We start from the raw sequence: 54600 nt of genomic DNA, 5'->3' as shown, positions 1-54600 counted from the left end.
CGCCGAGACCGGCGGCCTCAACGGCATGTTTGTGGACACCACGGCGCTGAAGGAACAGGTCATCGACGACGTCATCCTGTCGGCCTTCGGCTCGTCAGGTCAGCGCTGCTCGGCCTTGCGGCTGCTGTATGTTCCGCACGACGCCGCCGACGCCCTGATCGCCGGCCTGAAGGGCGCGCTGGCGGCGCAGGTCGTGGGGGATCCGACCGATCCGGCCACCGACATCGGCCCGGTCATCGACGCGGATGCCAAGGCCGCCCTCGACGCCCACCTGAAGCGACTGGAAGGCGACGCGACGATCATCGCCCGCGCCGAGCTGCCCGCCGGTTCGGAGAAGGGCCACCTGTTCGCCCCGACCATCGCCGAGATCCCGACCCCCGACTATCTCGAGCGCGAGGTCTTCGGCCCGATCCTGCACATCTGTCGCTACGAGCCGTCGAAGCTGAAGGAGACGGCGTCGAAACTGGCCGCCCGCGGCTTCGGCCTGACCTTGGGCGTGCACAGTCGCATCGAGGCCTTCGCCAATGAGGTGACGCGTCTGGTCCCGGCCGGCAATGTCTACATCAACCGCTCGATCATCGGCGCGGTGGTCGGCGTCCAGCCCTTCGGCGGCGAAGGCCTCAGCGGCACCGGCCCCAAGGCGGGCGGGCCCTACAGCCTGATCCGCTACGCCTCGGAAAAGGCCATCAGCAACAACATCTCCGCCCAAGGCGGCGACCCGGCGCTGCTGAACCTCTAGGTCGGCGTTCCGCGTTCACCTCTTCATCGCCCCTTCAAGGCGATGGAGGGGTGAGCCGCAGCCTAAGCCGCCGTCTCGTCCGCCCGCAGGGTCAGCACCCGGACGCCAGTCCTGGTCACCGCGACCGTGTGCTCGAACTGGGCCGACAGCTTTCCGTCGACGGTGCTGACGGTCCAGCCGTCATCGCCGGTTTCGACGCCCGCGCGACCCTGATTGATCATGGGTTCGATGGTGAAGGTCATGCCCTCGCGCAGGGTCAGACCCCGGCCCGGTTTTCCGAAATGCAGGACTTGCGGGTCCTCATGCATCTCGCGCCCGATGCCGTGACCGCAATAGTCGCGCACAACCGAATAGCCGGCCTTCTTCGCATGGCTCTCGATGGCGAAGCCGATGTCGCCCAGGGTCGCGCCCGGCTTCACGGCGCGGATGCCCTTCCACATCGCCTCATAGGTCGCCCGCACCAGCCGCCGCGCGGGCGCATGGACGTTGCCGATCATATAGGTCTTGGAGGAGTCGGCGATGAAGCCGTCCTTCTCCAGCGTGATATCCAGATTGACGATGTCGCCGTCCTTCAGGATCTCGTCCGCGGACGGCACGCCGTGGCAGACGACCGCGTTGATCGAGCAGTTCAGCACGAAGCCGTAGCCGTACTGACCCTTGCTGGCGGGCCGCGCCTTCAGGTCATCGACGATATAGGCCTCGACCCTGTCATTGATCTCCAGCGTGCTCATCCCCGCCAGCGGCAGGGTGTCGATGTGGGCGAAGACCGAGGCCAGCAGTCGCCCGGACTCCGCCATCAGCTCGATTTCGGCAGCCGTCTTGATCACGCGGCCACCGTCGCAGGCGAGGCGGCGTCCACCCCCGCCGCCCTCAGTTCGCGGGCGGCCAGTTCCTGGAATGTCAGACCGGGGTTCAGCTCGCCGAGCATGCCGATCCGAAGCCAGAAGGCCGCCTGACCGTTGATCGACCGGCACGACGCCTTGCTGGCCCGACGCAGCTGTTCGTGCAGTTCGTCCTCGATGTTGACGATGCCCATGGGCGGTCTCCGAATATACGTTTCGTATATGCGGCGTATCCCATCAGGGCGCGGATCTCAAGGCGTCGAACCGCGTGGGGTCAGGGTGGCGGCGCCGATATGCATGCTGCCGAAGGGGATCAGGCGATAGCTGATCCGCGCCGCGCCCGTGAAGCCGCCGTTGCGACGCCCGTTCAGCGTATAGGTCATCCGGGCGTCGTCCATGCGCAGGGTGATGACCAGCGCGCCCCGGTTTAAACGACAGTCCGCCGTCTCGCCGTCGACCACGCAGCCGATCCCGGACGCGCCCCGGGCCGTGACGCTGACCGGCATCTCCAGCCGCCCGTTGCGGGTGCTGATGGTGACGCTGCCGTCTTCCGCGGGTGTCAGTCGCAGGGTCCAGGCGCCCAGAACCTCGGCGCGTTGAACCGCCTGCGCGTGGGCTGTTCCCGCCATCGCGAGTCCCGCCGCCAGCATCGCGACGCCCAGTCGTCCCTGTCCCGTCATGTTCGCCCCGGTCCTGTTCGACGAACGCTAGGCGGCAAGGCGGGTCCTTGGCGAGTGAACTTTTGGACAGGCCTCAGCCGGGCTCAGTCGTCGCGTGGGTCGAAGCTCTTCTCTTCCGTCAGCGGGGCGATGAACAGCCGGTCACAGCGGTCATCGTCGTCCGTCAGCGGAATCACTTCGAAGCCGTCGGCGGAGGCCTCGACCTCTGCGGCAAGGGTGCGGAACTCGGCTTCATGGCCTTCGCGGCCATACAGCAGGAAGCCGTCCTTGGCGTCGATCACGCCATAGGCCGGGCCGCCCTCCAGGAGGGTGTCGATATCCATGGTCATGGGAGGGGAAAAGCGAAACCTTTGATCCGGTTTCAAACGGTGAAGGTCAGCCCTTCGGCCAGCCGCCCGCCCGGCTGAGGGCGCTCGGGGCCGGGCGGCCGATCTTCTCGCCGATCCAGCGGGCGGCCCCGATCAGGGCGTCGAGATCGTAGCCCGTCTCGAAGCCCGCCCGTTCCAGCATATAGACCAGGTCCTCGGTGGCGATGTTGCCGGTGGCGCCGGGGGCGAAGGGGCAGCCGCCGATGCCGCCGACCGAGGCGTCCAGGATGTCCACGCCGGCCTCCACGCCTGCATGGGCGTTGGCCAGTCCGGTGTTGCGGGTGTCGTGGAAATGCAGGCGCAGGACGGCGTCCGGCGCGGCCTTGCGGGCGGCTTCGACCTTGCGGGTCACGGCCCAGGGATCGCCGACGCCGATGGTGTCGGCCAAGGCGATCTCGTCCACGCCCAGTGCGGCGATGCGTCCGACCAGATCGGCGACCTGATCGACCCCGACCTCACCGTCGAACGGGCAGCCCCAGACGCAGGACAGGGTGGCCGAAAGGGACGGGGCGGCGCCGGACGCTGAACCGGCGTTGGCGCGACCGGCGATGATTCCGGCCAGCATCTCGACCTGCTGATTGACCGTCAGGCCCTGGTTCTTCAGGCCGAAGCCGTCGGTGGCGGACATGGCGACGTTGACCTCGTCCACCGCCGTGCCCAGCGCCCGGTCGTAACCCTTGCCGTTCAGCACCAGACCGATGCGGCTGCGGCCTTCAACGCGAGGCCCGCCCTCGCCGGAAAGGGCGGCCATGACCTCTTCCGCGCCTGCCATCTGGGGCACGTATTTGGGATGGACGAAACTGACGGCCTCGATCCGCCGCGCGCCCGCGGCTTCCAGCCGGGTTACGAAATCGGCGCGGACGGCCGGGGCCAGAACCGCCTTCTCGTTCTGCAGGCCGTCGCGGGGACCGACCTCGACGATGGTGATCTTGCGGCTCAAAGCGGAGGCTCCACCACGGCCGGGGCGGGGCTGTCGGCGGGGGGGGCGTAGATGAACAGGTCCACGTCGTCGCCCTGCGAATAGTTGCGGCCGCGGACCTCGCCGACCGCGCGACCCGCGACGCCGATCCGGGCGGTGGCGGCGCGGAAGGCATCGGCCTGTCGCCCCTCGACGATGGCGGGGCGCCCCTCGGCCAGCGCCTTGGCCGCGCCCTCGGCATCAGTCAGTTCAGTATCGCGGCCGGTCAGGAAGACGAAGCTGGGCTCGTGATAGCCTGCGATGGCCACCGGCCCGGGCCGCCCCTGACGCGGGTGCAGGTCATTGGCGTAGAGCATCCGGTCCAGTTGGGGCGAGACCGACAGGGGGCGCAGCTGGCGCAGGGTCCCGGCCAAGGCGCCGTGGGCGACCACGCCCAGAACGATACTGGCAATCAGCGCCGTCACCGCCGCCCGGTGCATCAACAGGAAGGCCCCGATCAGGGCCGCCAGCACGGCGAAGACGATGGTCAATGTGGCCCAGCTCTGGGCCGTCGACTTGCCGAACTCGGTCAGGCCGTAGATCACCCCGACCGCCAGCAGCACCCCGACCAGAACCGTCAGGATGGCCCCGGTCCAGCGCGACACCTTGCCGATGGGCCGGGTGAGGGCGGCCGCCGCCAGCAGGGCCAGCGCCCCGAAGGTCGGCAGGTTGTAGTGAATCAGCTTGGTGGGGGTCAGCTCGAAGATGATCCAGGCCGGAACCAGCCAGCAGATCGCAAAGCGGATCGCGGGTTCCGCTCGCCTGTGCCAGCCTGTCGAGACGGCGGCGGGCAGCAGCAGGGTGGCCGGGAAGAAGGTGATGAGGGCGGCGATCAGATAGTAGCCCGGAGGCGCGCCGTGGCTTTCGTGGCCGCCCGCGATCTTGGGCGCCAGGTCGCCGGCGATGGCCTCGCGCCAGAAGCCGCCGTCGGTGGCGATGGTGATCGCGATGGCCCAAGGGCCGACCAGCAGGGCGACCAGCGGCAGGCCCCAGCCCCAGCCAAGGCGCTTCAGCCAGCGGAAGTCGCGGTCCCAGACCGACAGAAGCAGCATGGCGGGCGCGATGACGATCAGGCCGATGGGACCCTTGATCAGGATCGACAGGCCCAGCCCAAGCCAGAACATCAGCTTGTGCGGCCGCAGCGGCGCCTCCCCGGCCCTCGACGCCAGATAAATCCGCGCCAGTCCCGCCATGGCCAGGGTCACGGCCCCGCACAACATGGCGTCAGTCTTGGCGATGCCGGCTTCCGTCGACAGCAGGAAGGAGGCGCCCATGATCGCCCCGGCGAGGAAGCCCGCGCGGTTGCCGAACATGGCCTGACCGACCCAGGCCACTGCTGCGGCGGCCATCATGGCCCCGAGGATGGAAGGGATGCGGTAAGGCTGGATGTCCCGGTTCTCGACCTTGGAGGTGGCCGCCACGGCGACCGCCTGCATCCAGTAGATGCCGACCGGCTTCTTCCAGCGGGGGTCATTCTGGAAGCGGATGTCGACGTAGTCGCCGCTCTCCAGCATCTGGGAGGTCGCCTGGGCGTAGCGGCTCTCGTCCCGGTCCAGCGGCGGAAGCAGGGCCAGAACCGGCAGGCCCGCGAACAGGGCGACAAGCGCCGCCAGCAGGGGGCCGCGCCATCCGGCGATGTATTTGTCGAGGTCGGGACGGATCATGGGTTGGTTCTATCACGCCGGTTCCGGCCCCGTCATCGGTGTGCTGAGCAAGTCTCCCGTCCGCCGTCAAAACCGGCTAGAGAGCGAGCATGACCGAAGCCGTTCCCGACATCTCCGTCGTCGTTCCCGTCCATGACGAAGAGGGCGCCGCAGGCCCGTTGGCCCGCGAGATCGCCGCCGCCTTCGTCGGGCGGGCCTTCGAGATGGTGTTCGTCAATGACGCCTCGAAGGATCGGACGCTGGAGGAGTTGCGCGCGCTCCAGGCCGAGCTCCCCATGCTGCGGGTGCTGAGCCACAGCGCCAACGCCGGCCAGAGCCGGGCCGTGCGGACCGGCGTTCTGGCGTCTCGGGGCGCGATCGTGGTCACGTTGGACGGCGACGGGCAGAACCCGCCGGCCGACGCGCCCAGGCTGGCCGACCTGCTGGCCGCCTCGCCGCCGAACGTGGCGCTGGTGGGCGGCGTGCGGGCGAAACGGCAGGACAGCGAAGCCAAGCGCTGGGCCTCGCGCTGGGCCAATCGCATCCGTCGGAAGCTGCTGGGCGATGACGCGGACGACACCGGCTGCGGACTGAAGGCCTTTCGCCGCGACGTGTTCCTGCGCCTGCCCTATTTCGATCACGTCCACCGCTACCTGCCCGCGCTGATGATCCGCGAAGGGTTTGAGAACCGCTATCTGGACGTCGATCACCGTCACCGCGAGACCGGTCGGTCCAAATACACCAACTGGGGACGGCTGATGGCCTCGGTCTCGGACCTGCTGGGCGTGATCTGGCTGAAATCGCGGTCGCGCAAGCCGGGCGCGATCAGCGAGTTCTGAGGGCGTTCGCCCGTCGGGAGAGTGGGCGTAGCCGTATGGAGCGAACCGGGTTATCTATAGTTAACAAGCGCGGCTGTTATGGGCCGTGGATGCTGGAGCCCCTGCCATGCTGATCGCCCTGCCGCTGCTGGTGATCCCGGTGATCCTGTACAACATCGTGGTGCTGTCCAGCCTGGTGGGCGGCGGCGACCAGACGGGTCTGGCGGCAGGCGGCGCGGACGCCATTCTGCGTGACCCGATGTTCTCGATCCCGATGGCGTCCGGCACAAGCTGGAACGTCGGCGTCGGCGACCTGATCCTGTTCCTGGCGCTGATCCTGCTGTTCTTCGAACTGCTGAAGTCAACGTCGAGCCAGAAGGTGGCGATCGTCAATCACGCCCTGTCGATGGTGCTGTTCATCGGCGTGCTGGTGGAGTTCCTGCTGATCAAGGGCTTCGCCACCTCGACCTTTTTCCTGATCGTGGCGATGGTCATGCTCGACGTGCTGGCAGGCTTTATCGTCACCATCATCTCGGCCCGGAAGGATCTCGATTTCGGCGGCGGGGCCTAGCCGCGCCTCGTTTCAGGAGAATCCGACGAAGATCAGGGCGACGACGGTGATGTCAAAAGCGCGGGTCAGGATCTGAAGCATGGCGGGGTCCGGAACGGGTCGATCTGACCCGCCCACAGCAAGGACCGTGCCGCTTTCCTAGATGTCGGTGTCTTCCGCCCGGCCCGGCTTGGGACGGCGTTCGTTGGCGCCCGAATGCTCGGTTTCGAGATAGGCGCTGCGGGCGGCGTCCAGCACGGGCGGGCCGCCCTTGAGGCCGCGTCGCTGGCCGCTTTGACCGATCATCTGGGCCGCGAAGATGGCCGCCGAGCCGTCCGAGGGCGGCAAAGGCGCGGGGTTGGGGGCAGGTCTTGCCGGGGGCTCGGCGTCCTGTGCCGGAAGGCCCGCGGGGACCAGCGCCCGCGAGGCGGAGGCCGCACGGCGCTCCGCCGCCCGACGGTCCGCGGCGCGGCGGTCGCGGCCCTCGACCGGACCGATGCTGCGGACCTCGTCGGTCATCCCTTGGCCAGCTTGTCCAGCTGGGCGCGCATCTCATCCATCTGGCGGCGCATCTCGTCCAGCGGGTCCGCACCGCCGGCGGCCGGAGCCTGCGCGGGGGCGTCGGTCTGGGCGGGCGCGGCCTGACGGGCGACGCCGTTGAAGCCCGGCCACATCTTCATCGCCTCGGCGAACATGGTCATGTTGCGCTTGACCGCCTCGTCCATCAGCCCGGCGCCCGGCGTGCCGCCGAAGGCGCGCGAGAACTGGCCGCGAATCTGCTCCTGCTGGCGGGTGAAGTTGTCCAGCGACATCTCCAGATAGGAGGGCAGGACGCCCTGCATCTGGCCGCCGTAGAAGCCGATCAGCTGACGCAGGAACTGGACCGGCAGCAGGGCTTCGCCCCGGCTCTCTTCCTCGAAAATGATCTGGGTCAGGATCTGACGGGTCAGGTCCTCATTGGTCTTCGCATCGAAGACCACGAACTCGGTCCCCTCGCGGACCATCCGCGCGAGGTCTTCCAGTGTGACGTAGGCCGAAGTCGCCGTGTTGTAGAGCCGCCGGTTGGCGTACTTCTTGATGACGACGTTGTCTCCCGCACCGGACTTCTTGTCAGCCACGCGCTGTCCCCGTTCCTGTTGCAACGCCACAGTGTCCGCGTTGCGAGTGCGAAAGTCTAGCCAGCCCCGACGGTTGCGGGTGCGAGAACCACTCCGACCAGCACGGCGGCCCAGTGAACGGTGGCGCCGGTGACGACGAAGCCGTGCCAGATGGCGCGGCGGAACTTCACCTTCGGGCTGATGAAGACGAAGACCCCCGCGGTGTAGATCACGCCGCCGATGACCAGCAGGGCCAGGGCCGCGGGGTGGACGGTGTCCATCATCGGTTTCAGCGCCACAACCGCCAGCCAGCCGAAGGCGACATAGACGCAGCTCCAGAAGGTGTCGGACAGGCGCGGCAGGACCACCTTGGCGAAGGCGCCGGACAGGCCGACGGCCCAGACCAGCAGGGTGAAGCCGATGGCCCACCAGCCCTCGAAGCGCTGGGTCGTGAAGGGGGTGTAGCTGCCCGCGATCATCAGGAAGATGGCGGCTTCGTCCAGCCGTCGCAGGATGGGCCGGGCGGCGCAGGGACGGGTCTGGTTGTAGATGGTCGAGGCCGTCAGCATGGCGATCAGGCAGAGCGCATAAATCGCCGTGGAGACCGTTGCGCCGACGCCCGAGTACAGCGCCGCCAGTACGGCCAGCACCACCCCGCCTACGGCGGCCAGGGTCAGGCCGACGACGTGGACGACCAGATCGGCGGTCTTTTCCGCGGGCGAGACATAGTGCTCGATCATGTCGAGCTCGTCTGGCGTACAGACGTGACGGAGAAGCCGTTTCAGACGCATCAGCATGGCCCTTTCTAAGCCCGCACGCCGTACTTCGTTCCGGCGAAACTGGGCCCGGCGCGGTGACCATCCGGTGAACGGCGCGCAGGGGGCTGACGAAGCGGCCGCGATGCGGCAAAAGCGCCACAAGATTATTCCCCGTGGAGTGAATTCATGTCCGACGTCGTCATCGTCTCCGCCGCCCGCACCCCCGTCGGCAGCTTCATGGGCGCCCTGTCCAGCCTGTCCGCCGCCCAGTTGGGGTCGGTCGTCATCAGGGCCGCGCTGGAGCGGGCCGGTGTCGCGCCCGACGAAGTCGACGAGGTCGTGCTGGGCCATGTGCTGCAGGCGGCGAACGGGCAGGGACCCGGACGGCAGGCCTCGATCGGCGCCGGCCTGCCCAAGGAGACGCCGGCCTGGACCCTGAACCAGATCTGCGGCTCGGGCCTGCGCGCGGTCGCCATCGGCGCCCAGCAGATCGCCACGGGAGACGCCCGTATCGTCGTCGCGGGCGGTCAGGAGAGCATGAGCCAGGCGGTCCACGCCCAGCAGCTGCGCGCCGGTCACAAGATGGGCGACGTGACGCTGGTCGACACCATGATCAAGGACGGGCTGTGGGACGCGTTCAACGGCTATCACATGGGCCAGACGGCGGAGAACATCGCCGCCAAGTTCGACATCGCCCGCGAGGCCCAGGACGCCTTCGCCCTGGCCAGCCAGCACAAGGCCGAGGCGGCGCAGGTCGCGGGCCGGTTCGATGACGAGATCGTTCCGGTGGTCATCACCGGGCGCAAGGGCGAGACCGTCGTCGACAAGGACGAATACATCCGCCACGGCGCGACCCTCGAGGCGATGGAGAAGCTGAAGCCCGCCTTCAACAAGGAAGGCAGCGTCACCGCCGCCAACGCTTCGGGCCTGAATGACGGGGCGGCGGCGCTGGTGCTGATGAGCGCGGACGACGCGCGGGCGCGGGGACTGGCGCCGCTGGCGCGGATCGTCTCGTCGGCCACGGCGGGTGTCGATCCGGCCGTGATGGGCACCGGTCCGATCCCGGCGTCGCGCAAGGCGTTGGAGAAGGCGGGCTGGACCGTCGCGGATCTGGACCTGATCGAGTCCAACGAGGCGTTCGCGGCCCAGTCGCTGTGCGTGGTCAGGGAACTGGGCCTCGATCCGGCCAAGGTGAACGTCAACGGCGGCGCCATCGCCATCGGTCACCCGATCGGGGCGTCGGGGGCGCGCATCCTGACCACCCTGCTGTTCGAGATGCAGCGCCGCGACGCGAAAAAGGGTCTGGCGACCCTGTGCATCGGCGGCGGTATGGGCGTCGCCATGTGCGTGGCGCGGGACTGAGATTCAGATGTCAAAGACCGGAGCCCTGATCCGGGCTTCGGTTCAGTGAACCATGCGCCTGCGTCATTTCTGGACGTAAGGGCCGAGCCCGGGGCGTCAGATCTCGCGGGCGAAGACGTCGAGCGGCTGGCCGGCGTGGTGAAGTTCGACCCGGCTGTAGTCGCGGGTCAGCAGCAGGCGGACCCGGGCCAGCTCGCGCGCCTCGACTTCATCACAGGCGTCGAGGGGCTCTTCGACAGGGGTGTCGCCCGAGATGTAATGCAGGCGAAGGCTGAAGGCGGACATGGTCTTTCCCGGATTGGAGCGGGAGTGTTCGAACAACCCCGTACAAACGCGGGGGCGGACCAATATCTCTCAGCCGCGACGCGCTCTGTAACGCTTGGGCTCGCGGTCCGGAGATAATGCCCCGTCCGGGGCGAAAAAGCCAGCTTTCTCCGTTGTGTACGCTAGCTGACAGACCGGCGTCAGGCGGCGCGGTCGAGGGCGGACCAGCCGAAATCCAGCAGAGGACGCGCGTCGGCGGCGACCTCGGCGAGAATGTCGGGCAGGTCCGGCGAGGCGATGTCGGCGCCGGTGAGGGCGCGCGAGACCAGCCAGCGGGTGCGCTTCAGCGCGGGCTCCAGATCGGTCCCGGCCTGGGCCTCGAACCCCTTGGGCATGCGCTTGACCGGCGCGCCCGGATCGAGGGTCAGGCCGGCCCCGGCGAGCGCGGCCTCGACCGCCGCCCAGCGTGCCGGTTGGGCGACCATGAAGCGGCGCACCGCGTCGATCTGCGGCCGCTCGTCCAGGTAGAAGCCGCAGGCGACGAAGGGGCCGTGGCCGAACGGGCCGTCGTTGGCCTCGGCCGTGACCGCCGACGGATGGGTCGAGGGATCCAGCGGGTCGATGCTGTCGGGGTCGAAGCCCGGGCGGCTGCCGCCCTCGGGCTCGATATGGATGTACATCATGCCCGGCGACATCTTCTGGCCGTCGCGGGTCAGGGTGGCCGAGACGTGGGTCTTGTACGGCGACTTGTCCCTGGCGAAGCGGGTGTCGCGGTGGATGCGGAAGACGCTGCGCTTCGGGTCGCCGGACAGGGGCAGGTCGCGGGCCGCGCAGGCGGTCGAGGTGGCCGCGATCAGGTCGGCCAGGGCGGGCTTGAGGCCTGAATCATAGGCGGCGCGGTGGGCGGCGAACCAGTCGCGGTCGTTGTGGGCGGCCAGTCCGGTGAGGAAGGCCAGGTCGGCGGTGGCGAAGCCGGAGAAGGTCATGGGCCTATCCTAGGGGCCGGAGCGTTGCGGGTGAAGCGGGGCTTCCCATATGCGACTGACACCGTTGCAGACCCCGGATACGCCGCCATGAGCAAGCCCCTGAAGATCGATTTCGTCTCGGACGTCGTCTGCCCCTGGTGCGTGGTCGGCCTCGGCGGGCTGGAGACCGCGCTGGACAAACTCAAGGCCGAGGGCATCGAGGCGGAGATCGCCTTCCACCCGTTCGAACTGAACCCGCAGATGGCGCCCGAGGGCGAGAACATAGTCGAGCACATCGGCCGCAAATACGGCTCCACCCCCGAACAGTCGGCGGCGAACCGCCAGATGATCACCGACCGGGCCGCCGAGGTCGGGTTCGAGATGAAGATGACGGCGGACAGCCGCATCTGGAACACCTTCGACGCCCACCGCCTGCTGCACTGGGCGGGGGAGACGGCGCCGGAGGCCCAGCCGGCGCTGAAGAAGGCCCTGTTCCGCATCCACTTCACCGAGGGCCGCAACCTGACCGACGCGGGCGAACTGACCGCCGCGGCCGAGGCCGCCGGGCTGAACCGCGCCGAGGCCGCCGAGGTGCTGGCCTCCGACCGCTATGTGCAGGCGGTGCGGTCGGAGGAGGCCCTGTGGTCGTCGCGCGGGATCAGCTCGGTGCCCGCCGTGGTGGTGGAGGGCAAATACCTGATCTCGGGCGGCCAGCCGCCGGAGGTGTTCGAACAGGCCCTGCGCAACATCGCCAGGGAAGAGGGGGCGGCCGCCCCCTCCGCCTAGCTGAGGCTCTTCATGTCGATGACGTAGCGGTATCGCGCCTCTCCGTTCTCGATCTTCACATAGGTCTCGTTGATGTCCTGGATGTCGATCATCTGAACCTCGGGCGCGATGCCGTTGGCGGCGCAGAAGTCGAGCACGTCCTGGGTTTCGTCCAGATTGCCGATCAGGGACCCGGAGACGCTCTGGCGGCGGAAGGCCAGCTTCGAATTGTCGACGCCGTCGATGACGTCGAGGTTGCCGACCACCACGATGTCGCCGTCGCGCTTCATCAGGTCCAGCAGGGGGCCGACCTCATGCTTCTCGGGCACGGTCGAGAGGATGAAGTCGAAGGCGCCCTTGAACGCGGCCAGGCCGGTCTTGTCGGTGGACAGGACGGCGTTGTCGGCGCCCAGGGCCTTGGCCTCGTCCAGCTTCTCCGGCGTGGAGGTCAGGACGGTGACGGTGCAGCCCATGGCCTTGGCCAGCTTGACCGCCATATGGCCCAGCCCGCCCAGGCCCAGAACGGCGACGTGATGCTCCGGCCCGATGCCCCAGTGCTGCATCGGCGACCAGGTGGTGACGCCGGCGCACAGGATGGGGGCGGCGGCCTTGGGGTCGAGCCCCTCGGGCAGGGTCAGGACGAAGTCCTCGGGCACCACCACCAGGTCGGAATAGCCGCCGTAGGTGTTGTCGCGCTCGGCGCCGTAGGTGTTGACGCCGTCCCCGGTCTCCGTCGCCGGGGTCATCGGGCCGTTGTAGGTGGCCAGCCAGCCGTTGGGGCCCTCGCAGTAGTTCTGGTCGCCCTGGCTGCAGGGCTCGCACTCGCGGCAGCTGTCGATCATGCAGCCGACCCCGACCAGGTCGCCTTCCTTGAAGCGGCTGGTCGCCGAGCCCGTTGATTTGATGCGGCCGACGATCTCGTGGCCCGGGACGCAGGGGTAGAGGGTGTTGGCCCACTCGTTCTTCACCTGGTGGATGTCGGAGTGGCAGACCCCGGCGTACAGCACCTCGATCACCACCTCATGGTCCTGGGGCTCGGGACGTTCGATCTCCATGCGTTCGAGTTTCGACAGCGCCGTCTTGGCGCCCCAGGCGATGGATTTCATGACGGTCTTTCCGGAAGGGATCGGGGAGGACCGGTGAAGCTGTCGGCGGCGGGGGTGGTTCCGTAAGGCGGAGGTGGGCGGGCGCGCGGACCGGGCCTAGCGGAAGCCCCGGCGGAGGCCGAATTCACCCTGGAAGGGGTCATCCGCGCCGGGCTCGCCCGTCCGAAAAATTCGCTCCGATGCGTTCGCTTCGACCGCTTCGACCGCATCGATCGCATCGACCGCATCGACCGCGTCCTCCTCGGCGAGCCAGCGCTGCACCTCGTCCTCCTCCAGATCCATGGCCAGCCGGACCCGCCGCCAGCGCAGGGCGCCGGCGGCGTCGCCGCGCAGCACCGCCCGCATCATCCGGCGCGAGGCCACCCAGGACAGGTCGCGGGGGTTGATCTTGTCGAGATCGCCGGCGATCTCCGCCTCCAGCGCCTCGCCCTCATCCGGCGCGAGGTCGGCCGCGGGCCGCCAGGGCTGGTCCACCCGCCGCCAGTGCTCGAGGGCGGCGCGGCGATACAGGGCGGTCAGGCCGACCCCGTGGCGCCGACAGCAGGCCCGCGCGGAAAGCCCCGCCCCATAGTCGTCGCGCACGGCGTCCCACACCTCCTGCGGCGCCACCCGCCGCCCCCGATCCGTCGCCCCGACGGGACCTCCACCCTCCATGACTGCGCCTCCTCCGCGATAAAGGCGGGGATGGTAAACCGGCGATACGTCAGAATTGGTCGTGTGGGGGGGAGGCAGCAGGGGGCAGGCAGCAGGCAGCAGGAAGGGAGGCAGTAGGCAGTAGGCAGTAGGCAGTAGGGAGTAGCGAGTAGGCCGCAGGCAGCAAGGCAGCAAGGCAGCAGGGCAGCAGGCGGCAGGCAGCAGCAGTGGGCGGGGTGTGGCGGGCGAAAGATCGCGGGGTTGGCGGTCGCGCAGGCGCCTTCGCCTACTGCCTACTGCCTACCTGCCTACTGCCTCTCTGCCTTCTCCCCCGCCCGCGCGGCCTGCTCGTAGTCCGCGATGGGAAACTGGGGCGCGTTGCAGGCGGAGGTGGTCAGGACGCCGTCCTGGACCCGGGCCAGGATCGTATAGTCCCGGTCGGCGCTGAACCGGACGCCGCACAGGGCCTCGTCGGTGGCGTGCATTACCGCGCGCGTCGGCAGGGCCTCGCCCTTGATCGTTCGGCGGACCTCGAACCGGGTCATGTGCATGGTGTGCGGGTAGTCGTCGCCCATGGCGTGGTTGGAGAAGGACGTCATGCGGCCGACGAACATCACATCGGCCTCGGCCAGCTGTTGCGCGGCGCTGTCATAGCGGACGCAGCTGCAGGCCCAGGCGGCGCCGGCGGCAAGGGTGGCGACGGCGACGAGGGCGGGGAGGAGAACGGGAACGCGCATGGGGGAAGGGAGCGCGGGCGATGTGGCGGGGTGATGGCGCGGCTTACGCCGCCTTGCCGGGGGGCTTGGGCTTCAGCATGGCTCACCCCTTCCTTCTCCCGCAGCCATCGAGAAGGGAAGCGGCGCCGGATTGACGAACCGGAACACCTCCGCCCGCTCGCGCAGGAAGCCGTTCATGAAGGTGGTCTTCCCGGTGCCGTTGGGTCCGGCGAGGAGGACGAGGGTGAGCGAGAAACGAACTATGAGGACAGCTACAGAAGGCGCCCCGGACAAACGCGCTCGCTATCGAATGTTCCATTATTCGAGCTTATGCGTTTATCGCGATCGTTACTCGAAGAACGATTTCGGTCGATTGAAAAAATTCCAATGGGTTTATCAAACAATAGAAACTCTGAGATGTCAGGCGGTTCAACGGAATTAAAATATTCAATATCTCTAGTCTTAAAGTCTTCCCGAAGCTCCATTAGCAAGCGCCCTAATACGTTCATGCCTACCAATGTGCCGTCAGGCTGCTCTGTAGCGCCCCAGAAATCTTTCCGGCGAACCTTTTTCTCAACAATTGGCATTTCTTTGGTCGAGAGAAGGAGGTCGCCAAATGTGTGTCGGTTCTGCGCGAGCTTAAGTCGTAAGCACCAGCGCATGATTTTGACGCGGACTGTTTCCCAATCTTCGCGCGTATCCGCTCGAAATGGCTTGCTCCGCATCTTCGCAGTCATTGGGCTCAAGTCGTCAATAATTTGCCGCTGCACGTCTGGGCGACTGGGAAATCGGCAAGCTTGATAAAGCGCCTCGGAGGTCCGAATACGCGCGCCGTTCACAATAAGTGGGAACCCCGGGGCCATGTTCGAAAGCCCGCCAAAACGCTCGTTCGTTTTCAGAAAGACAGCGCTTCTAGCTGGGTCATACGTTCGCATGTGGCTAGGGTCAGCCATCAGAACTCCTCCTTCGCCAACATCGCCATAAAGCGTTTCATCGATGTGTCACTATTGGTTGTGCGAGCGAAAAGCGGCAGCCATGGGTCACCAGCCCAAAGTGCAAGTGGTGCGTTGTTTGGGCAGTTTCTGAAAGTCACTACCATAGACCCGAACCCTAGGGTTTCGAGTATCATGTTGCCGAGTGGGCGCTGATATTGGTTTAGGTGCGAGCACATTTCCCGAATCCGAACTCCGGCTTTCAAGAACTCAGTTTCCAGAAGCTGACGGCCAGCGTCGCTCGAAAATATTGCGTTCTGTCCCACGCCGCCCGCAGTGCGCAGATTTGGCGGATATCGCATTGCAGCCACGTAAGCTTTGACGCCTGCATCATCGGGTATGCTCACAGGCCGGAGCACATCGGAGTTTGACGTGTTTGACTTCCGATCCTCCAGCTCGATAGCTCGCCACCAAGTCAAATCTACGGTTTTGCCAGCGGCTTTTGCCGCCTCTTGGATTTTTCCGTTCGCGTAGTACTGGCTTCCGCTATGAAGGGCGATCGTAACGATGTGCAACCTGGACTTCGCGGGAGCTTTGTTTGCGATCCAAATCTCGAGGTCCCGCCTCACACGGTTCCCCGTAAAGATGGCGTCGTCTAGATAAAGAAAAGCGCTAGGATCTGCACCACAGTCCGTTGTTCCGAAGCCACATTTTTTCTGCAGCAGCGTATCGAAAAGAGCGAGCATTTCCCTTTGGCTCGCTCCCCCGCCTTGAATGTCGAGGAACCGTACGCTTTTCCAGAAGGCGCATGGATCGTCACCTACCAACTTCTCAGTCTTGAAGAGGCCCGCCAAGAATTTCCGGGTTCCTGACCTCGAAAAATAGGTCGTCTTCAGTACGTGATCGATCTCTCGCAACAGGGGAACCTGGACTGCAGCGTCGAACTGATTGATCCAATTTTCGACATGCTGGGGTGATGGAGCGGCAAGGTCGCCTTGACGATAATCAGCAGTTGTTTCTGCTATTGAAGCGCATAGATCGTCCCGCTCAGCCATACGCCCGCTCTCCCCCGAAAGTTGTACGATTTCATGAGTCGCCGAAATCTCACACCTTCACCTCCACCACCCCGCCCCCGGCCCGGAACTTGGCCGACATCTCCGCCATCCCGGCCTCCGCCTCGGCGGCTGAGGCCTGGGCGCCGAGGCCCAGCGAACCCCCCGCATCATTCTGCGCCGCCGCATCCCGGCGGATGTCCTGGCTGATCTTCATCGAGCAGAATTTCGGCCCGCACATCGAGCAGAAGTGGGCGGTCTTGTGGGCCTCCTTGGGCAGGGTGGCGTCGTGGTATTTGCGGGCCGTCTCGGGGTCGAGGCCGAGGTTGAACTGGTCTTCCCAGCGGAACTCGAACCGGGCGCGGGACAGGGCGTCGTCGTGCAGGCGGGCGGCGGGGTGGCCCTTGGCCAGGTCGGCGGCGTGGGCGGCGATCTTGTAGGTGATGACGCCGTCCTTGACGTCCTGACGGTCGGGCAATCCCAGATGTTCTTTTGGCGTGACGTAGCAGAGCATGGCCGTGCCGAACCAGCCGATCATGGCCGCGCCGATGGCGCTGGTGATGTGGTCGTAGCCGGGGGCGATGTCGGTGGTCAGCGGCCCGAGCGTATAGAAGGGCGCCTCGTGGCAGTGCTTCAGCTGCTCATCCATGTTCGCCTTGATCTTGTGCATCGGCACGTGGCCGGGGCCCTCAATCATGACCTGGCAGCCCTTGGCCCAGGCGATCTTGGTCAGTTCGCCGAGGGTGCGCAGCTCTGCGAACTGGGCCTCGTCATTGGCGTCGGCGATGGAGCCGGGGCGCAGGCCGTCGCCGAGCGAGAAGCTGACGTCATAGGCCCGCATGATGTCGCAGATGTCCTCGAAATGCTCGTAGAGGAAGGACTCGCGGTGATGCGACAGGCACCACTTCGCCATGATGGAGCCGCCGCGTGAGACGATGCCGGTGACGCGTTTGGCGGTCATCGGCACGAAGGGCAGGCGGACGCCGGCGTGGATGGTGAAATAGTCGACGCCCTGTTCGGCCTGTTCGATCAGGGTGTCGCGGAACACCTCCCAGGTCAGGTCCTCGGCGATGCCGTTCACCTTCTCCAGCGCCTGGTAGATCGGCACGGTGCCGATGGGGACGGACGAGTTGCGGATGATCCAGTCGCGGATGTTGTGGATGTTCCGGCCGGTCGACAGGTCCATGACGTTGTCGGCGCCCCAGCGGGTGGCCCAGACCAGCTTGTCGACCTCGTCATCCACGGAGGACAGGACGGCCGAGTTGCCGATGTTGGCGTTGATCTTCACCAGGAAGTTGCGGCCGATGATCATCGGCTCGACTTCGGGGTGGTTGATGTTGTGCGGGATGATGGCGCGGCCGCGGGCGATCTCCTGACGCACGAACTCCGGCGTGACGAAGTCGGGGATCGAGGCGCCGAAATCCTCGCCGTCGCGGATGCAGGGGGCGGTCTGCTCGCGGCGCAGGTTCTCGCGGATGGCGACGTATTCCATCTCGGGCGTGATGATGCCGGCCCTGGCGTATTCGTACTGGGTGACGGGGCGGCCCTCGACGCCCTTGAAGACGCGGTGGTTGGAGACGTCGAAGCGGGGGGCGAGGTGGCGGCCGGAGGCGTGGCCGTTGTCCTCGGGTTTCACCTCGCGGGGGTTGCGGACGGGGGCGATGTCGCCGCGGTCGAGCTGCCAGCTGGACTTGACCAGGGGCAGGCCCTTCTTGATGTCGATGGTGACGGTCGGGTCGGTGTAGGGGCCGGACGAATCATAGATGGTCACCGGCGGCTCATTGGCCGAGGGGTGGACGGCGACCTCGCGGAAGGGGACGCGGATGTCGGGGTAGAGCTCGCCGGCGACATAGACCTTGCGCGACCCGGCGCGCTCGCCGGTCGGGATGGTCCCCGTCTCCTTCATCACCTGCTCCCGCGCGTCTTTGAGCGCCAGATCCACATTGGGTTCTTCGGGCAGGGCGGGGGGCGTGACGGAGATGTTCATGGCGGCCTCAAACGTTGAGGGCTCCGCCGACGTCGGGCGTGCCGGTCCCGTGGCGTGAAGCCGGGGCCGGAAGCGTACTCATCCCTTCGCCGGCATGACCCGGATCAGGTTCGACGGGTCAGAGGAGAAACCTCTATCTCAGCCGCTCGCTTGCGACCCCCCGGAGAACGGGCGGAAACTGCGCCCGATGAACGGAAGGGTCAAGCGGGTCAGGCGTCGGGCCGCGGCGGAAAGGCGCCGCTGATGCAGATGCAGACGCTGGCGGTGAGGGCGGGCTGGAGCACTTCGAACGCCATGAAGTCGCCGACGGGGACGAGGCCTTCGAGCGGCTTGGTCTTGTCGTCGCGCGGCGCATAGATGTTGACGATGCAGTCCTGACCGATCTCGTCCAGACCGCCGGACTGGCCGAGCAGATGGGTGGCCTTGGCGACGTTGCTGTTGGCGTTTGTCACCGTGGCGAACAGGCCGTGGATGTGCGGCGCCAGGTTGGGCTCCTTGAGCGTGACCGCCACATCGCCGCCGGACTGACCGACCGCATAGGTCACGCCGGAGGCGGTCGAGGCGCCCTGACCGATGATGGTGCGGCCCCGGGCGTCGGGCACGCCGACGGTGGTGACCCCGTCCCCGCCCCAGGTCGAGCCCAGCAGGGTGGCGAGGGCGGTGTACTGGTTGGCGGGAAGGACGGCGCCGTCGCACAGTTTCCAGTCGCGCGGGGCGAAGGCGAAGGCGAAGGGCTGAAGGGTTCCGACGAAGGCGTCGCTCATGACTGGCGCTCCTGTGACCGGATCACGGCCGCGACGGCAGGACGCCGGACAGGCAGATGCAGTAGCTGGCGACCAGATAGGGCTGCATGACGCTGAACGGCTGGCCCGCGCCGGCGATGCCGATGGCGGTGTTGGACAGGCCGGTCTGGGCGGGCGCGGGGCCGTAGATGTTGACCGAGATGCCGTCGCCGCTGCTGTCCGCCCCGTTCGCCGCCGCCAGCACCATGCCGGAGCCGGGGGTGGCGGAGGTCGCCGCGGCGGTGGTGGCCATCAGGCCGTGGGAATGCTGGGGCAGGTTGGCGTTGGTCAGGGTGACGGACTCCTGCCCGCTGACGCCGCCGACGGTGTAGCGGCCGCCGGGATCCTGGGACAGCAGGGCGCGGCCGCCGAGATTGGGCAGGCCGACGCTGGCCCCGCTGGTTCCACCGTAGGTGTTGCCGATCAGGCTGTAGAGGGCCGCATACTGGGCGAGCGGCAGGGTCTGGCCCTGACACAGGGCCCAGCCGCGGGGCGCGAAGCTGAAGGCGAACGCCTGAATGGTCCCGACGAAGGCTTCCATCTGATCTCTCCAGGGCCGCGGCGTTCGGAGGCGCCGGACAGACGGCTCACCCGCTCCGGTTGAGGCCGGTTTCCATACAGACAGGAGAAACGGCGTTCGCGCAATGCACCGGCGTCCCGAATTCGCGACGGGCTCGGAATCAGTCCGGGAAGGCGACCAGCAGGCGGTCCAGGGCGGCCGCGATGCGGGCCCAGCCGGCGTCGTCCAGGGCCACGCCGCCGACGCCGGGGCGGGCGTCCGCCGACAGGGCCAGATGCTGGACGGCGGCGAGCAGGACGGCGTTGAGGGCCACGGGATCGCCCTCGGGCGAGACGCGCAGCCGGGGCCGGCGCGCGCGCATCCAGCCCTGCAGCACGGCGGCGCGGTCGTCCTCGATGCGGTTCAGCAGGGGCGAGGATTCCACCAGGGCCCAGGCCATCAGGCGCAGGGTCAGGGGACTGGCGCGCAGGGCGGCGACCCAGGCCGACAGGCTGATCCGGGCGAAGGCGCGCAGGCTTTCGGCCTCGACGGCGGGGACGGTGTTCAGGCTGTCGAGCAGGCCGGCGTGGGCGCGGGCGGCGATGCGGGTGACGACGCCGTCGACGCCCTCGAAATAGCGATAGACCAGCTTGCGGTCACAGCGCGCCTCGGCGGCCAGGGTCTGGACGTTCAGGCCCGGAAAGCCGTCGCGCAACAGGATACGCTCACCCGCCTCAATGATGGCGGCTTCGGTGGCGCTTCGGTCGCGCAGGCGGACGGGCGATTCGGCCATGCGGACAGTGTCGCGCGGGTGCTCGATTCGGAGCAAGCGAGGGCGGGGGCGAGCCCGTTGCCCGACCCCTCCACCACGCTTCGCGTGGTCCCCCTCCCCATCTTCGATGGAGAGGTAGACCCCTCCGTCTCGTCGGCTTCGCCGTCGAGCCACCTCCCCACTGCGTGGAGAGGTGAACCGCACACTCACCTCTCCACCGAAGGTGGGGAGGGGGACCGCGCGAAGCGGGGTGGAGGGGTAAGGCGGATAAGGTGCGGCCCCGGTCTGCGTCGGGGGGCGTAGCAGAGACCGGGGCCGCGTTTAGAGGACTCTGTCGAGCGCGCATCGCCGCAAGGTCCGATGCGATAACAGCGGATTGCAGGTTCGGTTCCGGCAAAATGCATGTGAAATTGGTGTTTTCCGCGCCCTTGTGTCCGGTCTCGGACATAATGCTGATTTTTCAATGTCTTGGTTGGACGGGGCGGCGGGGATTGGTATGCGGGTCCCAGCTGGAGCCCCTATGCCGACCTCTCTCGACCGTCTGATTTACCGTAGCGTCTCGACGCGTCCGACCGATCGCCTCGCCAATCTGGCGGCCCTGCTGGGGGAGGCGGAGCGGAACAATTCGCGCGCGGGCCTGACGGGGGCGCTGGCGGTTCACGGCGATCAGTTCCTGCAGGTGATCGAGGGCGACCCCGGCGTGCTGGACGTGCTGCTGCGACGGCTGGAGCGGGACGCGCGCCATCGCGACATCGTGGTGCTGGACCGGCGTCGGATCGCGGAGCGCCGGTTCGAGGGCTGGACCATGGCCAGCGCGCGGATCACGCCCGAACTGGCGCCGGAGCTGGAGGCCCTGATGGCCGACCGGTCGCCGTCGCCGGACGGGCTGGTCGCGCTGATGCTGAAGGCGGTCGGACGCCTCTGAGGCCTTGGGAACGGGGCCCGATCGCGCTACCGAGGTGACCGCCGCAACGGAGCCCGACCCATGCACCTCGCCCGCTTTCCCCGTGTCCGACTGGCCCACCTGCCGACGCCGCTGGAGCCGCTGCCGCGGCTGAGCGAGGCGCTGGGGGTCGAGTTGTGGATCAAGCGCGACGACTGCACCGGACTGGCCGGCGGGGGCAACAAGACCCGCAAGCTGGAGTTCCTGCTGGGCGAGGCCTTCGAGCAGGAGGCCGATACGCTGGTGACCCAGGGCGCGGTGCAATCCAACCATGTGCGCCAGACGGCCGCCGCGGCCGCCGCCCACGGGCTGAAATGCGAGATCATCCTCGAGGAGCGGACGGGATCGACCGCCCAAGACTATGTGGAGAACGGCAACGTCCTGCTGGACCGGCTGTTCGGCGCGGTGATCCGCCGGGTCCCGGGCGGGACGGACATGGTCGCCGAGCTGGAGACTACGGCCGCCGAGGTGCGGGCGCGGGGCGGTCGGCCCTATGTCATTCCGGGCGGCGGCTCGAACCCCGTGGGGGCGCTGGGCTATGTCGACTGCGCGCGCGAGATCGTGGTCGGAGCCGATGACCTGGACCTGAAGATCGACCGCATCGTCACCGCGACCGGCAGCGCCGGGACCCATGCGGGTCTGGTGGCCGGGCTGGCGGTGATGGGGGCGGACATTCCGGTGCTGGGCATCGGGGTGCGGGCGCCCAAGGCGAAGCAGGAGGAGAATGTCCTGAAGCTGGCGCGCGAGACGGCGGCCCTGCTGGGACGGCCCGAGGCGGTGACGCCGGAGATGGTGGTGGCCGACTGCGACTATGTCGGCGGCGGTTACGGCATCATCGACAGCGCCGTGATCGAGGCCCTGACGCTGGCGGCGCGGACCGACGGGATCGTGCTGGACCCGGTTTATACCGGCAAGGCGATGAAGGGGCTGATCGCCCTGGCCAAGGCGGGCCGGTTCGAGGGCGAGACGGTGGTGTTTCTGCACACCGGCGGGGCGCAGGGGCTGTTCGGGTATGAGAGCGAGATCGGGGGCGGGCTCTGAACCATCCGCTTTCGTCATCCTCCGGCCAGCGGCGCAGCCGCGCAGACCGGGGGACCCAGCGGCGCGCGGTAGCGCGAAGCTGTCGGGAGCGCTGGACCAAGAGGCTTGCAGGCCGGATTTCGCCGCCGTCGCGGCGCCGCTGGGTCCCCCGGTCGCTCCTGCGGAGCGCCGGAGGATGACGAAAGCAAAGGAGGCAGGTTGAAATGAAAACCCTCGGCATTCTGGGCGGCATGGGGCCGGTGGCGACGGTGGCCTTCATGGCGCGCGTGCAGGCGCTGACGCCGGCGACGCGGGACGAGGATCACCTGCGGATGCTGGTGGATCTGAACCCGCAGGTTCCGAACCGGCATACGTCGCCGGAGGCGGCGGGCGCAACGCTGGGGGAGATGGCGGTGCGGCTGCGCGCGGCGGGAGCCGGGGTGCTGGCCATGCCGTGCAACACGGCCCACGCCCATGCCGACGCGATCCGCGCGGCGGGCCTGCCCTTCATCGACATGATCGCGGCGACGGTGGAGGCCGTGACGGCGACCGGCGCGACGCGGATCGGGGTGCTGGCCACGCCGGGCGGGGAGGCGCTGTACGCGGAGGCGCTGGCCCGGGGCGGGCTGGAGATCGTGCGGCTGTCGGGCGCGGACCGCGAGGCCTTCATGGCGGCGGTGTTCGCGGTCAAGGCGGGCGACGACGGCGCGGGGCCGCGCGGTGAGATGCGGCGACTGGCGGCGGCGCTGGTCAGCGCGGGCGCCGGGGCCGTGGTGGCGGGCTGTACGGAGGTGCCGCTGCTGCTGGGCGCGGACGATGTGAGCGTGCCGCTGGTGGACTCGGCGGAGGTACTGGCTGCGGCCTGTGTCAGGGCGTGCGCCTGAATCCGGCAGCCGTCCGCCGCGAGAGTCCGGTCGTCTTCCAATCCAGAGGTTGCACTTAACCCTCTTTCCGATATCAATGGTTTTCGGAATTCATGAGCGGGAGGGGCGCGTGAACAGGCAGGCTTTCTGGGCTCCGCTGGCGATCGTGATGCTGATCGTCTTCACCTTGCCGACCTGGACCCTGATCGCCGCCAGTCTGCCGCCTGGCCTGAATGGCGAGCGGCCGCTGGGGCAGTCCTTCTTTCTCATGTTGTTCAATCCCACGCCGTTCTGGGATTTGACGCGGGGCGCGGTCGCGGTGCTGCTGACCGCCATCGCCGGGCTGGGACTGGCGGACAGGCTGAGTCTCCGCGCCTCGGTGGTGGTGGTGGGGCTGCTCGTCGCGCTGGCGGGCCTGGGCCTCGCCTTCTTCATCCTGATGAACCCGGCCGTCGGCGCGAATGTCTGGCAGATGGCGGATCAGACCTATCTGTCGAGCCAGATCGACAACAGCGACGCCTTCTACGCCAAGTGGAACGGCTACCTCGTCGGTCAGGCCGGGGTTCTGGGCGGCAATCTGGCCCTGTTCCTGGGTCTGACCGCCAAGAACAGGGCGAACGGAGCGGGGACGGCCGACGAACCGGACCCGGCGCAGGCGGGGGAGGCGGCGCAATGAGCGTCATCACGACGAGATCCGCCGGCGTCGCGCTCGGCATCGCCCTGGCGGCACTGGTCGGCGGGCCGTCCGGCGCGGTGTCCGACCCCGCGGCGTCAGCCTATGCCATCACCGTGATCGTCGAGGGCGAGGGCGAGCCGACCGCGGCCTGGATCAATTCGCAGGGCACGCGGACGTCGCTGAAAAAGGACGGCGCCGTCTATGTTCCGCAGCAGCCCGTCGCCATCGCCGCCGCGGTGGAGGGCGAGGTGGTGATCGCCTATGGGCAGGATCAGGTCTTCCTGCCGATCCGTTTCACGCCGTCCAAGCCCACCATGCAGCTGCAAATCTATCGGATCAGCCCGGTCCCGGGCTGCACCCGGGCGACCCGCGACCGGCTGCAGAATCCGGGATCCGCCTACGACAGCCAGCTGCGCGCCTATTTCACGGCGCGTCGACTGGCGATGGGGGACGGCGGAACCTGCGGCGCGCTCGCGCGGCCCGCGGTGGTCGAGGCCTGGTTCAACCGGTCCTACCATCTGTCGCGGACCAATGCGCACATCTCGCTGGATCCCGACGCGCGGGCGGCCATGGACGCCCTGGGCGGGCGCTACGCCATGGCGGCGCAGCACTATGGCGTCCAGTCCGACTCCCGGCTGTTTGAATTCACCTACGACTATCAGCGTCAGCTGGCGGACGAGGGCGATTTTGCAGCGGCGCTGGCGATCAACGCCCAGCTTCAGGACCAGCTGACGGACGACGCCCAGATCCCGGTTGCCGCCGTCCAGGGCCTGACCGTCGAGCGGCTGGCGCGCGACCGCGACTTCCTGGCGGCGCGAGGGGACTGACCCGCGAGACGCTTGGCGACGCTCCGGGCCCCGGAACGGATAGGCCTGATCCGCGAATGACACTCCCGACGGAACGCGTTATCGGCAAGCGGTGAAGGCGTGTTCGGGAGGGGCGGCGTGAGCGAGGGGATCGGGAGCTATCTGCTGGCCGGCGAGACGATGCTGTGGACGGGGCGGCCGCAGCAGGGCCTGCGACTTTACAGTCAGGACGCCTTCCTGCTGCCGTTCAGCCTGTTGTGGGCCGGGATGGCGGCGACGATTTTCGGCCTTGGCGGGCGGGAGTTTCTGGCCATGCCGCTGCCGTTCAGCCTGGTGCCGCTGATCTTCGCCGTGGCGGCGATCTATCTGACGGTCGGGCGACTGCTCCAGGACGCCTGGATCCGATCCAACATCGACTACGCCCTGACCGACCGGCGGGTGATCATCCTGAGGCGCGGCCTCGGCAAAAGCCTGACGACGCTGGACCTCGGCCGGGTGGAGCAGCTGATTTTCAAACCGCGCGGCCACCGGGGGGACATCCTGTTCGGCCGCACGGAGAGCTTCTTCCACTTCGGGCCGCGCTCATTCCGCGGCACGTTCGCGGTCTGGACGCCCAGCCTGTCGGAGACGCCCCAGTTCATCGGGGTCGAGAACGGGCGACGACTGTTCGACCAGATCGAAGGCCTGAGGGCGCAGGCGCGGCGATAGGGGAGAGGGGTTGCCCCCGCCCGCGACCCGCTTCAAACCGATCCGGTGACCAAACTTTCGTTGATTATCGACTGCGACCCCGGCGTGGATGACGCCGTGGCGCTGATGCTGGCCTTCGGGGCCGAAGCGTTCGAGCTGCTGGCCGTGACCACGGTGGGCGGCAATGTGCCGGTGGTGAAGACGGCGCGGAATGCGCGCATGCTGAGGCAGATCGCGAACCGGCCGGACGTGCCGGTCTTCATGGGGGCGGAGCAGCCCCTGGCGCGGACGCTGGGGACCGCCACGGACTTCCACGGGCCGGAAGGGACCGGTGATCTGGCGCCGTTCGAGCCCGATCTTCCGTGTGCGGACGGTCATGCGGCGGACGCCATCGTCGCCCTCGTGAACAGCCGCCCGGCCAGGTCGGTGGCGATGGCCGTGCTGGGGCCGATGACCAATCTGGCGCTGGCGCTGCGCAAGGATCCGACGCTGGCCGAACGGCTGGGGCCGGTGGCGGTCATGGGCGGGGCGCGCCGCGAGGGCGGCAACATCACCGCCTCGGCCGAGTTCAACATCTGGGCCGACCCGGAGGCGGCGGCGGAGGTGCTGGCGAGCGCGGCGGAGGTGGTGCTGTTCGGGCTGGACGCCACGCATCAGGTGCGGGCGACGGAAGACCGGATCGCGGCCATCGCGGCCGTGGGCACCGCGATGGCGGAGACGGCGGCGTCCATGCTGCGGTTCTCGCAGCGGGTGGAGCGGACCATCGTCGGTTCGGAGGCCTCGCCCCTGCATGACCCCTGTCCGGTGGCCTGGCTGCTGAAGCCGGCGCTGTTCGACCTGACGCCGTGTCTGGTGCGGGTGGAGACGGGCAGCGACCTGACCCGCGGGCATACGGCGGTGGAGTTCCGTGAGGCGGTGGCGGGCGAGCCGCTGAGGCATCGCTGGGCGGTGCGGGCCGATGCGGCCGGGGTGTTTGGTCTGATCCAGGAGGCCTGTTCGTGAGCCTTGCCCCCTCCACCACTTCGTGGTCCCCCTTCCCCAAGAGGGGGAGGACAGTCCGATGAGGATCACGGTCGTCGGATCGATCAATCTGGATTTCGTGGCGACGGCGCCGAAGCTGCCGCGCGCGGGCGAGACGGTGACGGGCGCCGAGCTGGCGCGGCATCCGGGCGGCAAGGGCGCCAACCAGGCGCTGGCGGCGCAGCGGCTGGGCGCGGAGATCTGTCTGATCGGCCGGGTCGGGCGCGACAGCATGGCGGAAGAAGCGCTGACCCTGCTGCTGGCGGACAATGTGGACACGGGCGGGGTGATCTCCGATGCGGAGCAGCCGACCGGGGTGGCGCTGATCGCCGTCGATCCGGAGGGCGAGAACCAGATCGTCGTGGCCGCCGGAGCCAATCACAGCTGCTTCCCCGAACAACTGCCGGCGCGGATCGACTGTCCGCTGATCCTGCAGCTGGAGTTGCCGATCGAGACGGTCGAGGCGGCGGTGGGGCGGGCGACGGAGTTCGTGTGCGTGAATCTGGCGCCGGCTCAACCGGTGTCCGACCAGCTGCTGCGGCGGGCCGACCTGATCGTGGTCAATGAGACCGAGGCCGCCTTCTACGGCGACCTGCTGCATCACGGCGGCGGGCGGGTGGTGGTGACCCAGGGCGCCCGGGGCGCGGTGATGTACCAGCGCGGGGTCGAGATGGCCTGGGCCACGCCGCCGAAGGTGCGGGCGGTGGACGCGACCGGGGCGGGCGACTGTTTCGTGGGCGCGATCTGCGTGGCGCTGCTGGAAGGGATGGAGCCGGACGCGGCCCTGACCTTCGCCTGCGCGGCGGGGGCCATCGCGGCGACCCGTCCGGGCGCCCAGCCGTCGCTGCCGACGCGCGAGGAGGTTGAGGCGATCCTGGCCCGCTAGGCCGCGACACCCGCCTCGGCATGGTGGACGGTGATCTTGCGGTAGCATTCGCAGGCCGCGGCCTCGAGCGCCGGGCGGCTGAGCACCTGGATCTTGCCGCGCGAATAGCGGACGGCGCCCTGGGCCTGCAGCGTCTGGGCGGCCTCGTTCACCGTCGTCCGCTGGGAGCCCAGCATGGCGGCCATATATTCCTGGGTCAGCTTGATCAGGTCGCTGTCGGCGCGGTCGTGGCAGCGCAGCAGCCATTTGGCCAGCCGCCGCTCGGCCTGGTGCAGGGCATGGCAGGCGGCGGTCTGCTCCAGCTCGCGCTGGATGCCGGCGTGGTAGAGGGCCAGCATCTGGCGGATGGCGGGGCGTTCATTGGCCAGGGCGCGGACCCGGCCGGCGTCGATCCGCAGGGCCTCGCCGGTCAGCTGGATCGTCTGACGGGAGCCGGACCGCATGGGAATGGTGGTGGCCTCGACCCCCGCGACGCCCTCGCGGCCGATCATGAAGGCCTCGACCGAGCGGCCGTCAGCCATCTCGTTGACGGTCGAGATGATGCCGGAGAGGGGGAAGTGGACCGCCTCGATCATTTCGCCGGGCGCGATCAGATCCTGGCCGAGCGCGAACTGGATGTGCGACGCGGATTTGAGCAGGGCCTCGCGGTCCGGCGCGGGCAGGTTTTCCAGTAGCAGATTGGTCGGTTGGGCCATGGCTCCGTCCTTCAGAAAGGGCGAGCCGAAAGCCGTTCGGCCCCCCGACCTGCCCAAACACCCGCTCTACGGCGAAGGTTCCGTTCAGAGCGTCAGGCGGAAGACGTCGGCGGCGCGGTAGCATTCGCAGGCGGCGCGCTCGAGGGCGGCGCGATCGGTGACGGTGATGCGGCCGCGCGAATAGGTGATGGCGCCCGACTTCAGCAGGCTTTGCGCCGCCTCGTTCACCGTGGTGCGCTGGGAGCCGAGCATGGAGGCCATATACTCCTGCGTCAGGTTGAAGGCCGCGCCGTCGACCCGGTCGTGGCAGCGCAGCAGCCATTTGGCCAGCCGCTGCTCGGCGCGGTGCAGGGCATTGCAGGCGGCGGACTGTTCCAGTTCGGACTGCAGGGCGGCCAGATATTTGCTGAACACCGCCCGGATGGCGGGCCTGTCGTTGACCAGCTGACGCAGGCGGGCGGCGTCGATGCGGCGGGCCACGCCGCCCATCTGGGCCACGTTCCGGGTGAAGGCGATCTGCGGCGTGGAGCCCGCCAGCCCCCCCGCCGCGCCCTCGCAGCCGACCATGACGGTTTCGACCGTGCGGCCGTCCTGAAGCACGGCCACGGCGGAGACGACCCCATGTTCGATGAAATAGACCTGATCGATCGGATCGCCGGGCTCGTGGAAGATCTGGCCCTGGGCGAACTCGATGGCGACCGATTGCGCGAGGAGGGCCTCACGGTCCACCGGGGCGAGCGCTGCGATGAGTCGGTTGCCCGCCGAAATCCCGTTCATGACCGGCGGATAGGATAATCCTGTCGCCAGTGTCTGTCGGAAGTCGACTTAAGCGTGACTTTGGCGGGAAAGCGCACGCCGTCGGTGTCAGCCGAGGCCGTGGATGCCCGATCTGGCGGTCAGGAAGGCGGTGTCCGGACGTTCCATCCGGGTGACGAGGCGGGGCCCGTTCCAGACCTCGACGGCGGTGTGACCGCCCTGATCGCGCAGTCGGCGGAAGGCGTCCCCGGCGGCCGCGCCGTCGTTCGGATAGTCGGCCTCGCGGACCGACGGAGAACCGCCCCTCTCCGCGTGGAAGTCAAACCGGTACAGACCCATGCCTCCGCGTTACGCCGCGCGGTCGACGGGGTCTGCCCGCTCGCCGACTTTCATTACCAACTTGCAATCCGACGATCGAAGAGCCGCTGCTACGGTCGTCGCCGTACAGATCCACTGTCCTTTGGGGGGACCTCATGATGACCCGGACCGCCGCCCTGCTGGGCGCCTCGCTGATCGCCCTGACCGCCCCGGCCGTGCCCGCCGTGGCGCAGGACGCGACGACCATCACCGTGCCGCCGCTGCAATACAGCCATCGCACGCTGGCGAATGGACTGAACGTCTATTCGATGCCGGACGCGACCGCCGGAACGGTGACGGTGCAGGTCTGGTACGACGTGGGCGGCAAGGATGATCCGGAGGGCCGCAGCGGCTTCGCCCACCTGTTCGAACATATCCTGAGCCGCAAGACGGTGAACCTGCCCTACGGCCAGATCTCGACGCTGGTCGAGAATGCGGGCGGGACGCGCAACGCCTCCACCGGTCAGGACATGACCAACTACTATGAGACGGTGCCGCCCCAGTATCTGGAGACGATGCTGTGGACCCATGCCGAGCGGATGGCGCGGCCGGTGGTGGATCCCGATGTGTTCGAGCGCGAACGCTCCATCGTAAAGGAGGAGCTGCGCCAGCGGGTCTATGCGCCGCCGTACGGCCGTCTGGGCGTCTTCGTGATCGGGGACAACGAGTACGACCAGTCGATCTATCGCCGCAGCGTGATCGGCTCGATCGAACAGCTGGACACCGCCACGGTCGAGGACGCGCGCGCCTTCCACGAGGCCTATTACCGGCCGGCGACGGCGACCCTGATCGTGTCGGGCAATTTCGATCCGGCGCAGCTGGACCGCTGGGTCGACCAGTATTTCGCCGACATCGCCAACCCGGACCGCCCGGTGCCGGTGTTCGAGCGCCCGGTCTCGCCGCCGCGCACCGAGCCGCGTCTGGTCGAGGCCTATGCCCCGAACGTGCCGCTGCCGGCCGTCGCCGCCATCTTCCCGGGCGTCAAGGCGTCAGACCCGGACTCCGCGGCGCTGGAGGTGTTGTCAGCCATCCTGTCGCGCGGCGACAGCTCGCGCCTGCACCAGGCGCTGGTCTATGGCGGCCAGCTCGCCTCGAGCGTCGATTTCGGCAGCGACCAGATGGAGGAGGGCGGCTCGATCACCGCCCAGGTGACGGTCGCCCAGGGCAAGGCCATCACCGATGTGGAGACGGCGCTGGACGTCGAGCTGGATCGCATCCGCAATGAGCCGGTGACGGCGGCGGAACTGGCCGAGGCCAAGATGGAGATCGTGTCGTCGGCCCTGCGCCAGCGCGAGACCGCGTCGGGCCGCGCCTTCCTGCTGGGCCGGGCCATCGTCAGCCAGAACGATCCCTCGGCGCCGGACACCGATCTGGCCGCCATTCAGGCCGTGACCGTCGCGGATGTGCAGCGCGTGGCGCGGCGATATCTGGACGAGCGGGCGCGGGTCTCGGTCCGCTATCAGGACGAGAGCCAGCGTCCGGCGGGCGTCAGCGAGGACAGCTGGCGCAACCCGGCTCCGGTCCCGACCTTCCTGACCGTGCCGCCGGCCATCCTGCCCGCCCACGAACTGCTGCCGGAGGGCCAGCGGATGGCCCCGCCGGCGCCGGGCGCGGTGCGGGCCATCGCCGCCCCGACGGTGGTCGAGCGGACCCTGTCGAACGGCCTGCGGGTGATCGCGGCCAGGTCCACCGACCTGCCGATCGTCAACGCCCAGCTGGTGATCGCCGGCGGGGCGGCGGCGGATCCCTCGGGCCGCGCCGGTCTGGCCTCGATGACGGCGGGTCTGGCCTCGGAAGGGGCGGGCGGACGCTCGGCGCCGGAGATCGCACGCACGCTGGAGGCGCTGGGCGCCAACATCGGCGGCGGCGCCGGCGCGGATTCGACCACGGTCTTCATGTCGGCCCCGGAAGCCTCCGCCGATCAGGTCGGGGCGGTGCTGGCGGATGTGGTCCAGCGCCCGGACTTCGCCGAAACCGAGGTGGCGCGCAATCGCACGCGGGCGGTCAACGCCCTGCGGGTCAACCTGCGCCAGCCGGGGCCGCTGGCCAATCTGGTGCTGAACCGCCTGGCCTTCGGCGACGCGCCCTACGGCACGCCGAGCTCGGGCACGCCGACCTCCATCGGCGCCATCACGCGCGACGAGATCGTGGCCTTCCACGACCGCTGGTGGCGGCCGGACAACGCCGCCCTGGTCATCACGGGCGGGATGGAGCCGGAGGAGGCCTTCGCCTTCGCCGAGCGGACGCTGGGCGGATGGGAGCGTCCGTCGGCGGCCCTGCCGACCGTCGGCGCCCGCGCCGGCGCCACGCCCGCGCCGAAGGTGATTGTCGTGGACCTGCCGGGCGCCGGTCAGGCGGCGGTGGCGGCGGCCGTGCGCGGCCCGCGCCGGTCGGACGACAGCTTCTATCCGCTGGCGGTGGTGAACAGCATCATCGGCGGCGGCCAGAACGGCCACCTGTTCCAGGAAGTCCGGGCCAAGCGCGGCCTGAGCTACGGCGCGTCGTCCGCGCTGCAGGCGCGGGTGGACGGCGGGCTGCTGAGCGCCGCGACCCAGACCAAGAACGAGAGCGCGGCGGAGGTCGTGGCCCTGGTGCTGGCCGAGTTCGACCGGCTGCGGACCGAAGCGGTGACCGAACAGGCGGTGACCGATCGCGAGGCCTTCGTGACCGGAAACTTCTCGCGCAATGTGGAGACGACCGGCGGTCTGGGCGGGGTGCTGGCGGACGCCGTCACCTTCGGCCTGCCGCTGACCGAGGTCGGAACCTATGCCGGCAAGATCAACGCCACCACGCCGGAAACGGTGCAGGCGGCGGCGCAGGCCATCCGCTCGGAACAGGCCTATGTCGTGGTCGTGGGGCAGGCCGCGATGTTCATCGACGCCCTGCGCGCGGCGCACCCGGACGTGGTGGTGATCCCGGCGGCGGAACTGGATCTGGACAGTCCGACGTTGGGGCTTTGAGCGGAGTGGTTAGTGGTTAGTGGCTGGTGGGCAGCGGGGGTGTCGCCGGGACTGGCGCTGCTCCCCGCCTCAGGCCGATCACCCATCACGGTCCGGGCGTGGCGACCCCTCCGTCTCGTCGGCTGCGCCGTCGAGCCACTTCCCCACTGCGTGGAGAGGTAGACCCCTCCGTCACGGCGCGAAGGCGCGCCGCGCCACCTCCCCACTGCGTGGAGAGGTGAATCGCGCGCTCACCTCTCCACCGAAGGTGGGGAGGGGGACCATGCGAGCCGCAGGCGAAGCAGGGTGGAGGGGTTGTGCCTACTTCGCCCGGAACGCCGCGATCGCGTCCACCGTCTTGCGAACCTGCGCCTCGATGCCAGCCCAGTCGGCCGACTTCACGGCGGCGTCGGTGATGAGTTTGGAGCCCATGCCGGCGGCGACGATGCCGCTGCCGAACCATTTGGCGATGGAGGCCTCGTCGGGGTCGACGCCGCCGGTGGGCATGATCTTGGTCCAGGGCATGGGGCCGAGCACCGCCTTGACGAAGTCCACGCCGCCGACGGATGCGCCGGGGAAGAGTTTGACGATCTCGCAGCCCAGTTCGTGAGCCTGGCCGATCTCGGTGACCGAGCCGCAGCCGGGGAAGTAGGCCGTCATGCGCCGGTTGCAGACCTTGGCGACATCGGGGACGAGGCAGGGGCTGACGATGAAGCGCGCGCCGCGGTTCAGATAGAGGCTGGCCGTGCCCGCATCGATCACCGAGCCGATGCCGAGGATGATGTCCGGATCGGTCTTCTGCAGCTCGCGGGCGATGTCGCCGAACAGGTCGACGGCGAAGTCGCCCCGGTTGGTGAACTCGATCGCCTTGGCCCCGCCGCGCGAACAGGCGCGGATGACGTTCAGGCAGACCTCGGGATCGGGGTTGTAGAAGACGGGGGCCACGCCCTGCGCTTCGAGGGCGGTGAGGACGGTGAGGCGGTCGTGGCGCATGGGGTCAGTCTTTCCGGTGTCGCGGTCCTGTGTATCCCGGTGAGCGCGTGAAGCGAAAGGACCGGGGGGCGGAACTTATTGTTTCGGGGGCTCGGGGCTTGTCATCCCCGACGAAGCGAAGCGGAGATCGGGGACGCTCGTGGCCCTCTGATGAGCCCTCCCGGAAATCGCGGCGCGATTATCCGGGAGAAGGGTCAGGCATGGAGCGGTCGCCGCCCGTCTCCCGGCTCGCTGCTGCCGCAGCGTCCGGGAGGGGAAAGAGGGGGAGCGTGCGGTCCCCGATCTCGCTGCGCTCGTCGGGGATGACAAGGGCTTGGGCTTTTCAGTCCTTCGCCAGATCAACCACCCGCTTCACCATCGCGCTGTCCGCGTCCAGCAAGGGTTCCAGCACGGTGAAGTGGTTCAGCCCCGGCAGGGCTTCGTAGCGGGTCTCGACGCCGTTGTTCCCCCAGTGGTCGGCCATCATCTTCGACTGGCGCAGGAACTCGGGGCTTTCGTCGCCGCCGACGAGGCAGTCGAGGATCGTGCCGCCGGGGGTGGAGCCGTTGGGGATGGGCCAGAAGATGGGGGACAGGGCGGCGGCGGTGGGGGCGTCAAGGCCCAGGGCGTCATTGATCGAGGTGTCGATCAGGGGGCGCAGGTCGAAGACGCCGCTGATGGCCACGGCGGCGGAGGCGCGGGCCTCGCTGAGCATGCAGGCCGCCATATGCCCGCCGGCGGAGTGGCCGAAGACGACGGGACGCTGGCCGCCGTTGCGGGCGCGGATCAGGTCCACGGCGGCGCGGACCTGTTTCAGGATGGCCCCGAGCCGGACGGTCGGGGCGAGGTCGTAGGACGGGACGGCGAGGCTGACGCCGTGTCCGAGGAAGGCGGGGGCGAGGCCGCTGAACCAGTCCTTGTCCAGTGCCTGCCAGTAGCCGCCGTGCAGGAAGACGACGATGGGGGCGTCCGGTCCGGCGGAGAACAGGTCCATCACCTCGCGCGGGCCGGGACCGTAGGCGATCGTCTCGGGCGGATGGGCGGCGCGGGCGGCCTCGGCGGCGGCCTTCCACTGGCCCATGGCGGCCATGTGGTCGGGGACGCGGGCGCGATTGTTGTACTCGGCTTCGAGATCCATGGGAGGGATTAGGGACTAGGGATTGGGGATTAGCGCAAGAGGCAGCCTGCCCCATGGACGAACATCGACCTAATCCCTAATCCCTAGTCCCCAATCCCTGCTGCTTGTCCGGAACCGCCGCCATGATGACCGCCATCTTCGTCTTCATCAAATGCGAGCTGGGTCACGCCAACGACGTGGCCGCCGACATGGTGGACAATGTCGAATACGTCTCGGAGGTCTATTCGACCTCGGGCCAGTACGACCTGCTGGCCAAGTTCCAGCTGCCGAAGGACATGGACATCGGGACGTTCGTGACCAAGTCGGTGCAGACCCGCCCGCACATCCGCGACACCTTCACCGTCATCACCTTCTCGCCCTTCCTGCCGACCAAGGGGTAGGCGACCCGCCTCTCGCCGGAGGCACGGTCAGCGTTTCGCGCGGGGCCGTGGCGCGGGCTTGCCCGCCTCTTCGGCCTCTTCCGCGTCATCGTCGTCGCCGACCTTTTCCTCGACCGTGGCGGACAGGCGCTGGAAGACGCCGAGACCGACGAGGACCAGAACCGCGGCCAGAAGCAGGGCGGTCGAGTAGAGCATTTGGGTGATGTCCTCGCGCGCGGTCTTGAAGACCATGACCAGGCCTTCGAGGAAGAGGGCGATGATGATGGTCGAGAGGAATTTGGTCAGGCTGCGCCGGGCCTCGGACGCGCTGCGCCGCTCGGAGCCGCGCCGGACCTCATCCTCGAACAGATATTTGGCGACGTCGAAGACCGCGATGGCGACGATCACATAGCCGAGGGTGTCGAGGATGGCGTCGGCCGAGCTTTCGCTGGAGGAGACGAAGGCGCCCGCCGCCTCGCGCAGGCCGAGAACGACAAGGCCGATGGCCAGCAGCATCAGAAGCAGGCTGGCGGCGGCGAAAACCGCGCGGGTCAGATAGGTCATGGGAGTCCTCCGATCCGGTAACGCGATCACACCTTCGAGCGTTGCCGCGACGTCAGCGTGGTCAAACGAGACTTATCGCTGCTAACCTTCGTCCAACAGTCCGGAAAACCGGCAGACGAGGGTTGGAAAATGGCTGATCTGGAAGCGTTCCGCGCCGATGTGCGCGCGTGGCTGGAAGAAAACTGTCCGCCGGAAGTGCGCGGGCCGCTGGATAACGAGGAAGACCGGGTCTGGGGCGGGCGCAACGCCAGCTACAAGACCCCGGCCCACAAGCTCTGGATGGAGCGGATGGGCGCGCGCGGCTGGACCGCGCCGGAGTGGCCGAAGGAATACGGCGGCGGCGGGCTGAGCCGCGAGGAGGCCAAGGTGCTGGCCTCCGAACTGCGCCGCATCGACGCCCAGATGGCGCTGTCGAGCTTCGGCATCTGGATGCTGGGGCCGGCGCTGCTGCAGTTCGGCACCGAGGAGCAGAAGAAGCGCTTCCTGCCCGAGATCGTGCGCGGCGAAATCCGCTGGTGCCAGGGCTATTCCGAGCCGGGCGCCGGGTCGGATCTGGCCAACGTCCAGACCAAGGCCGAGGACCGGGGCGACCATTGGATCGTGAACGGCCAGAAGGTCTGGACCTCCTATGCGGACAAGGCCGACTGGATCTTCTGTCTGGTGCGGACCGATCCGACGGCGCCCAAGCATCTGGGCATCTCCTTCGTGCTGTTCGACATGGCGACGCCCGGCGTGACGACCAAGCCGATCACCCTGATCAGCGGCAAGAGCCCGTTCTGCGAGACCTTTTTTGACGACGTGCGCGTCGAGAAGGAGAACCTGATCGGGACGCTGAACCGCGGCTGGGACGTGGCCAAGGCGCTGCTGGCCCATGAGCGGACGATGATCGGCGCCATCGGCGAGGCGGGCGGCGGGCGGCCGCTGGGTCAGGTGGCGACGGACTCGATCGGCAGCGACGAAGAGGGCCGTCTGGACGACCTGATGCTGCGCGCGCGGATCGCCGAACTGGACGTCGACGCCGCCGCCTTCCGGCTGGCGATGGAGCGGGCCGGCGACCAGATGAAGGCGCGACAGGCCCATCCGGCCATCGCCTCGATGCTGAAATACTACGGTTCAGAGCTGAACAAGCGCCGCCACGAACTGCTGATGGCGGCGGGCGGGTCGGAGGCGCTGGAGTGGGAGGGTGAGCGGTCGCGCAACGGCACGGTCGCCCGCGACTGGCTTCGCACCAAAGCCAACTCGATCGAAGGCGGCACCAGCGAGGTGCAGCTGAACATCATCGCCAAACACCTGCTGCAACTGCCGGGAGCCTGAGCCCATGCCGCTGATCCTGACCGAAGAGCAGACGATGCTGAAGGAGGCCGCCGACGGCTTTCTGAGCGAGCACGCGCCCCTCGCCCACCTGCGCAAGCTGCGCGACAGCCGCGACGCCGACGGGGTGTCGCGCGAGCTGTGGAAGGCGTTCGGCGAGATGGGCTTCGCGGGGGTGATCATCCCCGAGGAACACGGCGGGTCGGGCCTGGGCGCCGTCGAGGCGGGCGTGGTGGCCGAGGCGCTGGGGCGGACCCTGACGCCGTCGCCCTTCATGGGCTCGGGCGTGCTGTCGGCCAGGGTGCTGGTGGACGGCGGCTCGGCCGATCAGCAGGCGGCCTGGCTGCCCCGGATCGCGGCGGGCGAAGCCATCGTGTCGCTGGCCGTGGACGAGGGCGCCAAGCATGCGCCCGCGAAGATCGCCACCGTGGCCGAGCGGGCCGGCAATGGCTTCAGACTGAACGGAGCCAAGGGCTTTGTCCTGGACGGCCACGTCGCCGACGTCCTGATCGTGGCGGCCCTGACCGAGACCGGCCTGACCCTGTTCTTGGTCGATCCGAAGACGAAGGGCGTGGAGATCGAGCGCACGGTGATGGTCGATGCGCACAATGCGGCGCGGGTGACCCTGACCGATGTCGAGGTCGATGCGGACGCTGTGATCGGGACGGTGGACGGCGGCGAAGGCCTGCTGGACGGCGCTCTGAACCTGGGCCGGGCCTGTGCGGCGGCGTCGCTGAACGGGGCCGGGGATCAGGCCTTCCAGACCACGCTGGAATACCTGCGGACCCGCAAGCAGTTCGGCAAGCTGATCGGCGAGTTCCAGGCGCTGCAGCACCGGGCGGCCCATCTGTACAGCGAGATCGAGATCGCCCGTGCGGCGACCATCGGCGCCCTGCAGGCGCTGGACTCCGGCAAGCCGAACGCGGCGCTGGCGGTGTCGGTGGCCAAGGCCAAGGCCGGGCGCGTCGCCGAGTTGGCGGTGCAGGAGGCGGTGCAGATGCATGGCGGCGTCGGCATGACGGATGAGTACGACGTCGGCCTGTTCATGAAGCGGGTGCGGGTGCTGAACGAACTGCTGGGCGATGCGGGGTTCCACCAAGAGAGGATGGCGCGGGCGCAGGGGTTCTGACACGGTGGCGGTCATGCTGATCGCCGCCCTCGCCCTCGTTGCCGCCCTTCAGGATCCGCAGGTCGTGGACGGGGTCATCATTCGACCCGACTGGGTGGAAACGCCTACCGGCGACCAGATGACGCCTGAGGGCGTGCGCAATCCCACGCGGACCGACTACCAGCCGCGCGGTGCGGTTACCTTGCGCTGCATCGTGAAGGCAGACGGGCGGCTGGACGATTGCCGGATCACCGAGATCTCGACGGCCTATCCGGAGCTGGGAATGACGGCCTTTGAGGCGGCGGAGCATTTCCGGCACGCGCCGCGGCTGGCCGATGGACGTTCCGCGGCGGGTATGCCGGTTCTCCTCAAACTTCGATGGGACGTCCTCGGGGAGTGAGCAGGGGTAGTCCGCCGCCCCCCACCCCGCTAAACCTCCCGCAAGGGAGACCGATCACATGACGCGAGCCAACGCGCCTCAGTATCTCAGCGGCTTCGGCAATCATTTCGCGACCGAGGCCGTGCCCGGGGCGCTGCCCGAGGGGCGGAACTCGCCGCAGCGGACGCCGATGGGGCTGTATGCCGAGCAGCTGTCGGGGACGGCGTTCACGGCGCCGCGGAGCGAGAACCGGCGGTCTTGGCTGTACCGCCTGCGGCCCTCGGCCCAGCATCCGGCCTACAAGCCCTTCCCGCAGAAGCTGGTGCGGTCCGGGCCCTTCCATGAGGCGCCGCCGTCGCCGAACCGGATGCGGTGGGACCCGCTGCCGATGCCGAGCGAGCCGACCGACTGGGTCGAGGGGCTGGTGACCTATGGCGGGACCGGGGATGCGGAGGCGCAGGTCGGCGTCGGCATCCACCTGTACGCCGCCAACCGCTCGATGACGGACCGGGTCTTCTATTGCGCCGACGGCGAGCTGTTGATCGTGCCGCAGCAGGGGGAGCAGGCCTTCATCACCGAGATGGGCCGGATTGATGCGAAGCCCGGCGAGATCGTGGTCATCCCGCGCGGCGTGCGGTTCCGGGTCGAGGTGTCCGGGCCGGTGCGCGGCTATGTGTGCGAGAACTACGGCGCGGCCTTCCGCCTGCCGGACCTGGGCCCGATCGGCTCGAACGGCCTGGCCAATCCGCGCGATTTCCAGACGCCGGTCGCGGCCTTCGAGGACGTGGACCGCCCGACCGAGTGCGTGCAGAAATTCGGCGGGCGCCTGTATGTGACCACCTTCGATCACAGTCCGCTGGACGTGGTCGGATGGCACGGCAACTACGCCCCCTGCAAATACGATACGGCCCGGTTCAACACGATCGGGACGGTCAGCTTCGACCACCCGGACCCGTCGATCTTCACGGTGCTGACCAGCCCGTCGGACACGCCGGGGACGGCCAACTGTGACTTCGTGATCTTCCCGCCGCGCTGGATGGTGGCCGAGGACACCTTCCGTCCGCCGTGGTTCCACCGGAACGTCATGAGCGAGTTCATGGGGCTGGTGACCGGCGAGTATGACGCCAAGGAGGGCGGTTTCGCCCCCGGCGGCGCCAGCCTGCACAACTGCATGAGCGGCCACGGGCCGGATCAGGCGTCGTATGACAAGGCCGTCGCCGCAGACCTGAAACCCGTGAAGATCGAGAACACCCTCGCCTTCATGTTCGAGACCCGGATGCCCATCCGGACCACGGAATGGGCGCAAACCTCCCCGACGATGCAGCTGGACTACGACGATGTCTGGACCGGCTTTGAAAAAGGACAAGTGACATGAAGCGCCTGATCATCGCGGCCGCGGCCCTGTTCGCCGCCGCCTGCCAGCCGATGCCCGCGACCGACGCGTCCGCCACCCCCGCGCCGCAGCCGACGCAGGTCAGCGCCGCCGGGACCACCGACGCCGCCCTGTGCGACCGCGCGGGGGGCAAGATGCTGCCGCAGGGGCGGATGCAGTCGGTGCGCTGCGTCCTGACCTATACGGACGCGGGCCAGCGCTGCACGACCGGCTCCGACTGTCAGGGCGATTGCCGGATCGAGGACGTCGCCGGCGCGCCGAACGCGGGCGCCAATGCGGTCGGAACCTGCCAGCGGAGCAGCAGCCGCTTCGGCTGCTACACGACGGTCGAGAACGGCAAGGCGGAGCCGACGATCTGCGTCGACTGAGTGGCGAGTGGGTGATTGGTGATGGGGCGGCCTGGAGAAAGTTCAGGCGCGTAAATCTCCAGCCACTGGCCAGTGGCCACCAGTCACCAATCACCCTTCTTCAGCCCAAGCAAAAGGCCCCGTCGCGAGAGCGGCGGGGCCTTCTTCATTCGTCCGGAGACGAAGGGCTTACTGGGCCGGAGCGGCCGGCGGGGTGGTCATTTCGCCCGACGGGGTGGTGCTCGGCGAGTTCTGGGTGGTCATGCCGCCGTCGGCGTTGCCCGCCTGTTGCTCGATACGGTCAGCCTGGGTGTTCAGGGCCTTTTCTTCGGCCTCGTTCGGGGTCGCGGCGGCCTGGGCTTCCAGCTGGTCAGCCTGGGCTTCGGCGGTCTTGTCGGCGGCGCTTTCGCCACAGGCGGCGAGGCCGGCGAAGGCGACGACAGCGGTGGCGGCGATGATCAGTTTACGCATTTGAACAGTCCCTTTTGTTCACTTCCTGGGACCGATCAAACCAGCGGGACGGAAAAAGGTTCACGCCGACGTGAGCGATGCGTGAACTCTCTTCACATCAGCGTTCGGCCGCGAAGGCCACGCGCGCGGCGCCGAGCAGGGCCGCGTGCTTGTGCAGGATCACATGGGTGGGGATCTCGGCCATATAGTCCTTGAAGCGGCCCTTGCGCTCGAACCGCTCGCGGAAGGGGCTGGTCTTGAGGAAGGGCAGGATGCGCGGGGCGATGCCGCCGGCGATATAGACGCCGCCGCGCGAGCCGGTGGTGAGGGCGATGTCTCCCGCGACGGCGCCGAGGACGGCGCAGAAGCGGGCGAGGGTCGCGCCGCAGTGGCTGTTGGGATTCTCCATCGCCTCGGCGGTGACCTGGGCCGGGTCGTCGATATGGGTCTCGCGACCGTCGATCTCGGCCAGCGCCCTGTGCATGTTAAGAAGGCCGGGGCCGCAGATCAGGCGCTCGATCGAGACGCGGTCGTAGCGGCGGCGCAGGATGCGCAGGATCTCGTCCTCGACCGCGTCGCCGGGGGCGAAGCAGGCGTGGCCGCCCTCGGAGGGCATGGCCAGCTCATTGCCGCGCACGTCCCGCACGAGGGCCGAGACGCCGAAACCGGTGCCCGGCCCGAGCACGGCGATGGCGGCATGGGGGTCGCCCTCCTCCGGGCCGCCCAGCGAGGCGAGCTGATCCTGCGGCACGACGGGCGCGCCCCAGGCCAGGGCCTCGAAATCATTGATCAGGCGCACGGGCTTGAGGCCCAGCGTGCCGAGCTCGGTTTCCGACACGCGCCAGGGCGAGTTGGTCAGGTCGATCTCGCCGTCGGTGACGGGGCCGGCCACGGCGATGACGCCGCCGGTCGGCTTGACCTCGCAGCCGTCGATGAAGGCCTTCACGCCTTCCAGGAAGGTCGGATAGGTCTCGGCCGGAAAGCTCTCATGATGCTCCAGCACCGGCTTGCCGTTGACCATGTGGGCGATGGCGAAGCGGGCGTTGGTGCCGCCGACGTCTCCGACGAGCAGGGTCTTGTCCCAGTTGACGGTCATGGCGTGTCCTCAAATCCCTTGCCGCGCGGCGGCTTGTTCTTGTGTGTCAGGCGTCGACGGCGCGGTCGACGATGTTCGGATCGGGCGGGGTGTCCTCGCTGATCCGCGCACCCGGGGGCACGGCGAAGCAGACGGACGCCCCTTCCTCGGCGGTCGAGACCACATGGCGGAAGGCGCCGAACAGCTCGCGACCATAGCCCCAGGCGGAGCCGGTGGCATGGGCCTCGGTGCGGTGGGCGGCGGGGCGGGCGGTCAGGTCGCTGACGCCGACGGTGGTCAGCACCCCGGCCTCGGCGTCGAGACGGATGATGTCGCCGTCGCGGATGTGGGCCAAGGGGCCGCCCGCGAGGGCTTCGGGGCTGACGTGGATGGCGGCGGGCGTCTTGCCGCTGGCGCCGGACATGCGCCCGTCGGTGACGAAGGCGACCTTGAAGCCCTTGTCCTGAAGCACGCTCAGGGCGGGGGAGAGGCTGTGCAGCTCGGGCATGCCGTTGGCGCGCGGGCCCTGGAAGCGCAGGACCAGAACCACGTCGCGGTTCAGCTTGCCGTCCTTGAAGGCCTGAAGGGCCTCTTCCTGGGATTCGAAGACGGCGGCGGGGGCCTCGACGATGCGGTTCTCGGGCTTGACCGCCGAGACCTTGATCACGGCGCGGCCGAGGTCGCCCTTCACGAGGCGCAGGCCGCCGTCCTTCTGGAACGGGTCAGAGGCGGGCCGCAGGATGTCGCGGTCGAGGCTTTCGGAGACGCCGTCGCGCCAGACCAGTTCGCCGTCGACCATGGACGGTTCCTGGAAATAGGGCTCAATCCCCTGGCCCATGACGGTGACGACATCGGAGTGGATGTGGCCGTGCTCGGCCAGTTCGCGGGTCACGAAGGCGACGCCGCCGGCGGCCTGGAAGGCGTTCACATCGGCCGAGCCGTTGGGATAGACGCGGGCCAGCAGGGGGGTGGCGGACGACAGCTGGTCCATGTCGGTCCAGTCAATCAGCACGCCCGCGGCGCGCGCCATGGCGACCAGATGGATGGCGTGGTTGGTCGAGCCGCCGGTGGCCAGCAGGGCCACGATCATGTTCACCACCGACTTCTCGGAGATGACGTCGGCCATGCGGCATTCACCCGCGCGGGCCAGCTCCACCGCGCGTTTGGCGGCGGCGGCGGTCAGGGCGTCGCGCAGGCCGGTCTCCGGGTGGACGAAGGCGGTCGAGGGCATGTGCAGCCCGCCCAGCTCCATCATCATCTGGTTGGAGTTGGCGGTGCCGTAGAAGGTGCAGGTGCCGGGCGAGTGGTAGCTGCCGATCTCGCTGTCCAGCAGGGTCTGACGGTCGACCTGGTTCTGGGCGTAGAGGGCGCGGACGCGGGCCTTTTCGGCATTGGGGATGCCCGAGGGCATGGGGCCGGCGGGGGCGAAGATCACCGGCAGGTGGCCGAAGGCCAGGGCGCCGATGAACAGGCCGGGGACGATCTTGTCGCAGACGCCCAGCATCATGGCGGCGTCGAAGGCGTCGTGGGTCAGGGCCACGCCGGTGGACATGGCGATGACGTCGCGGCTGAACAGCGACAGCTCCATGCCCGGGCGGCCCTGGGTGACGCCGTCGCACATGGCGGGCGTGCCGCCGGCGACCTGGGCCGTGGCGTTCACCTCGCGCACCGCGTCGCGAATGATCTGCGGAAAGCGCTCGAACGGCTGGTGGGCCGAGAGCATGTCGTTGAAGGCGGTGACGACGCCGACATTGGGCTGGCTGCCCGACATGGCGTTCAGCTTGTCCTTGATGGGGGCGCCGGCGAAGGCGTGGGCCCAGTTGGCGCAGGACAGTTTGGAGCGACCGACGCCGCTGTCACGGGCGGCGTCCATGCGGCGCAGGTAGTCGGTGCGGGTGGCTTGCGAACGCGCCACGATGCGGGCGGTGACCTCAGCCACGACGGGATGCAGCTTGGCCATCAGACGGTCTCCACCCACAGGACTTCGAGCGGGACGTTGGCCGCGATCAGGGCGGCGATGGGGTGGATCGCGGGATCGCCCGCGGCTTCACGCTCGAACACGGCGCGCTTCTGCTTGCCGGTCAGGGCCAGGATCACGCGGCGGGCCTGCATCAGATACGGCAGGTTGATCGACAGGCGCTCCAGGCTGGGCGCCGCGCCGTCGCGGCCGGGGGGCACGCCCAGAACGGTCGGCGGCAGGGTCGGGGTGAGCAGGGTCTTCAGGGTCGGGCTGTGCGGGAACATGGAACAGATATGGCCATCCTCCCCCATGCCGAGAAGGACCGAGTCCAGATGTCCGCCTTCGGCGGCCAGCGCATGGGTGGCGACGATGGCGGCGCGGTCGACGGTGACCTCGGGCGTATAGAGGGGGATGAAGCGGGCGGCGGCGGCCGGACCGGTCAGCAGGGTGCGCTTCATCAGGGCCGCGTTGGAGTCCGGCGAGCTCTCGGGCACGTACCGCTCGTCCACCAGGGTCACGGCGATGTTCGACCAGTCGAGGTCGGCGGTCGCCAGCAGGCGGTAGATCGGCGCGGGCGTCGATCCGCCCGCGCCCGCGAAGACCGCCTTGCCGGTGTCGGCGAGGGCGGCGGCGAGGGTGTCGGTCAGGCGCGCGGCGCAGGCGTCGGCCCAGGCGGCGCCGTCAGAGAAGGTTTCAATCTCAGGCATCACTGGAATTCCATTCCCGGCCCGTGCGCGCCAGCAGCATGTCCGAGCCGTCGGGCCCCCAGGCTCCGGCCACGTATTCCTGCGGCTTGACCCCGCCGTCGGCCCAGGCCTCGGAGACCTCGTCGACCCATTTCCAGGCGGCTTCGGCCTCGTCGCGACGGACGAACAGGGTGTTGTCGCCGTGCAGGGCGTCCAGCAGCAGGCGCTCATAGGCGATCCGGCGACGGGGCGGTTTGTCGCCCCCATTTTTCGTTCCTTGGCCGCCCACGCCCCAGGACAGGCTCATCTTGATCGGCTGAAGCTGCATGCGCTGGTCGAGGCCGGGACGTTTGTTCATCACCGTCAGGGAGATGTCTTCCTCGGGCTGCAGCTCGATGATCATGCGATTGGCCTGCACGTCGCCGCGGTCGTCGCGGTCGAAGATGGAGTGCGGCAGGGGCTTGAACTGGATGACGATCTCGGTGCGCTTCTCGGGCAGGCGTTTGCCGGTCCGCATGAAGAAGGGCACGCCCGCCCAGCGCCAGTTGTCGATGTCGGCGCGGATGGCGACGAAGGTTTCGGTGTCGGAGTCCAGACCCCGCTCCTCATCATAGCCCTTGACCGGCTGGCCCTCGCTCTCGCCCGCGACGTACTGGCCGCGCACGGTGACGCGCTCGGCCTCCTCGTGGGTGATGGGGCGCAGGGAGCGGAGCACCTTGACCTTCTCGTTGCGGACCGAATCCGGATCGAGGTCGGACGGCGGCTCCATGGCGACGAGGCAGAGCAGCTGGAGCATGTGGTTCTGCAGCATGTCCCGCAGGGCGCCGTATTCGTCGTAATAGGGCCAGCGGTCGCCGACGCCGACCGTCTCGCCGATGGTGATCTGGACGTGGTCGATCGACAGGTTGTTCCACAGCGGCTCGAACACGGTGTTGCCGAAGCGCAGGGCGATCAGGTTCTGGACCGTCTCCTTGCCGAGGTAATGGTCGATGCGGAAGACCTGATCCTCGCGGAAGGCCTGCCCCACGGCGTCGTCGATCTCGCGGAAGCTCTTCAGGTCGCGGCCGACCGGCTTCTCCAGCACCACGCGGCAGTTCCGCCCGGCCAGGCCGGCGGCCTTCATGGCGGTGACGATGCGGGCGTAGAGGGAGGGAGAGACGGCGAGGAAGGAGGTGACCTCGCCATCGCCGCACCTGTCCTTCAGCGGCTTGAGGCTGTCGGCGCTAGTGGCGTCGACGGGCAGGTAGTCGAGGCGGGCCTCCATGCGGGCCCAGGCCTCATCGGACCAGGCGTGGTCCGCCTTCGCCTTGCCTTCGACAGAGGCGCGGACCTTGCCGACGTATTCGTCACGGCTTTCGTCGGAGCGGGCGGCGCCGATGATCTTCAGATCGTCGGGCAGCAGGCCGTCGTGTTCGAGGAAATAGAGCGAAGGCAGAAGCATCCGCATGGCGAGGTCGCCGCCACCGCCGAACAGCACAAGGGCCGCCATTCGTGCTCCTTCACTCAATGAACCCGTCGGGATGAAGGGTCTTTGGCCGCTTCCGCCCGCATAGCCAACCGTTCCGCATGGCTCTGAAACACCATGTGACGGTCAAGCTGGAAAGCATTGCGGGCGTCAGGGTCAATCCCCGACGCCCGCCAGCGGTTCCGAAATCCGGAAGGGTCGGCCTTACGGCACTTCGGTAATGAGCAGGGTGGCGGGCTGGGTGCCGCCGCCGTAGGTGCCGACCCAGATGTCGTAGGTGCCCGACGCGGGCTTGGCGAAATAGACCTGGGCGTTGGTGCCGCCGCCCGAGTCGTCGTCGCAGTACCATTGGCCGTCAGGCCCGTTGACCACCAGGGTGGTGTCCGTCCCGGCCTCGGTGCGGATGGCCAGCGGACGGGCGCCGGCCGAATAGCTGATCTGATAGTCCGGCGCGGCGGCGATCGAGCCCTGGCATTCCGACGAGACGTTGGACGCCGCGAGCATGCCGCCCGCGGTCAGGGACACGCGGTGCGGATCGGGCATGAAGCCGTTGGCCAGGTTCACCTCGCCAAAGGTGGCGGTCAGGCTGGTGTCGGGCGAACCGCTGCTGGTCGGGGCGGCGCTGCCGCCGCTGCCGAGTTCGGAAATGTTCAGGGTCGCCGAGGCGGTGCCGCCGCCGTAGGTGCCGACCCAGATGTCATAGGTGCCCGCCGCCGGATTGCTCCAGTGCAGCATCGGATTGCTGTCGCCGTTGGAGTCGTCGTCGCACGACCACTGGCCGTTCGGGCCGTTGACCACCAGCGTCGTGTCCGCCGACGAATTCACATAGATGTAGAGCGGCAGCGAACCGGCGTCATAGGTCAGCTCATAGTCCGGGGCGCGGGCGATGGAGCCGCGGCAGCCCGAGCCGAGGTTGGAGGCGTCGATGTTGCCGCCCGCCGTGAGGCTGACGCTGCGGGGATCGCCCGAGAAGGCCGAGCCCAGACGGATCGATCCATAGGTGGCGGTGGCCGAGGTGTCCTGCGCCTGCGCGGTCGGCGCAATGAGCATCAGGGCGGCGGTGGCGGCGATAAGGGACCGGACCAGCATTTCTTTATTCCCCCGGGAATAGTTGAGCTAACGACGTTTGCACGGCAGGGCCGGTCCGACAAGGCAGGGACCCTTCGCAGGACCCTCTTGGCGGAAACGCGAGGATCACACTACTTGCGAAACATGACGAAGGTTCTGATCATCGGCGCGGGACACGCGGGCGGCACGGCGGCGGCGCTGTTGCGGCAGTACGGGCATGAAGGTCCGATTGTGCTGGCGGGCGAGGAAACCGCGCCGCCCTATCAACGCCCGCCGCTGTCGAAGGCGTGGCTGAAGGGCGAAGCCGATCTGGAGGCGCTGCTGCTGCGCCCCGAGAGCTTCTATGTCGAACAGGATATCGACCTGCGGACGGGGGTGACGGCGACGGCGGTCGATCCGGCGGCGAAGACGGTGACCTTCGCGGACGGGACGGTCGAAGCCTATGACGTGCTGATCCTGGCGACGGGATCGACGGCGCGGCGGCTGGCCGTTCCGGGCGCGGACCGGCCGGACCTGCTGGAATTGCGGACGCTGGCGGACGCCGAACGGCTGAAGGCCGCGCTGGGGCCGGGCCGGCGGCTGGCGGTGGTCGGCGGCGGCTATGTGGGTCTGGAAGCGGCGGCCTCGGCGCGGGCGCTGGGCGCGGATGCGGTGGTCATTGAGCGGATGGACCGGGTCCTGGCCCGCGTCGCCTCGGAAACCCTGTCGGCCTTCTTCACCGAACATCACCGCAAACACGGGGTCGAGATCCTGACCTCGGCGGAGGTGACGGCCTTCGAGGACGGCGGCGTCCGGCTGGGCGACGGACGACTGATCGCGGCGGATGCGGTGCTGGTCGGCGTCGGGGCGCTGGCGAGCGAGCATCTGGCGCGGGCGGCCGGACTGGCCTGCCTGAACGGGGTGGTGGTGGATCAGGAGGCGCGGACCTCGGATCCGTCGATCTTCGCCATCGGCGATGTGACCTATCGGCCGGTGCCGGTTCACGGCGGGGCAATGCACCGGCTGGAGAGCGTGCCCAATGCGCTGGAGCAGGCCAAACAGGCGGCCTCGGCCATCGTCGGCCGCACCGCGCCCACCCCGGAAGTGCCGTGGTTCTGGTCGGACCAGTACGAGGTCAAGCTGCAGATCGCGGGCCTGCCGGGCGAGGCCGACCGTCAGGTGGTGCGCGGTGATGTGGAGGCGGGCGCCTTCGCCGTCTTCCATCTGGCCGGGGACCGGATCGTCTGTGTCGAGGCCGTCAATGCGCCCGCCGAGTTCATGGCCGGGCGGATGATGATCGGCAAACAGACCCCGGTCGACGCCGGGCGACTGGCGGACACCGCGGTGACGATGAAGGCCGTGGCGGCGGCCTGAGCCGGGGGCCGTCAGGCGGCGGCGACGCTGCTTTCGGCGGCAGGGCTGTCCATCCGCTCGATCAGGGCGGCCAAGGGCTTCGGCCGGCCGATCAGATAGCCCTGCGCCATGTCGCAGCCCATGCCGCGCAGCAGGGCCAGGGCGGTCGGGGTCTCGACCCCCTCGGCGGTGATCCTGAGGCCCAGGCCGTGCGCCAGGTCGATGGTCGACTTCACCAGCAGGGCGTCACGCGACGACTGGTCCATGTCCATGACGAAGCTCTTGTCGATCTTCAGCTCATCGGCGCGGATGCGCTTGAGATAGCCCAGCGACGACAGGCCCGAGCCGTAGTCGTCCAGCGAGATGCAGACGCCCGCGTCGGACAGGCGGGCGATGACGGCCAGCGCCCGTTCGGGGTCGTGCATGACCGCCGTCTCGGTGATTTCGAAGCAGAGGCGCGCGCCCGAGGCGGCGATCTGTTCGAGAGCGAAGTCGGTGAAGCTGTCGTCGGACAGCAGGCGGCCCGAGATGTTGACCGAGACCATGACCTGATGTCCGGCGGCGGCCATGGCCTTCTGGTCGATGATGGCCTGACGCACGACCCATTCGGTCAGCGGGCGGATGTGGCCGGTCTCCTCGGCCATGCCGACGAACAGGTCCGGCGGAACAAAGCCGCGGCGCGGGTGGGTCCAGCGGGCGAGCGCCTCAACGCCCGTGATGGCCTCGGCGCGGAAATCGTATTTTGGCTGATAGGCCAGCGAGAACTCGCCGTTGTCGAGCGCGGCCATCAGTTCGGAGATCAGCGACAGATTGCCGGCCGGATCGCCATAGGCCGCCTCGTCGAAACCGGCGGCCGGGCGGTGGAGCTGGCGGGCGCGCGCGACGGCGATGGCGGCGCGATCGACCGGCGAGGTCAGGGTGGCGCCCGCTTCGCCGCGACGGGCGACGCCCGCGCTGAGGGTGATGTCGACCGGGGCGCCGGAGACCGTGAACGGATGTTCGGCGCAGGCCGACAGCCGCTCGCCGATGACCAGGGCGGCGGCCTCGTCGTCGGCGACGACCACCAGACCCAGAACGGCGGCGCTGGCGCGGGAGATGGAAGCCCCGTCCGACAGGTGGGACAGGCGCTCGCCGACGGCGGCGACGAGCCGGGCCATCGCATCGTAGCCGATGGCGTTGCGGACCACCTCGAAGCGGTCAATGGCGACCAGAATGACCCAGAGGCCTTCCTCCGAGCCCGCCAGACGCTCCAGCGCCAGACGGTTGGGCAGGCCGGTCTCCTGATCGTGCAGGGCCATGTGGGTGAGGCGATTTTCCCGGTCGCGCAGGTCGCCGACCATGGCGTTGAAGCTGGTGGCGAGACGGCCGATCTCGTCCTGCGAGTCGACCGGGGCCTCGACGTAATCGCCCTGACGGGCGCGATGAACGGCGTCGTCCAGGGCGGTGAGCGGGCGGGTCAGGTCGCGTGACAGCACCCATGTGCCGGTCATCAGGATCCCCAGACCGATGACGGCGATCCCGCCCAGCCACAGGAACAGGGTCTGGTAGGGCTTCATCGCCCGGGTCAGCGGATAGGTCAGGACCAGCGAGGCGGGTGTGGCGGTGTCGAAGCTGGGCAGGGGGCGGGCCAGAACCATCGAGCGGCCCTGCGGCGTGTCGGCCAGGATGGGGCGCTGATCGGCGTCTTTCAGATCCGCCGCGCTGATCCAGGGCGCCTGGCCGCGGGGCAGCACCTGGGCGGACAGGGGGATGGCGGACAGCTGCTCCAGATTGCGCATCTGGGCGGCGTCGAGGGTGTCGGTGAAGACCACCCAGCCGATCAGGACCGGCGCCCGGATCGGGGCGGCGACGGCCTGATAGGTCTGGTCGCCGATCCGGATGACCCCGGTTTCGACCTGACCGCTGTCCAGTCCCCTGAACAGGATGTCGAGGGTGGCCTCGTCGACGGCGACGCCGGTGGCGCTGGCGTACCCGTCAACGCCCAGGATGAGGGCGCCGTCGGCGCCCTGCCGGGCGCGTAGATTGTCCAGGGCGGAGCGGACGGTGGCCTCGTCGCCTGTGGCGACCGCCTCGCGGAATCCGTAGTCCTGCGCCAGCATGGCGGCGCCCTGTTTCAACTGGGCCGAACGGGAGGCCCAGATCTGGGCGTAGACCGCGCCCGAGGCGCCGAGTTCGTCGCGCACCATCCGGCGCGCGCTGCCGGAGACGGCGCTGACCACCGCGATGGCGGTCAGCAGAAGGGTCAGACCGAAGAGCCCCATATAGAGCACGGTCAGGCGCGTCCGCAGCGAGCGGAACCTCGTCAGTCGGCGCGGGAGGTCGCGCCAGTTCACCGGGCGGACCGCGCGCTGAAGTCGCCGGTGACGGTGCGGCTCATGGCGCCGGCGCCGATGGTCAGGGTGTGGCTGATCTCATTGCCGCGACCGGCCAGACGCGGATGCCAGATCTTCAGGGTCGCGCCGCCGGCCGGGATGCCGGTCAGGACCAGATTGCCCTGGGCGTTGGTTTTGGCGGCCCAGGGCGTGTCGACGACCTTGATCCAGGCCACCATCTCATCGTGGATGTTGCAGCCCAGGGCGGCGACGCCGACGGTGGAGAAGGTGCGGGTCGGGGCTTCGCCCCGGCTGTACAGCGGCACCTCGAAGCGGTTGCCGCGCGAGAAGGAATAGACCTGATGGCGCACGCGATCGAGGTTGGGGAAGCTGACCGTGCCGCCGACCGGGACGATCAGAACCTCGGGATTGAAGTCGATATTCTCCTGCGACATGCGCAGCGGCCACGCGAAGCGGATGGGCCCGCGCGGCAGGCCGGAGGCCGGATAGACGGTCGCCACCGCATTGGCGACGGGCCGTCCGGCGCCGTCGCGCACGCTGACGGTCAGGGGGCCGGCGTGGGCGACTCCGGAGAACAGGAAGGCGGACAGGAACGCGACAACGACTTTCATCACCGCGGACCCTGAACCCGACAGATGAAAACCGGGTAAAGTCCAACAGTGCAAGCTGAAGATGATTGCCGCACAACCTTTGATTATGCTGGGAAAATCGCCGGGCTTTAGCGAGGATTAACCGGACCCGTGAAGTATGGCCGGGACTCTCGGGGATATTCCATGCCTTCCATCCGGACGCCCGCCGTGGCGGCGCTCGCGAGCTGTGCGTTGCTGAGCACGGCCTCCGCGGCGTCGGCCCAATCCCTCATCGACCGGATTCCGGACTCGCGCAGCGGCGGCAAGCTGCTGCTGACGGGCGGGGTCTCTACCCTCGAGGGCTCGGGCGGCGGCGGTCTGGCGACCTGGGCCACGACGACCGGCTATGGCGCGGAAGACGGCATCGGCGGCAACGTCCATGCGACGCTGGTGGACCTGCCCGACTATGAGTTTCGCAGCGTGGGCGCCGCCGTCGGCCTGTGGGACCGGGTCGAGCTGTCGGTCGCCCGTCAGGCGTTCGACACCGGCCGCACGGGCGCCCTGCTGGGCCTCGGCTCGGGCTTCACCTTCACCCAGGACGTGGTCGGGGTGAAGGTCCGGCTGATGGGGGACGCGGTCTATGATCAGGACACCTGGACGCCGCAGATCGCGGTCGGGGCCCAATACAAGTCCAACGATCAGGGGGCGGTGATCAAGGCCGTCGGCGGCGTCGAGGACCATGGGACCGACCTCTACATCGCCGCCACCAAATTGTTCCTCGCGCAGAGCGTGCTGGTCAACGGCACGGTGCGCTGGACGAAGGCGAACCAGACCGGCCTGCTGGGCTTCGGCGGGGACGCCAATGACGAGATCGAGCCGCAGTTCGAAGGCTCCGTCGGCTGGCTGCTGAGCCGCAATCTGGTGGTCGGGGCCGAGTACCGGACCAAGCCGGACAACCTGTCCTTCGCTCGCGAGGACGACTGGTTCGACGTCTATGCGGCTTATGCGGTGAACAAGCATCTGTCGGTCACGGCCGCCTGGACCGATCTGGGGTCGATCGCGACGTTCGAGGACCAGCGCGGTCTCTATCTGTCGCTGCAGGCGGGGTTCTGAACATGGTCGGCAAGGTCTTTTTCGCGGTCGCGCTGTCGCTCATGGCCGCGCCGGTTCTGGCCCAGACCGCGCCGGACCCGGCGCATATGCCGGGGGAGGATGCGGTGGCGCCCTATGTGGCGTCGAACGCCAATGCGGGCGCGGAGCCCTTCACGGGAACCGCGATGCTGGAGGCCTTCAACGGGCGTGAGGGCATCGACCGGATCGTCGATGACCTGGTTGATCGCAACGTCGCCGATCCGCGCATCGCGGACATCTTCGCCCGCACCGACATGGTGCGGCTGCGCCGGACCCTGAAGGAGCAGTTCTGCTACATCCTGAACGGCGGCTGCGACTACACGGGGCGCGACATGACCGCCGGGCATCAGGACACCGGACTGCAGTCGGCGGACATGGGGGCGCTGGTGGAGAACCTGCAGGCGGCCATGACGGCGGAAGGCGTGCCGTTCGGCCAGCAGAACCGCTTTCTGGCGAGGCTGGCCCCGATGAAGCGGCATGTCGTGACGCGTTGACGCGCGAAAGCGACACGCGGACAATTTATGCGAATGTGTCGCAAAAACGTTTGTAGAGTTGCGGGAAGATGATAATGCGAGCCGATCGCAAGTCATTCCTCCCGGAACACCGCCATGACCCACCGCGCCGACGCGCTTCGCACCCTTCTGTTCGCTTCCAGCGCCGCCGGCATGCTGATCGCCGCCACGCCCGCCATGGCCGGCGACCCGGCGACGACGGCGGATCCGCAGCAGGATCAGGAAGCCACCACCCTGAACGGGGTGACGGTCACGGGCCAGCGCGTTCGCCGCGAGCCGCAGTCGCCCGAGTTCGTCGCGCCGCTGGTGGACACGCCGCGCTCGGTCACCATCATTCCGCAGCAGATCATCGAGCAGACCAATGCGATGTCGCTGCAGGACATCCTGCAGAACTCGCCGGGCATCTCGTTCGGCGCCGGCGAAGGCGGCCAGCCGCTGGCCGACCGTCCGTTCATCCGTGGCCAGTCCTCGGGCAACAACGTCTTCGTCGACGGCATTCGCGACACGGGCGGCCAGCAGCGCGAAGTCTTCAACCTGGAGCAGGTCGAGGTCGTGAAGGGGCCGGACTCGGTCTATTCGGGCCGCGGCTCGGGTGGCGGCTCGATCAATCTGGGCTCCAAGGCGCCCCGCCTGCAGGACTTCACCCATTTCAGTCTGGGGGCCGGCACGGACGGTTATCTGCGCGGCACGATCGACCAGAACTGGATCCTGGGTGACAACGCCGGCGTCCGCTTCAACCTGATGGGCGCCCAGGGTGACGTGCCCGGTCGTGACAGCGTCGACTACGACAAGTGGGGCCTTGGCCTGTCCATCGGCGCGGGCCTGGGCCAGGCGACCTCGGGCGTGGTCAGCTACTATCACCTGACCTCGAACCAGATGCCGGACTACGGCATCCCGCTCTACAGCAAACTGGGCGGGGCGACCGCGCCACGGCCGGACCCGAGCGGCATTCTGGATGTGCCTTACGACAGCTTCTACGGCCTGGAGGCGCGCGACTTCCTGACCAATGAAGTCGACACCATCACCTTCGACTTCCGCCATGCTTTCAGCGACACCCTGAGCCTGCGTAACGTCAGCCGCTATTCGCGGACCCTGAACGACTATGTCGTGACCAACCCCGGCGACGGCGGCACGGCCATCAATGTCGGCGGCGTCTGGTGGATGAAGCGGGGGCTGAAGAGCCGCTGGAACGAAGCCGAGACCATCGCCAATGTGACCGACCTGACGGGCAGCTTCGGCGGCGCGGGCCTGCGCCACAGCTTCAACCTCGGCGTTGAACTGTCGCAAGAGAAGAACCGCAACGCCTCCTATACCGTTACGACCCTGTCGGGGACGGCCTGCCCGGTGGGGCTGACCGGCTTCGACTGCACCCCGGTCTATGATCCGAACCCGAGCGACCCGTGGACCGGCACCATCGTGCGCGGCCTGCCGTCGTCGAGCACGACCGAGACGGTCGGCCTTTACGCGCTGGACTCCATCTCTCTGGGCGAGCGCTTCATCATCAATCTGGGTGTTCGTCACGACATCTATGCGGTCGAGGGGCTGACGCTTCCGTCGACGGTGGTTCCGCGCCGTGAGTGGGAGTTCACCAACTATCAGGCGGGCCTGGTGTTCAAGCCGACCCAATGGTCGAGCCTGTATGTGTCCTACGGCACCTCGTCGACGCCGCCGACGCTGGCGAGCGGCGACCAGAACGCCTCGGGCGGGACGGGCACGGTGAATGGCGAGACCAATGTGGTGCTGGACCCCGAGGACAGCGAGAGCTGGGAAATCGGCGCCAAGGCCAACCTGTTCGGCGATCGACTGGCCCTGTCGGCGGCCGCTTACCAGATGACACGTCAGAACGCCGTCATCCGCACGGGCGCCGGCGCCACCGACTTCCAGCAGGCCGGCGAAGTGGAGGTGACGGGGGTTGAGCTGGGCATCTCGGGCAACATCACGCCCGAGTGGACGGTCTTCGGCGGCTATAGCTGGACGGATTCCGAACTGGTGCGCGGCGCCTGCACGGTGGACAACACCACGGTTCCCCCGACCTGCGTGCCCAGCCTGTTTGAAGGCGATCCGCTGGCCAATACGCCGGAGCATTCGGTCAGCCTGTTCTCCACCTATCGCGTGAGCCAGCGTCTGACCCTGGGCGGCGGCGTCTATTATGTGGGCGAGACCTACGGCGGGAACCAGGGCGGCGCCGGCGGCGGCGGCAATCGCATCTACATGCCGGAATGGACCCGTCTGGACCTGTTCGCCTCCTACGACCTCAACGAGCGGACCAGCCTGCAGCTGAACGTCAAGAACGCGACGGACGAGGAATACATCATCCGCACCAATGGCGTGCACCACGCCGATCCGGCCCCGGCCCGTCAGGCGATCCTGACGCTCAACCTGCGCTACTAGGCTAATCGGCCCGAGAAGCCTTGTCGCGTGGAGCCCGGGGGCTCAGGTGTCTTCCCTGATGACCTGACCCCCGGGCTTTCCTGCGTCCGGGCCGCGGCGTGATGAAGGAGGCGGCTCATGC

Annotated in this window: 59 protein-coding genes and 1 riboswitch (2 of these 60 running past the window's edge); of the genes, 25 read left to right on the top strand and 34 right to left on the bottom strand. The window is 68.4% G+C overall.

Annotated elements, in window-relative coordinates:
• Positions 1–739: the 3' end of a bifunctional proline dehydrogenase/L-glutamate gamma-semialdehyde dehydrogenase PutA gene (gene putA / locus ACW174_RS03670; protein WP_492016349.1), read on the top strand. It extends 2387 nt beyond the left edge of the window; the window shows 739 of its 3126 coding nt (coding positions 2388–3126); its start codon lies off the left edge, out of view; the stop codon is at positions 737–739.
• Between the two features lie 62 nt (positions 740–801).
• Here putA and map read toward each other — a convergent pair whose 3' ends face one another.
• From map to ACW174_RS03640, 6 genes are all read right to left on the bottom strand, one after another.
• The gene (gene map, locus ACW174_RS03665; RefSeq protein ID WP_492016348.1) at positions 802–1566 is read right to left on the bottom strand and encodes a type I methionyl aminopeptidase; all 765 of its coding nucleotides are present in this window, start codon (positions 1564–1566) and stop codon (positions 802–804) included.
• Positions 1563–1775: a ParD-like family protein gene (locus ACW174_RS03660; protein WP_492016347.1), complete on the bottom strand. Its 213-nt coding sequence runs from the start codon at positions 1773–1775 to the stop codon at positions 1563–1565. The genes map and ACW174_RS03660 overlap by 4 nt, the downstream gene beginning before the upstream one ends.
• A 57-nt stretch (positions 1776–1832) precedes the next feature.
• Positions 1833–2261 (bottom strand): hypothetical protein, encoded by a 429-nt coding sequence (locus tag ACW174_RS03655; protein ID WP_492016346.1) that lies wholly within the window; start codon positions 2259–2261, stop codon positions 1833–1835.
• Positions 2262–2344: 83 nt separating this feature from the next.
• On the bottom strand, positions 2345–2590 hold the full coding sequence (locus ACW174_RS03650; protein WP_492016345.1) for a hypothetical protein: 246 nt from the start codon (positions 2588–2590) through the stop codon (positions 2345–2347).
• 46 nt (positions 2591–2636) lie between these two features.
• The gene (locus ACW174_RS03645) at positions 2637–3569 is read right to left on the bottom strand and encodes a hydroxymethylglutaryl-CoA lyase (protein ID WP_492016344.1); all 933 of its coding nucleotides are present in this window, start codon (positions 3567–3569) and stop codon (positions 2637–2639) included.
• Positions 3566–5251 carry an ArnT family glycosyltransferase gene (locus ACW174_RS03640; RefSeq protein WP_492016343.1) on the bottom strand — a complete coding sequence of 562 codons (1686 nt, stop codon included), beginning with the start codon at positions 5249–5251 and terminating at the stop codon, positions 3566–3568. Before ACW174_RS03640 ends, ACW174_RS03645 begins: the two co-directional genes overlap by 4 nt.
• A gap of 89 nt (positions 5252–5340) precedes the next feature.
• Here ACW174_RS03640 and ACW174_RS03635 point away from each other — a divergent pair, with 89 nt between their 5' ends.
• Positions 5341–6069, top strand: a complete 729-nt coding sequence (locus ACW174_RS03635; RefSeq protein WP_492016342.1) for a glycosyltransferase family 2 protein — start codon at positions 5341–5343, stop codon at positions 6067–6069.
• A gap of 106 nt (positions 6070–6175) precedes the next feature.
• Positions 6176–6619: a hypothetical protein gene (locus tag ACW174_RS03630; RefSeq protein WP_492016341.1), complete on the top strand. Its 444-nt coding sequence runs from the start codon at positions 6176–6178 to the stop codon at positions 6617–6619.
• Positions 6620–6757: 138 nt separating this feature from the next.
• Here the strand turns inward: ACW174_RS03630 and ACW174_RS03625 are convergent, their stop codons facing one another.
• From ACW174_RS03625 to trhA, 3 genes are read right to left on the bottom strand one after another with little or no spacing between them, the layout of a single operon-like run.
• Entirely contained in the window at positions 6758–7117 is a 360-nt protein-coding gene (locus ACW174_RS03625; RefSeq protein ID WP_492016340.1) for a hypothetical protein, read from the bottom strand.
• Positions 7114–7716 (bottom strand): polyhydroxyalkanoate synthesis repressor PhaR, encoded by a 603-nt coding sequence (phaR, locus tag ACW174_RS03620; RefSeq protein WP_492016339.1) that lies wholly within the window; start codon positions 7714–7716, stop codon positions 7114–7116. Before phaR ends, ACW174_RS03625 begins: the two co-directional genes overlap by 4 nt.
• Positions 7717–7772: 56 nt before the next feature.
• Positions 7773–8492, bottom strand: a complete 720-nt coding sequence (gene trhA / locus ACW174_RS03615) for a PAQR family membrane homeostasis protein TrhA (protein ID WP_492016338.1) — start codon at positions 8490–8492, stop codon at positions 7773–7775.
• 147 nt (positions 8493–8639) lie between these two features.
• On the opposite strand from trhA, the gene ACW174_RS03610 reads away from it, so the two are divergent.
• Positions 8640–9815 carry an acetyl-CoA C-acetyltransferase gene (locus ACW174_RS03610; protein ID WP_492016337.1) on the top strand — a complete coding sequence of 392 codons (1176 nt, stop codon included), beginning with the start codon at positions 8640–8642 and terminating at the stop codon, positions 9813–9815.
• A 96-nt stretch (positions 9816–9911) separates the two neighbouring features.
• Here the strand turns inward: ACW174_RS03610 and ACW174_RS03605 are convergent, their stop codons facing one another.
• Together ACW174_RS03605 and ACW174_RS03600 are read right to left on the bottom strand one after the other, a co-directional pair.
• Positions 9912–10100 carry a hypothetical protein gene (locus tag ACW174_RS03605; protein WP_492016336.1) on the bottom strand — a complete coding sequence of 63 codons (189 nt, stop codon included), beginning with the start codon at positions 10098–10100 and terminating at the stop codon, positions 9912–9914.
• A gap of 179 nt (positions 10101–10279) precedes the next feature.
• Positions 10280–11065 (bottom strand): DUF2461 domain-containing protein, encoded by a 786-nt coding sequence (locus ACW174_RS03600; RefSeq protein WP_492016335.1) that lies wholly within the window; start codon positions 11063–11065, stop codon positions 10280–10282.
• Between the two features lie 87 nt (positions 11066–11152).
• On the opposite strand from ACW174_RS03600, the gene ACW174_RS03595 reads away from it, so the two are divergent.
• On the top strand, positions 11153–11830 hold the full coding sequence (locus tag ACW174_RS03595; RefSeq protein ID WP_492016334.1) for a DsbA family oxidoreductase: 678 nt from the start codon (positions 11153–11155) through the stop codon (positions 11828–11830).
• Here ACW174_RS03595 and ACW174_RS03590 read toward each other — a convergent pair.
• The 9 genes from ACW174_RS03590 to ACW174_RS03550 all read right to left on the bottom strand — a co-directional run bounded on the left by ACW174_RS03590 (position 11827) and on the right by ACW174_RS03550 (position 20309).
• Positions 11827–12915 (bottom strand): NAD(P)-dependent alcohol dehydrogenase, encoded by a 1089-nt coding sequence (locus tag ACW174_RS03590; RefSeq protein ID WP_492016333.1) that lies wholly within the window; start codon positions 12913–12915, stop codon positions 11827–11829. The two genes, ACW174_RS03595 and ACW174_RS03590, sit on opposite strands and share 4 nt — an antisense overlap.
• Positions 12916–13011: 96 nt before the next feature.
• On the bottom strand, positions 13012–13569 hold the full coding sequence (locus ACW174_RS03585; RefSeq protein WP_492016332.1) for a hypothetical protein: 558 nt from the start codon (positions 13567–13569) through the stop codon (positions 13012–13014).
• A gap of 287 nt (positions 13570–13856) precedes the next feature.
• Entirely contained in the window at positions 13857–14285 is a 429-nt protein-coding gene (locus ACW174_RS03580; protein ID WP_492016331.1) for a hypothetical protein, read from the bottom strand.
• Between the two features lie 251 nt (positions 14286–14536).
• Positions 14537–15217, bottom strand: coding sequence for an NADAR family anti-phage protein (locus tag ACW174_RS03575; RefSeq protein WP_492016330.1), 681 nt, complete (start codon positions 15215–15217; stop codon positions 14537–14539).
• Entirely contained in the window at positions 15217–16251 is a 1035-nt protein-coding gene (locus ACW174_RS03570; RefSeq protein WP_492016329.1) for a phosphoribosyltransferase-like anti-phage protein, read from the bottom strand. Before ACW174_RS03570 ends, ACW174_RS03575 begins: the two co-directional genes overlap by 1 nt.
• A gap of 49 nt (positions 16252–16300) precedes the next feature.
• A complete protein-coding gene (gene thiC / locus ACW174_RS03565; protein ID WP_492017233.1) occupies positions 16301–18154 on the bottom strand; it encodes a phosphomethylpyrimidine synthase ThiC in 1854 nt (617 codons plus the stop codon).
• 144 nt (positions 18155–18298) lie between these two features.
• A riboswitch (TPP riboswitch) is annotated at positions 18299–18408 on the bottom strand.
• A 36-nt stretch (positions 18409–18444) separates the two neighbouring features.
• Positions 18445–18999, bottom strand: coding sequence for a phage tail protein (locus ACW174_RS03560; protein WP_492016328.1), 555 nt, complete (start codon positions 18997–18999; stop codon positions 18445–18447).
• A gap of 22 nt (positions 19000–19021) precedes the next feature.
• A complete protein-coding gene (locus ACW174_RS03555) occupies positions 19022–19558 on the bottom strand; it encodes a phage tail protein (RefSeq protein ID WP_492016327.1) in 537 nt (178 codons plus the stop codon).
• A gap of 139 nt (positions 19559–19697) precedes the next feature.
• Entirely contained in the window at positions 19698–20309 is a 612-nt protein-coding gene (locus ACW174_RS03550) for a TetR/AcrR family transcriptional regulator (RefSeq protein WP_492016326.1), read from the bottom strand.
• 499 nt (positions 20310–20808) lie between these two features.
• Between ACW174_RS03550 and ACW174_RS03545 the strand changes: the two genes are divergently transcribed.
• The 8 genes from ACW174_RS03545 to ACW174_RS03510 all read left to right on the top strand — a co-directional run bounded on the left by ACW174_RS03545 (position 20809) and on the right by ACW174_RS03510 (position 27189).
• Positions 20809–21213 carry a BLUF domain-containing protein gene (locus tag ACW174_RS03545; RefSeq protein WP_492016325.1) on the top strand — a complete coding sequence of 135 codons (405 nt, stop codon included), beginning with the start codon at positions 20809–20811 and terminating at the stop codon, positions 21211–21213.
• Positions 21214–21273: 60 nt separating this feature from the next.
• On the top strand, positions 21274–22272 hold the full coding sequence (gene cuyA / locus ACW174_RS03540; protein ID WP_492016324.1) for a D-cysteate sulfo-lyase: 999 nt from the start codon (positions 21274–21276) through the stop codon (positions 22270–22272).
• A gap of 203 nt (positions 22273–22475) precedes the next feature.
• Positions 22476–23135, top strand: coding sequence for a cysteate racemase (gene cuyB / locus ACW174_RS03535; protein ID WP_492016323.1), 660 nt, complete (start codon positions 22476–22478; stop codon positions 23133–23135).
• Positions 23136–23244: 109 nt separating this feature from the next.
• Positions 23245–23790, top strand: coding sequence for a hypothetical protein (locus tag ACW174_RS03530; RefSeq protein ID WP_492016322.1), 546 nt, complete (start codon positions 23245–23247; stop codon positions 23788–23790).
• Positions 23787–24617 (top strand): hypothetical protein, encoded by an 831-nt coding sequence (locus ACW174_RS03525; RefSeq protein ID WP_492016321.1) that lies wholly within the window; start codon positions 23787–23789, stop codon positions 24615–24617. The genes ACW174_RS03530 and ACW174_RS03525 overlap by 4 nt, the downstream gene beginning before the upstream one ends.
• 117 nt (positions 24618–24734) lie before the next feature.
• The gene (locus ACW174_RS03520; RefSeq protein ID WP_492016320.1) at positions 24735–25304 is read left to right on the top strand and encodes a hypothetical protein; all 570 of its coding nucleotides are present in this window, start codon (positions 24735–24737) and stop codon (positions 25302–25304) included.
• A gap of 45 nt (positions 25305–25349) precedes the next feature.
• Positions 25350–26285, top strand: a complete 936-nt coding sequence (locus ACW174_RS03515) for a nucleoside hydrolase (RefSeq protein ID WP_492016319.1) — start codon at positions 25350–25352, stop codon at positions 26283–26285.
• A gap of 58 nt (positions 26286–26343) precedes the next feature.
• A complete protein-coding gene (locus ACW174_RS03510) occupies positions 26344–27189 on the top strand; it encodes a ribokinase (RefSeq protein ID WP_492016318.1) in 846 nt (281 codons plus the stop codon).
• On the opposite strand, the gene ACW174_RS03505 is transcribed toward ACW174_RS03510, so the two are convergent.
• The 3 genes from ACW174_RS03505 to ACW174_RS03495 all read right to left on the bottom strand — a co-directional run bounded on the left by ACW174_RS03505 (position 27186) and on the right by ACW174_RS03495 (position 28979).
• The gene (locus ACW174_RS03505; protein ID WP_492016317.1) at positions 27186–27884 is read right to left on the bottom strand and encodes a Crp/Fnr family transcriptional regulator; all 699 of its coding nucleotides are present in this window, start codon (positions 27882–27884) and stop codon (positions 27186–27188) included. The genes ACW174_RS03510 and ACW174_RS03505 overlap by 4 nt on opposite strands.
• Before the next feature lie 84 nt (positions 27885–27968).
• The gene (locus ACW174_RS03500) at positions 27969–28661 is read right to left on the bottom strand and encodes a Crp/Fnr family transcriptional regulator (protein ID WP_492016316.1); all 693 of its coding nucleotides are present in this window, start codon (positions 28659–28661) and stop codon (positions 27969–27971) included.
• Positions 28662–28748: 87 nt separating this feature from the next.
• A complete protein-coding gene (locus ACW174_RS03495; RefSeq protein WP_492016315.1) occupies positions 28749–28979 on the bottom strand; it encodes a hypothetical protein in 231 nt (76 codons plus the stop codon).
• A 134-nt stretch (positions 28980–29113) separates the two neighbouring features.
• Between ACW174_RS03495 and ACW174_RS03490 the strand changes: the two genes are divergently transcribed.
• Entirely contained in the window at positions 29114–31957 is a 2844-nt protein-coding gene (locus ACW174_RS03490) for a M16 family metallopeptidase (protein WP_492016314.1), read from the top strand.
• A 300-nt stretch (positions 31958–32257) separates the two neighbouring features.
• Here the strand turns inward: ACW174_RS03490 and ACW174_RS03485 are convergent, their stop codons facing one another.
• A complete protein-coding gene (locus ACW174_RS03485; RefSeq protein WP_492016313.1) occupies positions 32258–32929 on the bottom strand; it encodes a bifunctional 4-hydroxy-2-oxoglutarate aldolase/2-dehydro-3-deoxy-phosphogluconate aldolase in 672 nt (223 codons plus the stop codon).
• A 322-nt stretch (positions 32930–33251) separates the two neighbouring features.
• Positions 33252–34046 carry an alpha/beta hydrolase gene (locus tag ACW174_RS03480; protein ID WP_492016312.1) on the bottom strand — a complete coding sequence of 265 codons (795 nt, stop codon included), beginning with the start codon at positions 34044–34046 and terminating at the stop codon, positions 33252–33254.
• A gap of 122 nt (positions 34047–34168) precedes the next feature.
• On the opposite strand from ACW174_RS03480, the gene ACW174_RS03475 reads away from it, so the two are divergent.
• Positions 34169–34426 (top strand): Lrp/AsnC ligand binding domain-containing protein, encoded by a 258-nt coding sequence (locus ACW174_RS03475; RefSeq protein ID WP_492016311.1) that lies wholly within the window; start codon positions 34169–34171, stop codon positions 34424–34426.
• Positions 34427–34453: 27 nt separating this feature from the next.
• On the opposite strand, the gene ACW174_RS03470 is transcribed toward ACW174_RS03475, so the two are convergent.
• A complete protein-coding gene (locus ACW174_RS03470) occupies positions 34454–34969 on the bottom strand; it encodes a GNAT family acetyltransferase (RefSeq protein WP_492016310.1) in 516 nt (171 codons plus the stop codon).
• Between the two features lie 129 nt (positions 34970–35098).
• Between ACW174_RS03470 and ACW174_RS03465 the strand changes: the two genes are divergently transcribed.
• Genes ACW174_RS03465 through ACW174_RS03445 form a run of 5 tightly spaced genes read left to right on the top strand, consistent with a single transcriptional unit; the run spans position 35099 to position 39528 of the window.
• The gene (locus ACW174_RS03465; protein WP_492016309.1) at positions 35099–36283 is read left to right on the top strand and encodes an acyl-CoA dehydrogenase family protein; all 1185 of its coding nucleotides are present in this window, start codon (positions 35099–35101) and stop codon (positions 36281–36283) included.
• A gap of 4 nt (positions 36284–36287) precedes the next feature.
• Positions 36288–37409: an acyl-CoA dehydrogenase family protein gene (locus ACW174_RS03460; RefSeq protein ID WP_492016308.1), complete on the top strand. Its 1122-nt coding sequence runs from the start codon at positions 36288–36290 to the stop codon at positions 37407–37409.
• Between the two features lie 13 nt (positions 37410–37422).
• On the top strand, positions 37423–37788 hold the full coding sequence (locus tag ACW174_RS03455; RefSeq protein WP_492016307.1) for a TonB family protein: 366 nt from the start codon (positions 37423–37425) through the stop codon (positions 37786–37788).
• Between the two features lie 58 nt (positions 37789–37846).
• A complete protein-coding gene (gene hmgA / locus ACW174_RS03450; RefSeq protein WP_492016306.1) occupies positions 37847–39142 on the top strand; it encodes a homogentisate 1,2-dioxygenase in 1296 nt (431 codons plus the stop codon).
• Positions 39139–39528, top strand: a complete 390-nt coding sequence (locus ACW174_RS03445; protein ID WP_492016305.1) for a hypothetical protein — start codon at positions 39139–39141, stop codon at positions 39526–39528. Before hmgA ends, ACW174_RS03445 begins: the two co-directional genes overlap by 4 nt.
• A 168-nt stretch (positions 39529–39696) precedes the next feature.
• Here ACW174_RS03445 and ACW174_RS03440 read toward each other — a convergent pair whose 3' ends face one another.
• The 6 genes from ACW174_RS03440 to ACW174_RS03415 form a co-directional block, all read right to left on the bottom strand.
• On the bottom strand, positions 39697–39978 hold the full coding sequence (locus tag ACW174_RS03440) for a hypothetical protein (protein WP_492016304.1): 282 nt from the start codon (positions 39976–39978) through the stop codon (positions 39697–39699).
• Between the two features lie 97 nt (positions 39979–40075).
• Positions 40076–41053, bottom strand: coding sequence for a glucokinase (gene glk, locus ACW174_RS03435; protein WP_492016303.1), 978 nt, complete (start codon positions 41051–41053; stop codon positions 40076–40078).
• Positions 41054–41099: 46 nt separating this feature from the next.
• Positions 41100–42992, bottom strand: coding sequence for a phosphogluconate dehydratase (edd, locus tag ACW174_RS03430; RefSeq protein ID WP_492016302.1), 1893 nt, complete (start codon positions 42990–42992; stop codon positions 41100–41102).
• Positions 42992–43699 carry a 6-phosphogluconolactonase gene (gene pgl / locus ACW174_RS03425; RefSeq protein ID WP_492016301.1) on the bottom strand — a complete coding sequence of 236 codons (708 nt, stop codon included), beginning with the start codon at positions 43697–43699 and terminating at the stop codon, positions 42992–42994. The genes edd and pgl overlap by 1 nt, the downstream gene beginning before the upstream one ends.
• Entirely contained in the window at positions 43692–45167 is a 1476-nt protein-coding gene (gene zwf, locus ACW174_RS03420; RefSeq protein ID WP_492016300.1) for a glucose-6-phosphate dehydrogenase, read from the bottom strand. The genes pgl and zwf overlap by 8 nt, the downstream gene beginning before the upstream one ends.
• Before the next feature lie 180 nt (positions 45168–45347).
• Positions 45348–46232 carry a pre-peptidase C-terminal domain-containing protein gene (locus ACW174_RS03415; protein ID WP_492016299.1) on the bottom strand — a complete coding sequence of 295 codons (885 nt, stop codon included), beginning with the start codon at positions 46230–46232 and terminating at the stop codon, positions 45348–45350.
• 123 nt (positions 46233–46355) lie between these two features.
• Here ACW174_RS03415 and ACW174_RS03410 point away from each other — a divergent pair, with 123 nt between their 5' ends.
• Entirely contained in the window at positions 46356–47564 is a 1209-nt protein-coding gene (locus ACW174_RS03410; RefSeq protein ID WP_492016298.1) for an NAD(P)/FAD-dependent oxidoreductase, read from the top strand.
• 11 nt (positions 47565–47575) lie between these two features.
• Here the strand turns inward: ACW174_RS03410 and ACW174_RS03405 are convergent, their stop codons facing one another.
• On the bottom strand, positions 47576–49804 hold the full coding sequence (locus tag ACW174_RS03405; RefSeq protein ID WP_492016297.1) for a putative bifunctional diguanylate cyclase/phosphodiesterase: 2229 nt from the start codon (positions 49802–49804) through the stop codon (positions 47576–47578).
• 68 nt (positions 49805–49872) lie between these two features.
• Complete coding sequence (locus ACW174_RS03400; protein WP_492016296.1) at positions 49873–50487, bottom strand: cupredoxin domain-containing protein; 615 nt, start codon at positions 50485–50487, stop codon at positions 49873–49875.
• Positions 50488–50649: 162 nt separating this feature from the next.
• On the opposite strand from ACW174_RS03400, the gene ACW174_RS03395 reads away from it, so the two are divergent.
• The 4 genes from ACW174_RS03395 to ACW174_RS03380 form a co-directional block, all read left to right on the top strand.
• A complete protein-coding gene (locus ACW174_RS03395; protein WP_492016295.1) occupies positions 50650–51558 on the top strand; it encodes a DUF3034 family protein in 909 nt (302 codons plus the stop codon).
• Positions 51559–51560: 2 nt separating this feature from the next.
• Complete coding sequence (locus tag ACW174_RS03390) at positions 51561–52070, top strand: group I truncated hemoglobin (protein WP_492016294.1); 510 nt, start codon at positions 51561–51563, stop codon at positions 52068–52070.
• A gap of 114 nt (positions 52071–52184) precedes the next feature.
• A complete protein-coding gene (locus tag ACW174_RS03385) occupies positions 52185–54479 on the top strand; it encodes a TonB-dependent receptor (RefSeq protein ID WP_492016293.1) in 2295 nt (764 codons plus the stop codon).
• Between the two features lie 117 nt (positions 54480–54596).
• On the top strand, positions 54597–54600 hold the beginning of the coding sequence (locus ACW174_RS03380; protein ID WP_492016292.1) for a Fe2+-dependent dioxygenase. 674 nt of this gene lie beyond the right edge of the window; 4 of the gene's 678 nt are visible here — the first part of the coding sequence; the start codon lies at positions 54597–54599; its stop codon lies off the right edge, out of view.

The sequence above is a fragment of the Brevundimonas sp. AVps31 genome, from assembly GCF_058681355.1.
This window is presented reverse-complemented; position numbering and strand designations above follow the sequence as displayed.

Bases quoted from the DNA above. Each gene is read 5' to 3' on its own strand.
- ACW174_RS03570 (WP_492016329.1), bottom strand. From the start codon at position 16,251: ATGGCTGAGCGGGACGATCTATGCGCTTCAATAGCAGAAACAACTGCT.
- ACW174_RS03625 (WP_492016340.1), bottom strand. From the start codon at position 7,117: ATGACCGACGAGGTCCGCAGCATCGGTCCGGTCGAGGGCCGCGACCGC.
- ACW174_RS03650 (WP_492016345.1), bottom strand. From the start codon at position 2,590: ATGACCATGGATATCGACACCCTCCTGGAGGGCGGCCCGGCCTATGGC.
- ACW174_RS03655 (WP_492016346.1), bottom strand. From the start codon at position 2,261: ATGACGGGACAGGGACGACTGGGCGTCGCGATGCTGGCGGCGGGACTC.
- ACW174_RS03485 (WP_492016313.1), bottom strand. From the start codon at position 32,929: ATGCGCCACGACCGCCTCACCGTCCTCACCGCCCTCGAAGCGCAGGGC.
- ACW174_RS03460 (WP_492016308.1), top strand. From the start codon at position 36,288: ATGCCGCTGATCCTGACCGAAGAGCAGACGATGCTGAAGGAGGCCGCC.
- ACW174_RS03505 (WP_492016317.1), bottom strand. From the start codon at position 27,884: ATGGCCCAACCGACCAATCTGCTACTGGAAAACCTGCCCGCGCCGGAC.
- hmgA (WP_492016306.1), top strand. From the start codon at position 37,847: ATGACGCGAGCCAACGCGCCTCAGTATCTCAGCGGCTTCGGCAATCAT.
- cuyB (WP_492016323.1), top strand. From the start codon at position 22,476: ATGAAAACCCTCGGCATTCTGGGCGGCATGGGGCCGGTGGCGACGGTG.
- ACW174_RS03405 (WP_492016297.1), bottom strand. From the start codon at position 49,804: ATGGGGCTCTTCGGTCTGACCCTTCTGCTGACCGCCATCGCGGTGGTC.
- ACW174_RS03580 (WP_492016331.1), bottom strand. From the start codon at position 14,285: ATGCGCGTTCCCGTTCTCCTCCCCGCCCTCGTCGCCGTCGCCACCCTT.
- ACW174_RS03475 (WP_492016311.1), top strand. From the start codon at position 34,169: ATGATGACCGCCATCTTCGTCTTCATCAAATGCGAGCTGGGTCACGCC.
- glk (WP_492016303.1), bottom strand. From the start codon at position 41,053: ATGACCGTCAACTGGGACAAGACCCTGCTCGTCGGAGACGTCGGCGGC.
- ACW174_RS03595 (WP_492016334.1), top strand. From the start codon at position 11,153: ATGAGCAAGCCCCTGAAGATCGATTTCGTCTCGGACGTCGTCTGCCCC.
- ACW174_RS03590 (WP_492016333.1), bottom strand. From the start codon at position 12,915: ATGAAATCCATCGCCTGGGGCGCCAAGACGGCGCTGTCGAAACTCGAA.
- ACW174_RS03525 (WP_492016321.1), top strand. From the start codon at position 23,787: ATGAGCGTCATCACGACGAGATCCGCCGGCGTCGCGCTCGGCATCGCC.
- zwf (WP_492016300.1), bottom strand. From the start codon at position 45,167: ATGGCGGCCCTTGTGCTGTTCGGCGGTGGCGGCGACCTCGCCATGCGG.
- ACW174_RS03490 (WP_492016314.1), top strand. From the start codon at position 29,114: ATGATGACCCGGACCGCCGCCCTGCTGGGCGCCTCGCTGATCGCCCTG.
- cuyA (WP_492016324.1), top strand. From the start codon at position 21,274: ATGCACCTCGCCCGCTTTCCCCGTGTCCGACTGGCCCACCTGCCGACG.
- ACW174_RS03660 (WP_492016347.1), bottom strand. From the start codon at position 1,775: ATGGGCATCGTCAACATCGAGGACGAACTGCACGAACAGCTGCGTCGG.
- edd (WP_492016302.1), bottom strand. From the start codon at position 42,992: ATGGCCAAGCTGCATCCCGTCGTGGCTGAGGTCACCGCCCGCATCGTG.
- ACW174_RS03440 (WP_492016304.1), bottom strand. From the start codon at position 39,978: ATGCGTAAACTGATCATCGCCGCCACCGCTGTCGTCGCCTTCGCCGGC.
- ACW174_RS03455 (WP_492016307.1), top strand. From the start codon at position 37,423: ATGCTGATCGCCGCCCTCGCCCTCGTTGCCGCCCTTCAGGATCCGCAG.
- ACW174_RS03545 (WP_492016325.1), top strand. From the start codon at position 20,809: ATGCCGACCTCTCTCGACCGTCTGATTTACCGTAGCGTCTCGACGCGT.
- ACW174_RS03560 (WP_492016328.1), bottom strand. From the start codon at position 18,999: ATGAGCGACGCCTTCGTCGGAACCCTTCAGCCCTTCGCCTTCGCCTTC.
- ACW174_RS03635 (WP_492016342.1), top strand. From the start codon at position 5,341: ATGACCGAAGCCGTTCCCGACATCTCCGTCGTCGTTCCCGTCCATGAC.
- ACW174_RS03500 (WP_492016316.1), bottom strand. From the start codon at position 28,661: ATGAACGGGATTTCGGCGGGCAACCGACTCATCGCAGCGCTCGCCCCG.
- ACW174_RS03640 (WP_492016343.1), bottom strand. From the start codon at position 5,251: ATGATCCGTCCCGACCTCGACAAATACATCGCCGGATGGCGCGGCCCC.
- ACW174_RS03480 (WP_492016312.1), bottom strand. From the start codon at position 34,046: ATGGATCTCGAAGCCGAGTACAACAATCGCGCCCGCGTCCCCGACCAC.
- pgl (WP_492016301.1), bottom strand. From the start codon at position 43,699: ATGCCTGAGATTGAAACCTTCTCTGACGGCGCCGCCTGGGCCGACGCC.
- ACW174_RS03585 (WP_492016332.1), bottom strand. From the start codon at position 13,569: ATGGAGGGTGGAGGTCCCGTCGGGGCGACGGATCGGGGGCGGCGGGTG.
- ACW174_RS03385 (WP_492016293.1), top strand. From the start codon at position 52,185: ATGACCCACCGCGCCGACGCGCTTCGCACCCTTCTGTTCGCTTCCAGC.
- trhA (WP_492016338.1), bottom strand. From the start codon at position 8,492: ATGCTGATGCGTCTGAAACGGCTTCTCCGTCACGTCTGTACGCCAGAC.
- ACW174_RS03410 (WP_492016298.1), top strand. From the start codon at position 46,356: ATGACGAAGGTTCTGATCATCGGCGCGGGACACGCGGGCGGCACGGCG.
- ACW174_RS03510 (WP_492016318.1), top strand. From the start codon at position 26,344: ATGAGGATCACGGTCGTCGGATCGATCAATCTGGATTTCGTGGCGACG.
- ACW174_RS03415 (WP_492016299.1), bottom strand. From the start codon at position 46,232: ATGCTGGTCCGGTCCCTTATCGCCGCCACCGCCGCCCTGATGCTCATT.
- ACW174_RS03610 (WP_492016337.1), top strand. From the start codon at position 8,640: ATGTCCGACGTCGTCATCGTCTCCGCCGCCCGCACCCCCGTCGGCAGC.
- ACW174_RS03555 (WP_492016327.1), bottom strand. From the start codon at position 19,558: ATGGAAGCCTTCGTCGGGACCATTCAGGCGTTCGCCTTCAGCTTCGCG.
- ACW174_RS03600 (WP_492016335.1), bottom strand. From the start codon at position 11,065: ATGACCTTCTCCGGCTTCGCCACCGCCGACCTGGCCTTCCTCACCGGA.
- ACW174_RS03495 (WP_492016315.1), bottom strand. From the start codon at position 28,979: ATGGGTCTGTACCGGTTTGACTTCCACGCGGAGAGGGGCGGTTCTCCG.
- ACW174_RS03445 (WP_492016305.1), top strand. From the start codon at position 39,139: ATGAAGCGCCTGATCATCGCGGCCGCGGCCCTGTTCGCCGCCGCCTGC.
- ACW174_RS03550 (WP_492016326.1), bottom strand. From the start codon at position 20,309: ATGGCCGAATCGCCCGTCCGCCTGCGCGACCGAAGCGCCACCGAAGCC.
- ACW174_RS03470 (WP_492016310.1), bottom strand. From the start codon at position 34,969: ATGACCTATCTGACCCGCGCGGTTTTCGCCGCCGCCAGCCTGCTTCTG.
- ACW174_RS03605 (WP_492016336.1), bottom strand. From the start codon at position 10,100: ATGTCCGCCTTCAGCCTTCGCCTGCATTACATCTCGGGCGACACCCCT.
- ACW174_RS03400 (WP_492016296.1), bottom strand. From the start codon at position 50,487: ATGAAAGTCGTTGTCGCGTTCCTGTCCGCCTTCCTGTTCTCCGGAGTC.
- ACW174_RS03575 (WP_492016330.1), bottom strand. From the start codon at position 15,217: ATGGCTGACCCTAGCCACATGCGAACGTATGACCCAGCTAGAAGCGCT.
- thiC (WP_492017233.1), bottom strand. From the start codon at position 18,154: ATGAAGGAGACGGGGACCATCCCGACCGGCGAGCGCGCCGGGTCGCGC.
- ACW174_RS03390 (WP_492016294.1), top strand. From the start codon at position 51,561: ATGGTCGGCAAGGTCTTTTTCGCGGTCGCGCTGTCGCTCATGGCCGCG.
- ACW174_RS03395 (WP_492016295.1), top strand. From the start codon at position 50,650: ATGCCTTCCATCCGGACGCCCGCCGTGGCGGCGCTCGCGAGCTGTGCG.
- ACW174_RS03465 (WP_492016309.1), top strand. From the start codon at position 35,099: ATGGCTGATCTGGAAGCGTTCCGCGCCGATGTGCGCGCGTGGCTGGAA.
- ACW174_RS03630 (WP_492016341.1), top strand. From the start codon at position 6,176: ATGCTGATCGCCCTGCCGCTGCTGGTGATCCCGGTGATCCTGTACAAC.